Origin of the sequence: Methylobacterium sp. J-088, assembly GCF_022829295.1 — a bacterium.
Taxonomy (GTDB): domain Bacteria; phylum Pseudomonadota; class Alphaproteobacteria; order Rhizobiales; family Beijerinckiaceae; genus Methylobacterium.
The window spans coordinates 1-55631 of the sequence record NZ_JAKSYH010000139.1 but is presented as its reverse complement, the minus strand read 5'-3'; the positions used below and the strand labels follow the sequence as shown (position 1 = coordinate 55631).

Here is a 55631-nt window from a genome sequence, read left to right as displayed (position 1 = left end):
GGGACAAGCCACGCCGGTGACGCGGCCCGAACCCTGTCGCCGATCAGGCGACCTTGCGCGGCACCAGCCGCTCGCTGGCGAGCGCCGCCTCAGCCCCCGAGACGCCGGCCTCCGTGTACTCGGCATCCTCGTTGACCCGCCAGACATCGTGCCGGCGCTGGCCGCCGAGGATGTTCTCCACGGTGAGCATCGCGGTCATCATCGCGTGGTCCTGGTTGTTGTACTTGTGCATGCCGTTGCGGCCGACGAGATGCAGGGTCGGGAAATCCCGCTCCAGCTCGCGCCGCACCGTGGCGACATGGCCGGCATAGTCCGCGTCGTAGACCGGATAGGCCTTGGCCTGCCGGACCACGCAGGCATCGACCACCTCGGCCGGGTCGATCAGACCGATCTGCCCGATCTCGCGCTTGGCGAGCGCGACGAGTTCATCGTCCGAAGCGCTCCAGAGCCCGTCGCCCACGAAGCAGAAATATTCGAGGCCGAGGCAGGTATGGTCCGCGTCCGGCACCATCTCGGGTGACCACGAGCGGAAGTTCTGCACCCGCCCGACCTGCACCGACGGATCGTGGATGTAGATCCAGTTATCCGGGAAATTCTTTTGCGACTTCGCGATGAGAGCGACGGTGAGGAAGTCGCGATACTGCAGCGACCGGGCATTGAAGGTGCTGAGCGGTCGCGGCCGGATCGAATCCACCAGCTCGCGGACCGGAGCCGAGGAGACCACGTTGCGGGCCGTGAAAGTCTCGCGGCTGCCATCGGCGCGGCGGGCTGCCACGGTCCAGATGCCGGTTCCGGCGTCGAAGCTGAGGGAATCGACGCCGCGGTCGAGCAGCACCTTCCCACCCTGCCCCCGGATCTTGGCGGCCGCCGCCTCCCACATCATGCCGGGGCCGCGCCGCGGGTAGCGGAAGGATTCGATCAGCGTCTTGATCACGGGGCCGCCGGCCTTGGCCGGCTTGCGCAGGCCGAGCGAGCGCTTGATCCCGTCGCGGAGCGCGGAGCCGAGGTCGAGCCCCTTGATGCGCTGGGCCGCCCAATCGGCCGAGATCGCATCGCACGACATGCCCCACACCTTCTCGGTGTAGGTCTTGAAGAAGATCGCGAACAGCCGCTCGCCGAACTGATTGCGGACCCAGGCGTGGAACGTCTTCGGCTCCCGCACCGGCCGCAGGCGGGCGTAGAGGTACGAGGCCATGCAGGCCGCGCTGGTGAGCAGGCCCAGATTCCGCAGCGCCTCGAACGCCTTGAGCGGATACGCGTAGTAGCGGCCGCGATAATAGATCCGCGACAGGCGCGGGCGCTCGATGAAGTCGTTCGGCAGGATCTCGTCCCAGAGATCGACCACCGCCTTGGATTTCGAGAAGAACCGGTGCCCGCCGATATCGAACAGATAACCGTTGTGGGAGACCGTGCGCGAGATCCCGCCGACCTGGGCCGGGTCGCGCTCCAGAACCGTGACGGACCGGCCCTGCTTCGACAGCAGGTAGGCGGCGGTGAGGCCCGCAGGCCCCGCGCCGATCACCAGCGTCTCGGTGTGGTGGCTCATCCCATGCTCCGGCGATTCGTGGCTCGCACGACGCGCGCAGCGCCGACCTGCCGCGAGGATGCGGAGCCATGGTTAAGGAATCGCTGGCGGGACAGGCCTGTCGCGTCGGCGAATGCCCATCTCCGGCGCGAAAGTGATCGTCACCGGAGAATCCCGGGCTTTTCGGAGGCGTTGAAGGCGGCCGAAATGGCCGGTCTTGACCGATCGTTAAGCCTGTCGGCGCAACCTCGCTGCCGAGGGCCTCGGCTGCCCGTCTCAGTGACAGACCATGCCCGCTCCGGCGCAGCCGACCGCCCGACCGCACGTCCGGGTCGCGCCCCGTACGCTCCTGTGGGCGCTGGCTGGACTGTGCCTCGCCACATTGGTGCCGCCCGCCGACCTGTGGGCCACGATCCATCACCTGCGCGTGCCGGATACCGACGACGCCATGCGCCTCGCGGAAGTGCGTGACCTCATCAACGGCCAGGGCTGGTACGACAATGTCCAGCACCGCTTCCTCGCCCCCGCGGGCGTTCCGAGCCACTGGTCGCGGCTGGTGGATGCGCCGATCGCGGGGTTGATCCTGATCCTGACGCCGTTGGCCGGCCGAGGCCTTGCGGAGGGTCTGGCCGCCGCCCTGTGGCCGCTGCTGCTGTTCGGGCTGTACTGCGGGGTTCTGTATCGCGGCATGCGGGCGAATTTCGGCCGGCACGCGGCGATCCTCGCCCTCATCGCGGCGACGCAGACCCTCGGCGTGACCCTCCAGTTCGCGGCCGGGCGGGTCGATCACCACAACGTCCAGATCGTCGCGATCGTCGGCCTCGCTGTGTGCATGATCCGGGGCGGCGTCCGGAGCGGCCTGATCGGCGGCGCGTTGGCGGCGCTGTCTTTGGCGGTCGGGCTGGAGGGGCTGCCGTCCATCGCCGCGGCGGCCTTGTTTCTCGTCGGGGATTGGTGCCTGCGCGGTCGCCCGGCGCGCCCGCTCCTGGCCGGCTTCGGCCTCGGGCTCGGCGTCACCGCACCCGCGCTGTTCGCCGCGCAGACGGCGCCCGGGCTGTGGACCGCGACGCGCTGCGATGCGCTCTCGCCGCCCTGGCTCTGGCTCACCCTCGGTGGCCTCCTCCTGGGCGTCTGCGCCACTTTGGCTGGGGAGCGGCTCGCGTCGCTCCGGGCACGTACTGCCGTTGCCGGCCTCTGCGGCGCGATCCTGCTCGCCGGCTTCGCCCTGGCCTTCCCGATCTGCCTGGGCGGCCCCTTCCCCGACATGCCGCCCCTCGTGCGGGATCACTGGCTGCTCACCGTGAACGAGATGGCCGCGCTGCCGAAATTCATCGCCCGGGGGCAGTGGGAAGCCCTGGTGTTCTATCCGGTGGTGGTGCTCGCCACCGCCGCCGCGACCTGGTTGGCGTGGCGCGGGCCGCAGCGGCGGGCCTGGGCGGTCATGGCTGTGTTCCTGTGGCCCGGCCTGATCCTCGGCCTGTTCCAGTTCCGCGGCCTCTACATCGCCTCCGGCTTCGTCCCACTGGTGGCAGGGGCCATCCTGGCTCGAGTGCTCTCCGCTAAAGTGGACGTCGATTCGGGGGGAGGGAGCGCGTCACGGATAAGGTCCGGAGCCGACCTCCCTGGCAACGGGCACAGCGCCAAGCCTTTCCGGGATGCTGCCAGCCCCCGAAACAGCCTGCCCCGCTGGGGCGTGGCGCTCCTCGGCGGCTGCCTCATCAGCACGGTCTGGATGGCGCCCGCCGTTCTCGCCGCGGCGCTGGTACCCGCCGCGCGGACGGCGCCGGATCCCGCTGGTGCGAGTGCCTGCCGCAGTGAGGCAGCGCTCGCGGCTCTCAAAACCTTGCCGCCCGGCACCGTCCTGGCTCCGATTCTCATCGGGCCCGCGATCCTACTGCACACGCGGCACCGGATCGTGGCGGCGCCGTACCATCGGGCAATCCCCGGTCTCACGGCGGCGATCGAGGGGCTGGGGGGCACACAGGCGAATCTGGATCGGGTGCTGACGGCGTTCAGGGTCGATTACCTCGTCGCCTGCCCGGCCCGACCGGCCGAGGATCTTCAGGCCGAGACGGCCTTCGCCACACGGCTTACCCGGGGCACCGCGCATTCCGATAGGCTGGTGCCGCTCAGCCTGCCCGGCCCCCTCAAGGTGTGGCGGGTGACGCCTGCCCCCCTCAGAGCAGGCGGCGATCCAGCCGGATGATCCGGCCGGGATCACCGGCCCGGGCGGCGGGCGCGTGCGGGGCGCGGATCAGCAGCGCCTCGGCTTGGCCCAGGACCGCCAGCATCGAGGAATCCTGGCGCTGCTCGGGCGTCGCCACCGGCAGCCGACCCGGCTCGACGGCGAGGCGCGCGCGCATGTAATCGGCCCGTCCGTCGTTGGCCACGAGGTCGCGCCCGAGCAAGGCCGGCTCGCTCCGATCCGCGCCGGCCTGGGGGTCGCCCTGAAGCGCGCGGATTGCCGGCACTACGAACAACAATCCGCAGACGATGGACGAGACCGGATTTCCCGGCAGCCCGATCACCAGCATGTCGCCGAGGCGGCCGTGCATCAGCGGCTTGCCGGGCCGGAGCGCCACCCGCCAGAAGCCGAGTTCCAGGCCCTCCCGAGCCAGCGCGGCCTGGACGAGATCGTGGTCGCCGACAGACGCGCCGCCGAGCGTGATCAGCAGATCGGCCCGGGCCTCGCGGGCGCGCCGGAAAGCGTCCGCCAGGGCCGCATGGTCGTCCGCCGCGATGCCAAGATCGATGATCTCCGCCCCCGCCTCGGCGGCGAGCGCGCCAAGGGCGAGACTGTTGGAGGCGACGATCTGGTCCCAGGCCGGCGTCGCGCCGGGCTCGACCAGTTCGTCCCCGGTGGCCAGGATCGCCACCCGGGGGCGGCGCCGGACCGGCAGCTCCGGATGGCCGGCCGCCGCCGCCAGGGCGAGGCGCCGGGCATCCAGGGTCAGGCCGGCGGTCAGCAGCGTGTCTCCGGCCGTGAAATCGAGCCCGGCCCGGCGGATGAACCGCTTGGGCTCCACCGGTTCGACCACCCGCACGGTCGCGCCGTCGGCCTGCGCATCCTCCTGGATCAGGATCGCGTCCGCGCCATCCGGCACCGGCGCCCCGGTGAAGATCCGCACCGCCTCGCCGGGACCGAGGCTGCCCGAGAAGCCGTGGCCGGCCGCGCTGGTCCCGATCAGGCGCAGGGTCGCCCCTGCAACGTCGGCGTCGGCGCTCCGGACCGCGTAGCCGTCCATGGCGGAGGCCGGAAACGGCGGCTGCGTGCGGGTGGCGGCGATGTCGGCGGCCAGCGTCCGCCCGGCAGCCTGAGCCAGCGGCACGGTCTCGGCCTCGACCGGCCCCGTCACGCTCGCCAGGACCCGCGCCAGCGCCTCGGCGACCGGGATCAGGCCGCTCATGAAGCGGGTGCCCGATAGGCGCCTGAGCGGCCGCCATCCTTGGCGGTCAGCCGGATGCCCTCGATGCGCATGCCGCGATCGACCGCCTTCACCATGTCGTAGACCGTCAGGCACGCCACCGACACCGCGGTCAGCGCCTCCATCTCGACGCCGGTCGGTCCCTGCACCCGCACCTCGGCGGCGATACGCAGACCCGGCAGCGCGTCATCGGCCTCGATCTCGACCCTGACCTTCGACAGGAGCAACGGGTGGCAGAGGGGGATCAATTCGTGGGTGCGCTTGGCCGCCATGATGCCCGCGAGCCGCGCGGTGCCGATGACGTCGCCCTTCTTGGCATCACCCTCGCGGATCAGCGCCAGGGTCTTGGGCTCCATCACGATGGTGCCCTCCGCCCGGGCGGTGCGATCGGTGGCGGGCTTGTCGGTGACGTCGACCATGTTGGCCGCACCGCTGGTATCGAGATGGGTGAGCGTCGCGCCGGGCTCCATCGCTCAGCCCTTCTTCCGCTTCTTGGCGTCCTTGCCGTCGCCCTTGTCGTCGTCACCTTCGCCGATGCCGAACAGCAGCGTGCGGGTCGCGGCCGTCACGTCGGCCTGCCGCATCAGGCTCTCGCCGACCAGCACGACGCCGAGACCGTGCGCCCCGAGGCGGGCCACGTCGGCGTGATCGCCGATGCCGCTCTCGGCCACGGCGATCCGGTCGGCGGGGATGCCGGCGCCGAGGCGGATCGCCGTCTCGAACGAGACCTCGAAGGTCTTGAGGTTGCGGTTGTTCACCCCGATCATCGCCGTGCCCAGGGGGATCGCCCGGGCCAGCTCGGCCTCGTCGTGGACCTCGACCAGAACGTCCATCTCGAGGAGATGCGCGGTCTCGACCAACGCGACGGCCTCGTCGTCATCGAGGCAGGCCATGATGACGAGGATGCAGTCCGCCCCCCAGGCCCGGGCCTCGTAGACCTGATAGGGTTCGAACATGAAATCCTTGCGCAGGGCCGGCAGCCCGCAGGCCGCGCGCGCCGCGGTCAGATAGTCCGGCCGCCCCTGGAACGAGGGTTCGTCGGTCAGCACGGACAGGCAGGTCGCGCCGCCGGCCGCATAGGCGGCCGCCAAGGTCGCGGGGTCGAAATCGGCCCGGATCAGACCCTTCGAGGGGGAGGCCTTCTTCACCTCGGCGATCAAAGCCGGCCGGTTCTCCGCCAGATGCGCGCGGATCGCCGCCGCGAAGCCGCGCACCGGGTCGGCCTGCGCGACCTTGCGCTCCAGCTTGGCCAGCGGCACACGCAGCTTCGCCTCGGCGATTTCCCGGCGCTTATAGGCCTCGATCTTGGCGAGCAAGTTCGGCCGCTCGGTCGGCACCTCGGCGCCGGTCGCGTGGGTCGGCTCTTGCGTCAGCGAGCTCATCGGCCCTCCTGTCCATGGGAGCGGTCGTTCGAGGCCCGGACGAGCCGGGCGAGCGTCTCCCGGGCTGCCCCGGACTCGACGGCATCCTGCGCTCGTGCGAGCCCGTCCGCCAGGGTCGATGCGGCGCCCGCGACCACGAGTGCAGCGCCCGCATTGAGCGCCGCGATGTCCCGGTAGGCGTTGCGCGCGCCGGCGAGCACCGCTTCGAGCGCGCGGGCGTTGTCTTCGGGATCACCGCCGCGCAATTCTTCGGGCGCACGGAGCGTCAGGCCGAGCTCCCGCGGATCGATGGTGAAGCGGGAGATCCGGCCCTCCTCCAGGGCGACCACCCGGGTCGGACCGGTAACGGTGATCTCGTCGAGCCCGTCGGAACCATGGACGGTCCAGACCCGGCGGCTGCCGAGTTCCGCGAGCACCCGGGTCAGCGGCTCGGCCAAAGCCTCCTGGGCGACGCCGAACAGCTGGTAGGCGACGCCGGCCGGATTGCTCAACGGACCCAACAGGTTGAAGATCGTCCGGACGGGCAGTTCCGAGCGCACCGGCGCGACGTGCCGCATCGCCGGGTGGTGGGTCTGCGCGAACAGGAAGCAGAGGCCGGCCTCGTCCAGGCAGCGCGCTTGCCCCGCGACGTCGAGCCCGAGCTTCACGCCGAGAGCCGCCAGCACGTCCGCGGCGCCGGAGCGGGAGGTCGCGGCGCGGTTGCCGTGCTTGGCCACCGGCACGCCGCAGGCGGCCACCAGCATGGCGGCGAGGGTCGAGACGTTCACGCTGCCGGAATGGTCGCCGCCGGTGCCGACCACGTCGATGGCGCCCTCGGGCGCCGCGACGCGGGTCATGCGGGCCCGCATCGCCTCTGCGGCGCCGACGATCTCCGCGATGGTCTCGCCGCGCACCTTGAGGGCGGTCAGGAAGGCGCCGGCCTGGACCGGCGTCACCTCGCCCGACAGCAGATCGTCGAAGGCGGCCCGCGCCTCGGCGCGGTCGAGGGCGAGGCCCCCGGCGACCTTCGCGAGATGGGGTCTGAAACTGTCCATGCGCTCTGTCGGAGGGCCGCCCCGGCCTCCCGCGGGTCAATGCACGTCGGGACGCGTCCTGTCACGCGCCGCGTTCCAGGCGGCGGCGAGATCCAGGAAATTCTTCACGATCTCGGTGCCGTGCTGCGAGCGGATGCTCTCGGGGTGGAACTGCACGCCGTGGAGCGGGCGCTCGGCGTGCTCCAGCCCCATGATCAGGCCATCCGCCTCGGCGGTCACCTTCAGGGCCGCCGGGCAGCTCGCGCGGTCGACCACCAGGGAATGGTAGCGCGTCGCCTCGAAACTGTCGTTCAGGCCGCGGAACAGGCCGCTGGCCCCGTGCCGGATGGTCGAGACCTTGCCGTGCAGCGGCAGCGGCGCCCGCACCACGTCACCGCCGAAGGCCTGGCCGATCGCCTGGAGACCGAGGCAGACGCCGAAGATCGGGATTTCGTCCGACAGGTCCCGCACCACGTCCAGGCACACGCCCGCCTCGTTGGGGGTGCAGGGGCCGGGCGACAGCACGATCGCGTCCGGGGCCTTGGCGCGAATGTCGGAGACCGTCAGCGCATCGTTGCGCACCACGTCGATCGCGCCGCAGAGCGGGCCGATCAGGTGGACGAGATTCCACGTGAAGGAATCATAGTTGTCGATGACGAGGACGTTGGGCATCGCGGCGGCACGCTCGGGCATGGGGGCGATGTGACCTCTTGGGGCGGAGCGGTCAACCGTGCATGCCTCGCAACCAAGTTGGCGCACCTTCAGGATCGGTCGGCAGCGAACCCGACTACCGGCCCACCCACTCTGAGCGCGCAACCACTCGAAAGTTACAGTTATGCGCAGCACATGATTTGACACCTCGTTCTAGACTAGATCCGGCCGCGCCCGTACATGAAGTCACGCACATTCTCGATGGCCGTCGACATGACAATTCCCGATCTGCTTCATATCATCTGGGAATTCGCGAAGGGTGATTACGGGGGTCGGGTCGAAGCCAGTGTTGCGGCCGCCATAGCGGGCCTGCTGCTATCGACACATTTCAAGAAAAAGAGGCTGCGCGCGGCGATCAGACAGGAGATCGAAATCGTCAGCGCATCGTACGCGGACAAGCTAACGCAGCAGAACAAGGACGAACTGATAAACCTTGTAAAAAGCGATCCCGACTATCGCGTCCTGATCCTGACATCGATGAAACGCAGCATTATCAGCAATCTCGACGACGATATTTCCTATCTCCCACAGCGGGTCGCGAAGCATCTCATTCACTTCAACGACCTATCCGAGCTGATCGATGATACGATCACAGTCTTGCGAAGTGAAACGTTCAGCTCACTCAGCCTCGCGCGCAAGATCGCTACGCTTGAGGTGCCCTTCAGAATCCAACCGGAACGTCAGGACCATGCCCGGCGGCTTCTTGAAGACCTGTAGCTCAGAACTTGATGATCTCTGTCGAAAACGCCATGATATCGACTCCAACTCTCGTGAGGCCAAGCCTTCTCTGCAGGCCAGATCTATCATAATGTAGGTCCGAAACCAAAGTGCGCAATGTGCGCCGAGGTGGCCGCAGAGCTGCCCGGATAGCTCTTCGGCGAGCGCCGCACCGACCTGAGCCGTGATCGAAGCGTTGCGGCAGGAACTGCCGAAGGCGGATACCCCGACTTATTGCCCCCGCTTCGCCTGCGCGGCGAACCGCACCGCCTCCTCGGCGGCCCGGAACAAAGCCTTGGACTTGTTGACGCATTCCTGCTGCTCGGAAGCCGGATCGGAATCGTACACGATCCCCGCCCCCGCCTGGACGTGCATCCGCCCGTCTTTCACCACCGCCGTGCGGAGCACGATGCAGGTATCCATCTCGCCCCGCGCACCAAAATAGCCGATGCAGCCGGCATAGGGCCCGCGCTTCTCGTGCTCCAGCTCGTCGATGATCTCCATGGCCCGCACCTTCGGGGCGCCCGAGACTGTGCCGGCCGGGAAACCCGCCGCCAGGGCGTCGAGCGGGTCGTGGCGCGGATCGAGGTCGCCCTCGACGTTCGACACGATGTGCATGACTTGGCTGTAGCGCTCGATGAAAAACGAATCCGTCACCCGCACGCTGCCGATCCGCGAGACCCGGCCGGCATCGTTGCGGCCGAGATCGAGCAGCATCAGGTGCTCGGCGCGCTCCTTCGGATCGGCGAGCAGCTCCTCGGCCAAAGCCGCATCCTCGGCCGGTGTCGCGCCGCGGCGGCGGGTGCCGGCGATCGGGCGCACCGTGACGGTGCCCTCGCGCACCCGCACCAGGATCTCCGGCGAGGAACAGACGATCTGGAAGGTCTCGAAATCGAGATAGCAGAGGAACGGAGCCGGGTTGGTGCGCCGGAGCGAGCGGTACAGGCTGAAGGCCGGCAGGGTGAACGGCGCCGAGAAACGCTGCGACAGCACCACCTGAAACACGTCACCCGCGACGATGTACTCCTTGGCGCGCGCCACCCGGGCGGAGAAATCGTCCGGCGTCGTGTTCGAGACCGGCTCGGGATGGGCGACCGCGGACAGGTCTACCCGGGCCTCGATCGGCAGCGGCCCTTCCAGGGCTTCAGCCACCCGATCGAGGCGCTGAAGCGCGTCCTCGTAGGCCGCCCGGGCGCCGAGACCGACGGCGGGCCGCACCGGCGAAACCACGGTGATGATGTCCCGGATCGAATCGAACACCACCATCACCCGCGGCCGGACCAGAATCGCGTCGGGCACGCCCAGCGGATCGGGGTTCGGTTCCGGCAGCCGCTCCATGGCGCGGACCATGTCGTAGCCGAGATAGCCGAACAGGCCCGCCGCCATGGGCGGCAGATCCTGGCCTTCGTCGCGGATGGCGCTCTCGGCGATCAGGGCACGCAGGCTCGAAAGCGGCGCCCGGTCGTCGGGTTCGAACCGGGTCAGGTCGGCCCCGCGGGCGATCGCGGGCGCGCCATCCCGGCAGCGCCAGATGAGATCCGGATCGAGGCCGATCATCGAGTAGCGCCCGCGCACGGCGCCGCCCTCGACCGATTCCAGCAGGAAGGCCGGCCCCGCATGCCGCGCGCGCAGCTTGAGGAAGGCGGCCACCGGCGTTTCCAGATCGGCCACGAGGCTCAGCGCGACGACGCTCGGCTGGCCGGCCTCGTAGCGCGCCGCGAAGGCCGCGTAGTCGGGAGCCTCGGCCATCGCCTCAATACTCGCCGCCGATGGCCCGGCGCAGGGCCGTCGCGTCGACCTTCACGCCGGCGTTCTTCTGGACCTCGGTGATGTACTCGGACAGCACGTCGTCGGCGAGCGCGGCCTGGAAGTTCTGCCCGATCGTCCTGTCGCTCGGGCTCTCGGCCACGAAGGCCGGCACGGTCGCGGACGTCACCTTGAACACAGCGCGCGAATCGTTCGCCGCCGCAGTGCCGGCCTTGCCCACCGGCGTCGCGAAGACGAGGTTGACGTCGTCGGCCGTCAGCATGTCCTTGGCTTGATTGCGCGACAGGTCCTGCGCTTCCTGCAGGTTGACGCCGACGTCCTTGGCGACATCCTCCATGGACTCGCCCGTGTTGAGCTTCTCCACCAGCTCGCGCCCCTTGGTCTGGAGGCGCTTGGCGATCTCGGTGGCGGTCCAGCCGGCCTTCACGCCGTCCTTCACCTGATCGAGCGGCTTGTCGTGCGCGGGGTCGATGTTGGTCACGTCGTACCAGACGTAGCCGCCGGCCTTGGTCCGCAGGGGCTCGTTGTCGCCGCCGATCTCGGCGCGGAACAGGGCCGGCAGCGTGGTGTCGGCATCCGGGATGCCGGCGACCTTCTTCCCCTCGGGATCCTTGCCGTTCGGATCCACGGCCTTCACGGCGATCAGCGTGAGGCCGCGCTCCGCCGCGATATCGGTGAGCGGCTTGGCGCCGGCGCGCTGATCCTCGATCGCGTCGCGGGTCGTCTCCATGGCGTCGCGGGCGCGGGCGAGCGCAAGGCCCTTGCGGATCTCGCCCTCCACCGCCTCGAACGGCTTCACGGTCCCGGGCTCGATCTTGGTCACGCGCAGGAGCACGGTGCCGAAGCGGCCCTGGACCGGCTGGCTCACGCCGCCCTCCGGCAGCGCGAAGGCGGCGTCGGCCACCACGGTGTCGAACAGCTCGGCTTTGCTGAGCGTCCCGAGGGTGAGGTCCTTGTCGTCGGTGCCGCGCTCCGTGGCGACGGCCTCGAAGGTCTTGGAGCCATCCTCGATCGCCTTGCGAGCGGCCTCGGCGGCGGCCCGATCGGGGAAGACGATCTGCTGGATCGTGCGCTTCTCCGGGCTTCCGAAACGGTCCTTGTTCAGGGCGTAGGCGGCGCGGGCATCGGCCTCGCTGATCGCATCGGGTTTGGCCATCGCGTCCGGATCGACCACCAGAAGGTTGGCGGTGCGGAATTCCGGCGCGCGGAAGCCCGACTTGTTGGCCTCGTACCAGGTCTTCAGCTCCTCGTCGGTCGGATCCGGGATCTGACCGGCGGTCGAGGGGGTCAACATCAGGTACGACGCGGCGCGGCGCTCGGTCGCGTAGCGGTGGACGGCCTCGCGCAAAGCCACCGGCACGTGCAGGTCGGCCGAGACGGCTTCGGCGAGCTGCAGGCGCGCGATCACAGAGCGCTGCTCGCGTACGAACATCCCCTCGTTCAACCCGGCCCGCTGCAGGGTCTGGTAGAAGAGCTGCGGCTCGAACTGCCCTTGCGCGTTCTGGAAGCTTTTCTCGTCGTGGATCGCCCGGATCACCGCGGAATCCGGCACAGCGAGGCCGAGATCATGCGTCTTCTGGTCGAGGGCGGCCTCGGTGATCAGCTGAGCCATGACCTGCCGGTCGAGGCCGAGCATCCGCGCCTGATCGGGGGTGAGCGCGCGCTTCAGCTGCACCTGATAGCGCTGTATCTGGTTCTGATAGGCTTGGCGCACCTGCTCCGCGGTGATCGGCGTGCTGCCGACCGTGGCCACGTTGCTGTTGGCGCCGCCGCGGAAGAACTCCTCGACGCCGAAGATGCCCACGCCCGCGATCAGCAGGGTGAAGATGACCGTCAAGACGATCTTGCCGAGCCAATGCTGGCTGGCGTTGCGGATGCCCTGAAGCATGATTGCGATCGGATACCTTCGGCGGCCGCCCCGTCGCCGGGACGGCGCGTGTCCTGAAAGCCAACCGCGATAGACCATTCGCGTCCACAGGCAAAGGCTCGGCTGTCCGCATCGGTTTGCACGCTCAAGCTCGCTCTGGTAGGCCGCGGCAACTTGCGAACGGTAGAGCGAGGCGGGACAGGAATGACGCAGTCGGGGCGCAGACCGCTGGTCGCCGGCAACTGGAAGATGAACGGCACGCGGGCGTCGATCCAGGTGGTCGAAGCGATCCGCGGCGGTCTCTCCCCGGAGCTGGCCGGCCGCATCGACGTGCTGATCTGCCCGCCCGCGACGCTGATCAGTGCCTGCGTCGCGGCGGCCGCCGGCTCGCCCATCGCCATCGGCGGCCAGAACCTGCACGCGCGGCCGAGCGGCGCCTTCACGGGCTCGATCTCGGCCGAGATGCTGGCCGATCTCGGCGCCCGCTACGTGATCGTCGGCCATTCCGAGCGGCGCGCCTATCACCACGAGACCGATGACGGCGTCCACGCCAAGGCGCTCGGCGCCCGGCGGGCGGGCCTGTGCGGGATCATATGCGTGGGTGAGACCATTGAGGAGCGCGAGCAGGGCCGTGCCCTCGACATCGTCCGCGCTCAGCTCGCCATCGGTTTGCCGAAGGGCGCCACGGCGGCCGACACGGTGATCGCCTACGAGCCGGTCTGGGCGATCGGCTCCGGCCGGACCCCGACCCCGCGCGACATCGCGGAGGTCCACGCCTCGCTGCGCGAGATGCTCGACAAGCTCGTGGGCGACGAGGCGCAGAAGATCCGCATCCTCTACGGCGGCTCCGTGAAGCCCGGCAACGCCCGCGAACTGCTGTCGGTCGACAATGTCGATGGCGCGCTGGTCGGCGGCGCCAGCCTCGTCGCCGAGGATTTCCTGGGGATCTGCGCCGCCTACGCGTGAGCCCGCGGACCCGCAGCGTCAGTCAGAAGGTTCTCGGGGCTGTCATACGATCCTGCTTAAGAAACGCGGTCTTCAACCATCGCGATTCGAACCATGACGGACGATCAGAGCCTCACCGACGCCTCCTTGATGGAGACGATCCGCCGGGAGATCCTCGACAGTTACGACGAGGAGATCGAGCTCGGCTTCGAGGAGGACCGTCTCGACAGTCTCGAAGGTGGGACCGGATCCGGCCTGGACCGTCGCTTCTACTTCCGGGAACTCCTGCGCCTCCAGCACGAGCTGGTCCGGCTTCAGGACTGGGTGCAGCACAACAAGCTGCGCGTGGTCGTGCTGTTCGAGGGGCGGGATTCGGCCGGCAAGGGCGGCGTGATCAAGCGGATCACCCAGCGCCTGAACCCGCGCGTCTGCCGGGTCGCCGCGCTGCCGGCGCCGAGCGAGCGCGAGCGCACGCAGTGGTAGTTCCAGCGCTACATCGCCCACCTGCCCGCCGGGGGGGAGATCGTGCTGTTCGACCGCTCCTGGTACAACCGGGCCGGCGTGGAACGGGTGATGGGCTTCTGCACCGAGGCGGATGTCGAGGAATTCTTCCGCTCGGTGCCCGAGTTCGAACGGATGCTCGTGCGCTCCGGGATCGTGCTGCTGAAATACTGGTTCTCGATCACCGACGAGGAGCAGGCCATGCGCTTCAACATGCGCATCGCCGACCCGCTGAAGCAGTGGAAGCTCTCCCCGATGGACGTCGAATCCCGCCGCCGGTGGGAGGACTACACCCACGCCAAGGAGGACATGCTGACGCGTACGCACATTCCGGAGGCGCCCTGGTGGGTCGTGGAGGCGGTGGACAAGAAGCGCGCGCGGCTGAACTGCATCCACCACCTGCTGGAGCAGATCCCCTACGGCACGGTGGAACATCCGGCGGTGGAGCTGCCGGCACGGGTCCGGCACGCCGACTATATCCGCGCGCCGATCCCGGCCGAGATGCACGTCCCGTCGAAATATTGAGCGATCGCCCTGCTGCGGGCTGCGCCCGTCAGATCTTGAAAGCCTGACGGGCGAGCAGGCGCCAGCGGCCGGCGTCGCGGTGCCAGACCTGCAGCACACCGATATGGACCGGGGAGGTCTTGCCGTCCGTCACCACCTCTCCGGTGAAGACGTGGCGGGCGATGGCATCGTCGCCAACAAGCGAAACCGAGCGGTCCGACAGGGTGATGCTCGGGAAGGTCTGACGCTTACTCGCCAGCGGCGCGATGAAAGCCGCCTTGTCCTGCACGACGCCGCTCGAATGGCCGTAGCTGAGCCCGTCGAGGGTCAGCATGTCGAGGGCGGCTCCGTCGCCGGCCAGGATGGCCTTGGTCAGAGCATCCACCTGCGCCTCGACGGCGGCTCTCTGGTCTTGGGTCTGCTCGGCGGCGAAGGCCGGCCCCATCAGCGTGGACGTGGCGAGGACAGCGGCGAGCGCTGCGCGGCGTGACATCGGCATGGCGTTCTTCCCGGCGTGGGACGGGGGATTGGGTGGTCCGTCCTTACCCGCCGGATCAGAGCACAGCCCAGGGATTGGTGCGAGGGAAACGCGCGATCCGCACGCGATCAACGAGTTGGCGCCGGGTTCTGATTGGTGTATGCGCCGAGCGAGATATGCGGCTGTTGTCCTGAGCAGCGGCCGCCTGCGCGCGCCCTGCGGTCCCCGCGACCGGCCCGCGGCGACCGCCGCGCGGACCAGACCACGCCTCCGGAACACCGATGCAGACCGTCCTGATCGTCGTCCACCTCATCATCGTGCTCGCGCTGATCGGCGTCGTGCTGCTGCAGCGCTCCGAGGGCGGCCTCGGGCTGGGCGGCGGGGGCGGTGGCGGCGTGGCGGGCTTCATGACCGGCCGCGGCCAGGCCAATGCCCTGACCCGGGCCACCGCGATCCTGGCGGCGCTGTTCTTCGCCACCAGCCTGCTGCTGGCCGTGATGTCGCATCGCGCGCAGGCGCCGAAATCGATCCTCGACACCGGCGCGCCGCAGGCGGGTCAGCCCGCCAAGCAGCCGACCGGCGCCGACAACCTGCTCGACACGCTGCGCCAGCAGCAGGACCGTGCCCCCGCCGCCGCGCCCGCTCAGCCCTCCCAGCCTGCTCCTGCCCAATCCGCTCCTGCCCAGCCCGCTCCTGCCCAGCCGGGAGTCCCGGACGCGCCGCGGTCGCGCTAAACGGCGCCAGCCCGAATCATGACGGTCCGGCCGGTGCCGGACCGTCAAATGCGCCCAGCGATCCCCAGCTCCCACACGGGCCGGGGCATTCGGCGTTTGGCAAACGCCGGCCACTTCTTTATGGACCGAAGCCCATGACGCGGTACGTTTTCATCACCGGCGGCGTGGTTTCCTCCCTGGGCAAGGGGCTGGCCTCGGCGGCCCTGGCGGCGGTGCTACAGGCCCGCGGCTACCGAGTCCGGATGCGCAAGCTCGACCCCTATCTCAACGTCGATCCGGGCACGATGAGCCCGACCCAGCACGGCGAGGTCTTCGTCACCGACGACGGTGCCGAGACCGACCTCGACCTTGGCCATTACGAGCGGTTCACCGGCGTGCCGGCGAGCCGGGCCGACAACATCACCACCGGCCGGATCTACCAGGACATCATCGCCAAGGAGCGCCGCGGCGACTATCTCGGCGCGACTATCCAGGTGATCCCGCACGTCACCAACGCGATCAAGGACTTCGTTCTCGAAGGCAACGACGCGTTCGATTTCGTGCTCGTCGAGATCGGCGGCACGGTCGGCGATATCGAGGGGTTGCCGTTCTTCGAAGCGATTCGCCAGCTCGGCCAGGAACTGCCCCGCGGTGCCTGCTGCTACGTGCACCTGACGTTGCTGCCCTACATCCCGTCCGCAGGCGAGTTGAAGACCAAGCCGACGCAGCACTCCGTGAAGGAGTTGCGCTCGATCGGCATCCAGCCCGATATCCTGCTCTGCCGTTGCGACCGGGACATCCCCGTCGACGAGCGGCGCAAGCTCGCCCTGTTCTGCAATGTCCGCGAGACCGCGGTGATCGAGGCCCGGGACGTCGCCTCGATCTACGAGGTGCCGCTTTCCTACCGGCAGGCCGGGCTCGACCGGGAGGTGCTCGGCCATTTCGGCCTGGAGCACGGCGAGGAGCCGGATCTGGCCCGCTGGAAGACCATCGCCGAGCGGGTGCGCAACCCGGAGGGCGAGGTCTCCATCGCCATCGTGGGCAAGTACACGGGGCTCAAGGACGCCTACAAGTCGCTGACCGAGGCGCTGACCCATGGCGGAATCAGCCACCGGGTGAAGGTCAACCTCGAATGGATCGAGGCCGAGGTGTTCGAGCGCGAGGATCCCGCGCCGTTCCTCGAAGGACTCAACGGCATCCTGGTCCCAGGCGGGTTCGGTCAGCGCGGCGCCGAGGGCAAGATCCGCGCGGCGCGCTTCGCCCGGGAGAAGCGCATCCCCTATCTCGGCATCTGCTTCGGCATGCAGATGGCGGTGATCGAGGCGGCGCGCGCGCTCGCCGGCTTGCCGGAGGCCAACTCGACCGAGTTCGGCGAGACCGCCGAGCCGGTGGTCGGCCTGCTGACCGAATGGCTGCGCGGCAACGAGCTGGAGCGGCGCGCGGCCGCCGGCGATCTCGGCGGCACGATGCGGCTCGGCGCCTACGACGCGAAGCTCGATCCCGAATCGAAGATCGCCCAGATCTACGGCACCACGGAGATCTCCGAGCGCCACCGCCACCGCTACGAGGTCAACATGGCCTATCGCGAACGGCTGGAGGCCCAGGGCCTGCGCTTCTCGGGCGTCTCGCCGGATGGGCTCCTGCCCGAGACGGTGGAGCATGTCGGGCACCCGTTCTTCATCGGCGTGCAGTTCCATCCGGAGCTGAAGTCGCGGCCGTTCGAGCCGCACCCCCTGTTCAAGGGCTTCGTCGGCGCGGCGATCGAGCAGAGCCGCCTGGTCTGAAGGCGCGGCGGCGCGCCGCTGCTCGCATCGGAGCGTGGGACCCTATATCTCAGCAGCCGTGACCGAGATCCTGTTCTACCACATGCAGCGCCAGCCGCTGGAGAAGGTGCTGCCGAACCTGGTCGAGCGATCCCTCGACCGGGGCTGGCAGGCCGCGATCCAGGCGGACACCGAGGAGCGCCTTCAGGCGCTCGACGACCATCTCTGGACCTATTCGGACGAGAGCTTCCTGCCGCACGGCACCGACCGCGAGCCCGACGCGGGGAGCCAGCCGGTGGTCCTGACCCTGCGGGACGTGAATCCCAACACGGCCTCGATCCGCTTCCTCGTGGAAGGCGCCGACCTGCCGCCGGATGCGAACGCCTACGCGCGGATCTGCATCCTGTTCGACGGGACCGATCAGGACGCCCTGCTGCGTGCCCGCGAGCAATGGAAGCAGGCCAAGGAGGCCGGCCATACGGTGGCCTATTGGCAGCAGGACGATTCGGGTCGCTGGAACAAGAAGGCCTGACCGTGATCCGCAACAGAGGTTTCGCCTGCGCCACGCTCGGCCTCGCTTTGGCGTTCAGCGCGCGCCTGCCGCTCGGCGCCCAGGAGGCGCCGCACGGCCATCCCCAGCCGGAGGCCCGGCAGGCGCCCCGCGGTCCTGAGGGACGCCGCCTGCCGCCCGACTCGACGACGCAGCACAGCCTGACGCTGCCCGATGGCCGGACGCTCGCCTTCACCGCCACCGCCGGAAGCCTGCCGCTGGTCGACGAATCGGGCAAGCTTCAGGCCGAGATCGCCTACGTGGCCTACACGATGGCGCCTGAAGCCGGACGTCCGCGCCCGGTCACCTTCGCGGTGAACGGCGGCCCCGGCGCGGCCTCGGCCTATCTGAACATCGGGGCGATCGGCCCCTGGCGGCTGCCGACCGGCGGCGATCGCATCAGCCCATCGCAGCCGGTGGCGCTCACTCCGAATGACGGCACGTGGCTCGACTTCACCGACCTCGTCTTCATCGATCCGGTCGGGACCGGCTACAGCCGCGCGGCGGACGGCAACGGCAAGGCCTATTGGTCGATCGATTCGGACGCCGCGACCCTGTCGGCCGTGATCGCCCGCTATCTGCGCGTCAACGACCGCATGGCGAGCCCGAAATTCTACGTGGGTGAGAGCTACAGCGGCTTCCGGGGTCCGCTGATCGCCGAAAAGCTTCAGGAGGATATCGGCGTCGGCCTATCCGGGATGGTGCTGCTCTCGCCGGTGCTCGATTTCGCATGGCTGGAGGCGCCCCGGGCCAATCCGTGGGGCTACGTGCTGAAGCTGCCGTCCCTTGCGGCCGGTGCGCTGGAGCGGAAGGGCACCGTGCCGACGCCGGCCCTGCTCGGGGAGGCCGAGGCCTACGCCTCCGGCCCGTATCTGTCGGATCTGCTTAAAGGACCGTCCGATGCCGGCGCAGTCGCCCGCATGACCGAGACCGTCGCGCCTCTGGTCGGGCTCGACGCCGCGCTCGTGCGCTCACAAGGCGCGCGGCTGTCCACCCGGAGCGTCCAGCGCGAGATCGACCGGGCCGGGGGCCGCGTCGCCAGCGCCTACGACACCGGGATCACCGGATGGGATCCGAACCCGGACGCAACGCAGTCGAACTTCGACGATCCACAGCTCACTGCGATTCAGGCGCCGCTGACCAGCGCCATGCTCGACCTCTACGCCCGCACGCTCAAGTGGCCCGTGCCGAACATGCGCTACGAACTCCTGAACAACGCCGTGAACCACGGCTGGAGTTGGGGCTCGGGCCGGCAGGCGCCGGAGGTGTTCTCGAATCTCAAGGGCGCCCTGGCGCTCGACGGGCACCTCCGGGTCTTGGTGGCGCACGGCTTCACGGACCTCGTGACTCCCTATTTCGCCTCGAAGCTCCTGCTCGCCCAGGCCCCCGCCTACGCGGCCGGGCGCCTGGATCTCGCGGTCTATCCCGGGGGGCACATGTTCTACACGCGTGCGGATTCGCGGGCTTCGTTCCACAGGGATGTGGCGCGGCTCTACGCGGATGCCCTCAAGGCGCGCGACGGGGATACGACGCCCGGGAAGGCGAAAGACGCACCGTGACGGTTCGCGGCCTCGCGACGCGTAAGGGACCACCTAGCGACTGGCCGATGGCGATCCGCACCGCAGGCGGCATCGAGACGCCCCTCACAGGGGAGGCAACGCCGATACGCGCGAGGCACTCTTCAGGAGGAGCACATCGATATCGCGGCTTGGCACATAGTCCTTCACGACCGACTCGACGGTGGTCGGACCGGTCTTCTTGAGATCGCCGCCGCAGAACGCGACCATCGTGGACGGATCACCTTTGTCAACGATCAGCTTGAACGTGCCGATCGGCCCGGTCCCGGCGGGCAACAGATACGTCAGATAGCGTTCGTAGGCCTGGAAGGACCGGCTGCCGTCGGCGCTCGCTCGCCGATACAGGGCTTGGGCCGCGCGCGCGAAGGCGGGATCCGTGCAGAACCGGTCCGCGTAACGCGCCATCTGGGACGGACCCAGATCCGGCGAGCCGAACGAAAGGCTGGACTGGCCGCCGAGGCTCGGCGTGAAGCTCTGCCGAATGGCGACCTCGTGCCCCGCCGGAAAGATCTGCCGGCGCCAGGACCGTGATTTCAGCGTCCAGAGCGGGACGTCCGAGATCGTCCCGTCCTTGTGGACCTGCCGATCGAGAAAGCCGGCCTCGATCAGGGCGTGTCGCCGCGGCTCCGAGAGCCGGCGCAGCGGGACTTCCGTCGCCGCAACGGTCGGCACGAGCGGGATGCCGAGGGTGCTGAGTTCGTCGGTGATCTCGACCGGCTGGCCGTTGCGCACCAGGAAGGCGTGCTGATCGAGCTGCCATGGGACGGCTTGGCCATCGATCGTGGCGTTGAAGGCGAGGAAATTGGCCTGGGTCGGATCGGGAATGGAAACCGCCGTCGCGGGCGCGCCGACGATGGCGGGCAGCGGGAACGCGACAATGGCCTCGATGTAGGCTCCGGTCGGGTTGCGGAACCGGTAATCGGTCCTGACCTCCTGCTCCGAGAGATAAAGATCTTCCGCCGCAAGCGTGAGCGCGCCGCCCTGTTCGAGGACGAGGTTTCCCGCCCTGAGCGCAACATCCGTCTCTTCGGCCCGAGCCAGCAGGGATGACGCCGCGAGGAGGGCAGGGACCAGCGACAGGATTCTCATCACGATCACGCATCTCGATTGAGGCTATGGACCGCCGGCGCGGCCATCGCGACCGTGTGGATCCCCGGCCTGCTCACCGATCCCCACCGTTCGCAAAGCGGCGGAAATGATTCCGCCGCGCCTCCGTTGTGTGAGAGCTGTCATGCGTCTACAACGACTGCGTGACGGTGCCCCGGTGACGGGGTGAAAAGGGAATGCGGTGAGGGGTGCGACCCCCGATTCCGCGGCTGCCCCCGCAACTGTGAGCGGCGAGCGCCTGCCGAGGGCCACCGGAGCGATCCGGGAAGGCGGCAGGGGCGTCGAGCCGCGAGCCAGGAGACCTGCCGTCACGACAGGATCCCGCGTTGCCGCCGGTGGGGCGGCTGGAGACAGACCCATGACGACCTCGACCCTCGCTCCTATCGCCGTCGGTGCCCGCGCGTCCGAGCGCCCCGTGGCGGTCGCGCTCGCGGCTTTCCTCGGCCTCGGCCTGCTGTTCATGGTCGGCTTCTCCCCGGCGATCGCGTTCCACAACGCGGCTCACGACTTCCGGCATACCCAGAACTTCCCCTGTCACTGACGCCATCGTCGCAGGGATGATCATCCGGCTTCTGTCGGCGGCACTGGCCGCCGGCTTCTTCGCGGCCGTCGTCGTGACGGGCCTCGAACTCACGCTGACCTCGCCGCTGATCGTAGCGGCCGAGCGCTTCGAGCAGGCCGAGCCCAGCCATCAGGCCGCCCGCACACTGCCGATCGTTCTCGCTCATGCCGGCCACGATCACGCCGCGCCGGACACGGCGCCGGAATGGCAACCGGGCGCGGGCCTGCCGCGCATGGCCTTCACCGGACTCGCGACCCTGGTGGGTGCCGTCGGCTACGCGCTCCTGCTCGGTGCCGCGATGCTCGCCTGCGGACGGGAGCCGACGCCGCAGGTCGCCCTGGCCTTCGCGGTGGCGGGTTTCGCCAGCGTCGCCCTGGCGCCCGGCCTCGGCCTGCCACCGGAGCTGCCGGGCAGCGAGGCGGCACCGCTGGCCGTCCGGCAGGCGTGGTGGGTCATGACCGCGGCGTCCACCGCCATGGGCCTCTACCTGATCGCCGTGCGCCGATCGCTGATCGCCATCCTGGGCGGGGTCGTCCTGCTCATCGCACCGCACGTGGTCGGCGCGCCCCAGGCGCCGGAGGGGGCGTCGGCGCTGCCGGCGGCCTTAGCCGCGCAGTTCGCGGCTCGCTCGCTGGCGATCAGCTTCGTGTTCTGGATGCTGCTGGGCCTCGGGTTCAGTCGGGCCTGGCTGGTGTTCGGCCGCGGGACCGCGCGGGGGACGGCCCATGGGTGAGACCGTCCTCTACGTCTGCACCACCTGCCGCCGTGACGGCGACGACCCCGAGGGTCCCCGGGCCGGCGCCCGCCTCTTCGACGCCCTGCGCGTGCGGGCCGAGGGTGCGGTCGATCTGCGCGTCGAGCCGGTGGAGTGCCTGTCGGTCTGCAAGCGCCCTTGCACGGTGGCGGTCGCCGCCGCGGACCGCTGGACCTACGTGTACGGCGACATGGATCCGGCAGTCTCCGCCGAGATCATCCTCGCCGGGCTCGCTGCTTATGCCGCGACGCCGGACGGCATCGTGCCGTGGCGCGAGCGACCGACCGAATTCAAGACGGGCGTGATCGCCCGGATCCCCCCCTTTCCTGCACCGCGCCCGTTTCCGGCCGGCACCCCGGAGGCCGCCGAATGACGATTGTCGCCAAGATCCCCTGCACCATCGTCACGGGCTTCCTCGGCGCCGGCAAGACGACGCTGGTCCGTCACCTGATCGAGAACGCGAAGGGCCGGCGCCTTGCCATCCTGGTCAACGAGTTCGGTGATGTCGGCTTCGACAAGTCGTTCCTGGCCGCCTGCGGGGTCGAGGGCTGCACCGAGGACTCCATCGTCGAGCTGCCGAACGGCTGCATCTGCTGCACGGTGGCGGACGATTTCGTGCCGGCCCTCGAGACGCTGCTCGCCCGCGCCGAGCCGCCGGAGCACATTCTGATCGAGACCTCGGGCCTCGCCCTGCCGAAGCCCCTGGTCCAGGCCTTCCAATGGCCGGCGATCCGCTCGCGGGTCACGGTGGACGGCGTGGTGGCGGTGGTGGACGGACCTGCGGTCGCCGCGGGTGTGTTCGCCGAGGATCCCGCGGCGCTGGCCGCCCAGCGGGCCGCCGACCAATCGGTCGATCACGACAATCCCCTGGAGGAGGTGTTCGAGGACCAGCTCCTCTGCGCCGACCTCGTGGTGCTCAACAAGGCCGACCTGATCGACGCCGACACCCGCGCCCGGGTCCGGGCCGAGGTGGAGGGGCATCTGCCCCGCGCCGTGAAGGTGGTGGAGACCGAGAAGGGCATCATCGATCCGCGGATTCTTCTAGGCCTCGGTGCGGCGGCCGAGGATGATTTGGATGCTCGCCCGTCCCACCACGGCGCGGGTGAGGACCACGATCACGACGACTTCGAGACGGTAGCGCTGCCGATCCGCCCGGCGGTGACGGCGGCCGATCTCGCGGCCCGCGTCGAGAAGGCGGCCGAGACCGCAGGCGTCCTGCGGATCAAGGGGTTCGCCGAGGTGGAGGGCAAGGCGATGCGCCTCGTGGTGCAGGGTGTCGGCCGGCGCGTCGCTCACCATTTCGACCGGCCCTGGCGGGCGGGCGAGGCGCGCGACGGGGCGCTCGTGGTGATCGGCCTGAAGGGCTTCGATCGGGACGCCGTCGCGACGGCGCTCGCGGGATGAGACCCGTCGCGCGCGCCCGTTCGCTCGGCACCTAGGGACGCGGGCGATGCATCTCGTGCGCATCGATGCCGTCTCCCTCGACGAGGGCGAGGCGGCGGTGGATCTCGGGCAGGAGCCCGGCGACGTCGTCGTGCTGTCCTTCACCGACAGCGACCTCGCCGGGATCGCGCGGGCGTATGCCGGTGAGCCGGGCCTCCCGAGCCTGCGCCTCGCCAAGATGGCCAAGCTGCGGCATCCGCTCTCGGTCGATTTCTACGTGGAGCGCGTCGTGGCGCGCGCCAAGATCGTGGTGATCCGCTGCCTCGGGGGGCTCGATTATTGGCGCTACGGGGTCGAGCGCTGCGCCGAGGCGGCGCGGGCGCATGGGGTGGTGCTGGCGGTGCTGCCGGGCGACGACCGGCCCGACCCGCGGCTTGCCGCCTCCTCGACCGATCCCGCGCTGGCGGACCGGCTCGACGCCTATTTCCGCGCCGGCGGCCCCGAGAACCTGCGCCAGATGCTGCGGCTCCTCGCGAGCCGGATCGGCGCGGACCTTCCGGTCGAGCCACCCAACCCGTTGCCCCGGGGCTTCGCGTGGTGCCCAGGCTGCACGACGCCGCCCCTGGATCAGGCCGTGGCGGCGGCGGAAACCGCGATCCCGCTCGCGGACGCCCGGGCCGAACCGCTTGCCCTACTCCTCGTCTACCGCTCCGCCGTACTCGGCGGTGATACCGCTCCGTTCGTCGCCCTGATCGCGGCCCTGCGCGCCCGCGGGATCGGCGTGCTGCCGATGGCCGTGTCGAGCCTGAAGGAACCCGTGGCCGCAACTGCGGTCGCGGCGGCCGTGCGGGCGCGCCGGCCCGACATCGTCATCGCGGCGACCGCCTTCTCAGCGCGCGAGGACGGGATCGACTTCGTCCTCGACGGCGCCGATTGTCCGGTGCTGCAGGCCTTCACGGTCGGGTCGCCGCTGGCCGCCTGGGAGGCCTCGGCCCGGGGGCTCGGCGCGGCCGACCTCGCCATGCAGGTGGCGCTGCCGGAATTCGACGGCCGGCTCTCGGGCTTCCCGATCTCGTTCAAGGAAGAAGAGGCTGAGATCGAAGGCTTCGCCGAGCGCCGGGCCGTGTCCTACGCACCCGGAATCGCGGCGCTCGCCGACCGGACCGCCGGCTGGCTGCGGCTCGCCACCCGGCCTCGGGACGCGCGGCGCATCGCGATGGTCCTGTCCGATTATCCGGCGCGGGGCGGCCGAGCCGGCTTCGCGGTCGGCCTCGATACGCCGGAGAGCGCCCGGGCCATCGCCGCGGACCTCGCCGCCTCCGGCTATGCCGGGTGTGCCCTGCCCGAAGCCGGCGCGCTGATGACGACGCTCACCGAGGGACCGGCGGACTTCTGCGTGCCGCTGATCGCCTACCGGGCGTGGCTCGACGGCCTGCCCGCGGCGACCCGCGTCACGATCACCCAGGCCTGGGGCGAGCCGGAAACCGATGCCGCCTGCACGGAGGGCGCGTTCCGGTTCCGGATGGCGGAGGCCCGCCGAACCGCGCATCCGCAGAGCGGCGACCTCACAGTGTTTCTGCAGCCGGATCGCGGGCGCGATCCCGATCGCAAGGCCGGCTACCACGACGCCGAGCGCGTCCCGACCCACGCCTATCTGGCGTTCCACCTCGGCCTGCGGCAGGGCTTCGACGTGCTGGTCCAGCTCGGCACCCACGGCACGACCGAATGGCTGCCCGGCAAGGCCGTGGCCCTGTCGCCGGATTGCTTCCCGGCTCTCTGTGTCGGCGCCCTGCCGGTGATCTACCCGTTCATCGTGGACGATCCCGGTGAGGCCGCTCCGTTGAAGCGCCGGCTCGGCGGCGTCGCGCTCGGTCATCTGACACCCGAGGTCGCTGGCCATGAGCTTTCTCCCGAGGCCGCGCGGCTGCGTGAGCTCGTCGAAGAATACAGCGCCGCCAGCGTCCTCGATCCCCGCCGGGCGACCCTGATCGCCAGCGCCATCCTGGAAGAGGCCGGGGCCGCCGGGCTGCTCGACGGCGCCGGGATCGGCCCCGATACGCCGATGGACGAGGCGCTGACGCGGCTCGACGCCCATCTGTGCGATCTCGGCGAGACAAGCTTTCGCGATGGCCTCCACGTCTTCGGCCGCGCCCCCGACGACGCCCCCGCCCCGGTGGTTGCGAGCGCGGCCGCCGAACGGGCGGGACTTCTCGCCGCCCTGGACGGCCGGTTCGTCCAACCCGGCCCGTCCGGGTCCCCGTCCCGCGGGCGTGCGGACGTGCTCCCCACCGGGCGAAACCTCGCCACGCTTGATCCGCGCGCCATTCCGAGCCGCGCCGCCGCGCTCCTGGGGGTGAAGGCCGCCGAGGCGGTGGTGACGCGCTACCTTCAGGACGAAGGCGCCTATCCGGCCCGGATCGTGATGGATCTCTGGGCCTCGCCGACCCTGCGCACCGGCGGCGAGGACGTGGCGCATGCCCTGGCCCTGATGGGCGTCCGGCCCGTCTGGGACCATGCCAGCACCCGCGTCACCGGCTTCGAGGTGCTGCCGCTGGCCATGCTCGACCGGCCACGGATCGACGTGACGGTGCGGATCTCCGGGGCGTTCCGCGACACGTTCCCGAACACGCTGGCGTTGATCGACCGCGCCGCCCGGGCGGTGGCCGACCGGGACGAGGCCGACGACGAGAACCCCCTGGCGGCGGCCCGCAGGCGAGGCGAGACGGCCGCCCGGGTCTACGGTGCGGCGCCCGGCCGCTACGGCGCCGGCACGGCCGCCACCGCCCTCGACGGCTCCTGGGACACCCGGGACGATCTCGGCCGCGCCTACATGGCGGCCAGCTCCCATGCCTACGGCGACCGCGAGGGGCCGGACGCGGATTTCACCGCGCGGGTCGCAGCGGCCGACGCCTACCTGCACGCCTTCGACGCGGCGGAACGCGATCTGTTCGATGGCGATGCCGCCGTCGACGCCATGGGCGGATTCGCGGCCGCGGCGGCGCTGCAGGATGCGCGCCCGGCGCTCTACAGCCTCGACGTCTCGGTGCCGGAGCGCCCGAAGGCCCGCACCGCCCGGGAGGATGCCGCGCGCCTGATCGGCGGTCGCCTCTCCGATCCCCGCTGGATCGCGGCGCAGCTGCGCCACGGCTACCGGGGGGCGCAGGAACTGGCGCAAGGGCTCGACGCGGTGTTCGTGCTCGCCGCTTCGAGCGACGCCGTGAGCGATGCCGGTTTCGACCGGTTGTATGCGGCCTGGATCGGCGACGCGGAGGTGTTCGAGCAGCTGCGCGACGCCAACCCGGCGGCGACCCGGGCGATCCTGGAGCGTTTCGACGAGGCCCGCGACCGGGGCCTCTGGCACAGCCGGCGCAACGCCCTGCCGGCCGACGCGCTGCTGCGCGAGGCCGCGGAGTGAACGCGCCGGTGCATCGCCGCGCTCTTCCCGAGGCGCCGGGCCGCCGGGGCTGGTGTCCCGGACTCGCCCGCCCGATGCCCACGGGCGACGGGCTGCTGGCGCGGGTCCACCCGCCGCTGGGGATACTCGCGCTGGAGCAGGCCCGCGCGGTGGCGCAGGGCGCGCGGCTTTTCGGCAATGGCCATCTCGACCTCACCGCCCGGGCCAACCTTCAAATCCGCGGCGTCACCGAATCGACGCGCGCGCCGCTGGCCCGGCTGCTCACCGAAGCCGGCCTCGGCGACCGGCGTGCCGATGGCGGCCCGCAGCGCCTGACGCTCACCCAGCCCCTCGCCGGACACGATCCTGCGGAGCGGATCGACGTGCCGGCGCTCGCCCGGGCGATCGAGGCGGCTGCGCGCGACATTCCCGGGCTGCCGGCCAAGACGCTGGTCCTGATCGAGGGGCGCCCGGATGCGGCCCTGCCGGACGCCGATTGTGTCATCGTCGCCCGCGAGAGGACGCGGGTCGAGATCGCGATCGCCGTCACCGAAGATTGGCAGACCGTTCTCGCCTGCGGACTCGAGGATGCACCCGCGATCCTGACCGCGCTGCTCGACGCCTTCGCGCGTACCGGCCGGCGCCGGATGCGCGATCTTTCGGATGACGAACGCGCAAGGCTCGTCACGACCCTTCGCGCGTCCGGGTCGGCGGGGTCGCCCCGCCCTCCAACAGGACGGAGCGTGGTGCCGTTCGCGCCCGCCGCCGGTCTCCGGACACGGCCCGATCTCCAGATCCTCGCTCTGGATGCGCCGTTCGGCCGCTGCACGGCCGATACCCTCGATCGCGTCGTTTCCGCCGCGGAAGCCGTCGGCGCCGACGCGATCCGCCTTTCGCCGGCGCGCGGTTTTGTCCTGCTCGCTCCGACCGGTGCGCCGGCGGCCGCGGTCATGGCGGAGCTCGCCTGCGATTTCATCGTCGCACCCGACGATCCCCGCCGCAGCGTCGATGCCTGTACGGGCGCCCCGGGTTGCGCCTCCGGCTCGACGCCGACGCTGGCCGATGCGGCGCGCGTCGCCGAGATGTTCCGCCCGCTCGCGCAACAGGGACGGGCCGCGCACGTCTCCGGCTGCGCCAAGGGCTGTGCGCGGCCGGGCCCTGCCGACCTGACGCTGGTGGGCACACAGGGCCGCTACGGCATCGTCATCGGCGGCGCACCCGGCGATGAGCCGGCGATACACCTCCCTATCGAGGCCGTACTGGACCGGTTAGGAAGGGCCAAGACTGTCGGCCTTGCCGCGGCGTTCGCGCCCAATATGGCTCGGCCGGACAATGGGGGGGATGGAAGACCGGCATGAGCGCGAGCCAGAATGCCCTGCGCCAGGCGGGGTCGGAACCGGTGGCCCAGGAGCCTGTCTCCCGCCAAGAGCCTGCCACCCGCCAGGAGCCCGCCTCCCGCTACGACTATATCCGCAACGGCAGCGCCATCTACGCGCGCTCCTTCGCGATGATCCGCGCCGAGGCCGATCTCGCCCGCTGGACCGGGGCCGCCGAGCGCGTCGTGGTGCGCATGATCCACGCCTGCGGCATGACCGACCTCCCGGCCGACGTGGAGATGTCGGACGATTTCGCCGAGGCCGGTGTCGCTGCGCTGCAAGCCGGGGCACCGATCCTGTGCGACGTTCGCATGGTCGCCGACGGCGTCACCCGGGCGCGCCTGCCGGCCGGCAACCCAGTGATCTGCACGCTCGGCGATCCCCGCGTGCCGGATCTGGCGCGAGACCTCGGCACCACCCGCTCGGCCGCCGCCATGGAGTTGTGGCGCACGCACCTTCCGGGCAGCGTGGTGGCGGTGGGCAACGCGCCGACCGCCCTGTTCCGCCTGCTGGAACTGCTCGACGCGGGCGTGGCACCGCCGGCCGCGGTGATCGGCATCCCGGTGGGTTTCGTCGGCGCCGCGGAATCGAAGGACGCTCTGGCCAGGGACGGCCGGGTGCCGTTCGTGGTCGTCCACGGGCGGCGCGGCGGCAGCGCCATGACGGCCGCCGCGGTGAACGCGCTCGCCTGCGAGGCCGAGTGATGGACGGGTTCGAACGGCTCGACGCGCCCGCGGAGGCGCTGCCGGCCGCCTCGGTGACCGGCACACTCTACGGGGTCGGGATGGGTCCGGGCGATCCCGACCTGCTGACCGTCAAGGCGCAGCGCATCCTGATGCGGGCACCGGTGCTCGTCCACTTCTGCAAGCGGGGCAAGCGCGGCAACGCCCGCACGATCGCGGATGCGATCCTGCGCGATCCGGACCGCGAACTGGCGCTGGCCTATCCCTACACCACCGAGATCCACCCGGAGCACCCGGATTACGTGGCGGCGCTCGCCGGCTTCTACGACGACGCAGCGGGCCGGCTCGCCGATCATCTCGGCGCCGGGCGCGACGTGGCGATCCTCTCGGAGGGCGATCCGTTCTTCTACGGCTCGTTCATGCACCTGTGGCGGCGTCTGAAGGACCGCTTCCCCGTTGAGGTCATTCCGGGCGTCACCGGCATGTCGGGCTGCTGGACCCGGGCCGGGACGCCGATCACCTGGGGCGACGATGTCCTGACGGTTTTGCCCGCGACCCTGTCGCTCGATATCCTCACCGAGCGGCTGCGCGGCACCGACGCCGCCGTGGTGATGAAGCTCGGCCGCCACCTGCCCAAGGTGCGCGCGGCTTTGGCCGAAGCCGGGCTCCTCGCGCGTGCGGTTTATGTCGAGCGCGGCACGATGGCAGGCGAGCGCGTCGTCATGCTGGCCGACAAGGCGGACGATGCCGCCCCGTACTTCTCGATGGTGCTGCTCCCCGGAGAGGGGCGTCGGCCGTGACCGATGCTTGCTGGTCACGCTCCGCCCCATTACGTTGGGCTGACGGGGACGGCTCATGACGACGTTGACGGTGACGGCCCGGGGCCGTGTGACGCTCCGCGAGGATATCCTCAAGCATCTCGGCATTCTGCCAGGCGGCAGGATCCGGCTCGAACTCCTGCCCGACGGTCGAGCGGAACTGATGGCCGACCATCCTGAGCACTCCTGGCGTCAGGTGTACGGAATACTTGCAGGCAAAGGTAATGGCGCCTGCTGCTCGATCGATGAGATCGGCGACGCCATAGCGGAAGCAGGAGCAGAAGCCGGGACGTCCGGACTCGGCAGGTCGTGAGGGTCACGCCCGACACCAATGTCTCGGTGCGACTAATCGTCAATGACGACCCGGCCCAGGGGCTGGCGGCCGTTCGAGCACTGGAAGGGGCGGCACAGGTTGCGATCAGTATCCATGCCCTTTGCGAGTTGGTTTGGAAGCTTCGAAGCCGATACGGCATGCCCCGCGGGGAGATCACCACGGCGATCCGAAGCTTGATCGCGGCCCGCACTGTCGTGGCCGACCGGCCAGCCATCCAAGCCGGCTTGGCGGTGTTGGAAGCAGGCGGCGATTTCGCGGACGCTATCATCGCGTTCGAAGGGCGCCGCCTCGGCGGCGAGACCTTCGTGTCGTCCGATAGGACGGCTATTAAACGGCTGGGCGTGCAGGGATTTTCTGCACGATTGCTGACCTCAGAGGCGGACGCGCGTTGAATCCGGGTGCAGGCGGAACTCTCACGGTTATCGGTCTCGGCCCGGGCGACGAGAGCCTGCTGACCGAATCCGCACGCCAGGCGCTGGACGCAGCCGAGGACCTCATCGGCTACCACCCCTACGTTGCCCGCATCCCCGAGCGGCCGGGCCTGACCCGGCATGCCAGCGACAACCGTGTCGAGGTCGACCGGGCGCGCCACGCCCTGGAACTCGCCGCCGCCGGACGCCGGGTCGCGGTCGTCTCCGGCGGCGATCCGGGCGTCTTCGCCATGGCGGCGGCGGTGTTCGAGGCGGTGGAGCACGGCGCGCCCGGATGGCGCGACCTCGCCATCACGGTCGAGCCCGGGATCACCGCGATGCTGGCGGCCGCGGCCCGTCTCGGCGCGCCGCTCGGCGGCGATTTCTGCGCCCTGTCGCTCTCGGACAACCTCAAGCCCTGGCCGGTGGTGACGGCGCGGCTGGAAGCGGTGCTGCGCGCCGATCTGGTCGTGGCCCTCTACAACCCGATCTCGACCGCCCGGCCCTGGCAACTCGGTGCCGCCCTGGAGATCGCGGCCGGGATCCGCGCACCCGGGACGCCGGTGATGTTCGCCCGCGCGATCAGCCGGCCCGACGAGGCGATCCGGGTGACGACGCTGGCTGAGGCGCCCACGGCGCCCGCCGACATGGCGACGATGGTGATCCTCGGCGCCTCGACCACGCGGCTGATCCCGCGGACCGGCCGTCCGCCCTTCGTCTACACCGCGCGCAAGGTCGAGGCGGCGTGAGCGTCGGTCTTCAGCCAGCGGAGCGCTCCGGCGGCGTCTGCCACGCGCGACACATCGGGCTTGTCCGGCCGGCGGACCATGACCACCGGGATCGCGAGGGCGCGCGCCGCCGCGATCTTGCCGTAGGTCGCCGCCCCGCCGGAATTCTTGCTGACCAGGATCTCGATGCCGGCCGCCCGCATCAGCGCGGCCTCCGAATCCGGGTCGAAGGGGCCTCGGGCCTCGATCGCCGTGAGACGGGGCACGGGCAGCGCGTCGCCGAGGGGCTCGACCGTGCGCACCCAGTAGGCGTGCTGCGGGGCCGCCGCGAAGGCGCCGGCCTCCTGCCGACCGACCGTCAGGAACACGCGCCGGTGCTCGGGGCCGAGCGCCGCCACGGCGGCCGGGACAGTCTCGACCTCCATCCAGCGATCGCCCGGCGCCGGGTTCCAGGCCGGACGGCGGATCGCCAGCAACGGGATGCCCGCCAGGGCAGCCGCGCGGGCGGCGTTGTCCGCGATCCGTGCGGCGAAGGGATGCGTGGCGTCGATCAGGCGGTCGATCCTTTCCGACTGCAGGTAGCGCGCGAGGCCCTCGGCGCCCCCGAACCCGCCGCTCCGCGTCGGGACCGGCTCGGGCTTCGGCGCCGCCGTCCGCCCGGCCAGCGAGAGCACGACGGACAGGTCGTCCCGCCCGGCCAACGCGCGCACCAGGGTGCTCGCCTCCCCGGTCCCGCCGAGGATCAGGATCCGCATTACGCCCTCCGTCATGGGTGCCTTGTCCATGAGCGGTGAGGCCCTGTCGAGCCGGCCCACGACCGGTTGCTGGCTGTCGATCATCGGCATCGGCGAGGACGGGCGATCCGGCCTCGCGCCTGCAGCGGCGGCAGCGCTCGATGCCGCCCGCGTCGTCTACGGCGGCCGCCGCCACTTCGCGCTGGCCGGCCCCCTGGCGGCCGAGACCCGCCCCTGGCCGAGCCCGATCCACGAAGCCTATCCGGCTATCCTAGCCCGCCGGGGCGAGCCCACCGGCATCCTCGCGACCGGCGATCCCTTCCATTACGGGATCGGCGCCGAGATCGCCCGGCTGATCCCACCGGCCGAGATCCGCACCTTCCCGCAACCCTCGGCGTTCAGCCTGGCCTGTGCGCGCCTCGGCTGGCCGCTGGCCGAATGCGGCCTCGTCACCCTCCACGGTCGAGCGCTGGCCCGGATCGTGCCGTATCTGCAGCCGGGGGCCCGGCTGCTGGTCCTGTCTTGGGACGGTTCGACGCCAGCGGCTCTGGCGGTTTTGCTGACCGAGCGCGGCTTCGGCGCGTCCACCCTGACGGTGCTGGAAGCGATGGGCGGCCCGCGCGAGCGGATCCGCGCAGCGCGCGCCGAGGGCTTCGATATCGGCGCCATCGATCCGCTCAACACCGTCGCGATCACCGTGGCGGGTGCCGGCCGCGCGCTGCCCCTCGCGCCCGGCCTCGACGACGCGCTGTTCGAGAATGACGGGCAGCTCACCAAGGCCGAGATCCGGGCGCTGACGCTCGCGGCTCTGCGGCCCCATCCGGGACTGCACCTGTGGGACATCGGGGCCGGCGCAGGTTCGGTGGCGATCGAATGGATGCTGCGCCATCCGAGCCTGCGCGCCACCGCGATCGAGGCGCGGCCGGAGCGGGCCGCGCGCATCCGGCGGAATGCCGAAGCCCTCGGCACGCCGGACCTCGCCGTGGTGACCGGTGCCGCGCCGGATGCGCTGGTCGGGCTGCCCGAGCCGGATGCGATCTTCATCGGCGGCGGCGTGTCGGAGCCCGGCGTTCTGCCGGCGGCCCTGGCCGCCCTCAAGCCGGGCGGACGCTGCGTCGCCAACGCGGTCACGCTGGAAGGCGAAGCGGCGCTGCTCACGGTCTTCGCGGCCCAGGGCGGCAGCCTGCGGCGCTTTTCCGTCGACCGGGCCAGTCCCGTGGGCGGACTGCACGGCTGGCGGCCGGCCATGCCGGTGACCCAATGGGCCTGGACCAAGCCATGACCGAACGCCTCGTTGCCGGGATCGGCTTTCGACGCGGCACCGGAGCCGACGAGATCGCGGCGCTGATCACTCGGGCGCTCGGGCAGATCGGCGTCGCGCGGGCCGACCTGACGGTTATCGCGACCGCGGCCGACCGGGCGGTCGAGCCGGCGATTGCCGGCGCGGCGGCGCAGTTCGGCCTGTCGCCGCGCCCGGTCGCCGCGGACGCGCTGGCGGCCCGCGACGCCGAACTCGTCACCCGCTCGGCACGGGTCGAGCGCCTGCGCGGCGTCGGTTCCGTCGCCGAGGCCGCCGCCCTCGCAGCGGCCGGACCCGGCAGCCGCCTCGCCCTCCCCCGGATCGCGAGCGGCGGCGCCACCTGCGCGCTCGCCGTCGGCCAGACCACGATACCCACAGCATGACCGTCCACTTCATCGGCGCCGGCCCTGGCGCGGCCGACCTCATCACGGTCCGGGGCCGCGACCGCGTCGCGTCCTGCCCGGTCTGCCTCTACGCAGGCTCCCTGGTGGCGCCCGAGATCCTGGGATGGTGCCCGCCGGGCGCCCGGATCGTCGACACCGCGCCCCTCGACCTCGACGCCATCATGGCGGAGATCGCGGCGGCCCATGCCGCCGGCCACGACGTGGCGCGGCTGCATTCGGGCGACCTGTCGATCTGGAGTGCGCTGGCCGAGCAGATGCGCCGGCTCGATGGGCTCGGCATCCCCTACACGGTGACGCCCGGCGTTCCGGCCTTCGCGGCGGCGGCGGCCGTGCTGCGGCGGGAGCTGACCGTGCCCGGGCTGGCGCAGTCGGTGGTCCTGACCCGCACGTCCGGCCGGGCGAGCGCCATGCCGGAGCGCGAGACCCTGGCGGCCTTCGCGGCGACCGGGGCCACGCTGGCGATCCACCTCTCGATCCACGTGGTCGAGCGGGTCGCGTCCGAGCTGATCCCGTTCTACGGGCCGTCCTGCCCGGCCGCAGCCGTGTTTCGCGCCTCCTGGCCGGACGAGCGGGTGCTGAAAACCGATCTCGCCACCCTGCCGGCCCAGGTGGCGCAGGCCGGCCTCGAACGCACGGCGCTGATCCTCGTCGGCCCGGCGCTCTCGGCCGAGCATTTCCGCGAGAGCGCGCTCTACGCCACCGATTACGACCGGCGCTACCGACCCGGCGGCACGGTCGGAGGGCGGACGTGAGCGCCCCCGGCCTCCTCATCGCGGCGCCGCGATCGAGTTCCGGCAAGACGACCGTGACCCTCGCGCTGATGCGGGCCCTGTCCCAGCGGGGCCTGCGGGTGCGCGCCGCCAAATGCGGGCCCGACTATATCGATCCGGCCTTCCATCAGGCGGCCACGGGGCGACCGAGCTTCAATCTCGACAGTTTCGCCATGGCGCCGCCCCTGCTCGACGCCCTGGCCCGCGACACGGTCACGGATGCCGACATCGTGATCGCCGAAGGATCCATGGGGCTGTTCGACGGGGTCCGTGCGGCGGAAAACCGGACCGGCGCCAATGCCGATATCGCCGCACGCTACGGCTGGCCCGTGGTGCTGGTGGTGGATGTCTCCGGAGCGGCCCAATCGGCCGCCGCGGTCGCGCTGGGCTGCCGGCTCTACGACCAGCGGGTCACGATCGCCGGGGTGATCCTGAACAAGGTGGCGAGCGCCCGCCACCGCCGGCTCGTCGAGGCCGGCATGGAGCGCGCGGGGCTCCCGGTGCTCGGCGCGCTCATGCGCGACGCGCAGCTCGTCCTACCCGAGCGGCATCTCGGCCTCGTCCAAGCCGGCGAGACCGCCGATCTCCAGGCGCGCCTCGATCGGCTCGCCGAACTCGCGGTGGTGGGTATCGATCTCGACGCCGTCGTCGCGGCGGCCGGCGGCGGTGTGCCGGAAACGGGGGGCGCCCTGCCCCCGCCGCCTGGTCAGCGGATCGCGGTGGCCCGGGATGCGGCGTTCAGCTTCCTCTACCCGCATCTCGAAGCCGGTTGGCGCATGGCGGGGGCGGAACTGGTCCCGTTCTCGCCGCTCGCGGACGCGCCACCGCCGGACGCATGCGACGTTTGCTGGCTACCGGGCGGCTACCCTGAGTTGCATGCGGGCCGTCTCGCGGGCGCCAGCCGGTTCCTGGACGGGCTGCGCGCCTTCGCGCGCAGCCGCCCGGTCCATGGCGAGTGCGGCGGCTACATGGTTCTCGGACGCACCCTAGAGGATGCCGAAGGCGTCACGCACGCCATGGCCGGCCTCCTGCCGGTGGAAACTTCGTACCGGCGCCGCAAGCTCCATCTCGGCTACCGCGTGGCGCACCTGTGCGGAGATAGCGTGCTCGGCCAGCGCGGCGCCCGCCTGATCGGCCATGAATTCCACTATGCCAGCGAGCTCTCGCCGGCCGCTCCGGAACCGGACGCCCTGGCCCGTGTCACCGACGCGGAAGGCTCCGAGCTCGGCTTCGCGGGGCATCGGATCGGCCCCGTGAGCGGGAGCTTCTTCCACTTCGTCGCCGGAGATTCGGATTGAATCTTCCGCGCCGCGGAAGATCGTAATCCAGTCAGCCGTTCAGGCTGGGTCACGCGGCGGTGCGGTCTCGCGAACCTGCGCGAGGCGCGCAGCGCTGCGGACCAGCGCCAGGACGTCGCGCCGCATCTGCTCGTCGTCGATCTGCGCGTAGGCGCGCAGCAATTCGATGGCGCCCTGGCCGCTCAGAAAGCCGAACACGTCTTCCTGCGCGTTGGCGCGCGGCTCGCTCTCTTCGAAGAAGGCCGAGACCGGGACGTCGAGCAGGCGCGCGATCTCGCGGAGCCGCCCGGCACCGACCCGGTTCTGACCCTTCTCGTATTTCTGCACTTGCTGGAAGGTCACGCCCACTGCGTTGCCCAGGGCGGTCTGGCTCATGCCCCGCGCTTTCCGCAGGGCCGTTATCCGGACACCGACCAGACGATCGACATCCGTGGTCTGCTTTGGCATCGGCTGACTGGTCGTATCCTTCTCGCCGGAGGCGGCTGCGTCCTTCTCGCCGGAGGCGGCTGCGTCCTGCTCCGGATGCGCTGTGTTCGCCTCGCCGTCGCGCCGCTTCACCGTCCGACCCACCTTCCTAGACCGTAGAGTTCGTTCGTACGGTGTGACCTGCGCAGAGCGCGAACAGCCGTTCTGCGGCACTTACCAACCGCGCCGCAGTAAGACACCAAGTTATCAGGCTTCGCAAGTCTTAGTTTACATCTTCTAGTTTAAGTACACACAACTTTGCTACATTGTTGCTCAAATGCCGACGGATATCTCAGGAACGTTTCTCGGTGCGCCCTGTAGCCGCGCCGGGGCTCGCTAAAGCCGCCGAAACCCGAGTAGACTCTGCAGGCAGAGGAGAATGACATGTTCATAGCGATGAACCGCTTCAAGGTCGTCAAGGACGCGACTGCGGATTTCGAGGCCGTCTGGCTTGGACGCGACAGCCATCTCGGCGAGATGGCCGGCTTCGTCGAATTTCATCTCCTGCGTGGGCCGGAGCATGAGGATCACGTGCTCTACGCATCGCACACGATCTGGCGATCGCGGGACGATTTCGAGGCCTGGACCCGTTCGGAGCAGTTCCGGAAGGCTCATGGCCGCGTCCCCTCGACCAAGCCGCTTTATCTCGGTCATCCGCAGTTCGAAGGCTTCGAGGCGATCCAGACTGTGGGCGGATCGAGCAGCACCACCCCGCAACACGCGGACGCCGTCTGACCGAGCGAGTCGGGCCGTCTCCACGACACCGGCCGCCGCTGCGGCGGCCGGTCCACGCCCTGTGCGTCGACGGCACGGCCGGAAGACCGCACGGCGATCCGAAGCCCCTTCCGTGGCCCAGGCGGCCCTGTCGGGACTGCGTCCCAAGATCAGACCGGACGGCTGTTCGCCATCTCCCTTGGTTGTGCTCCCTTGCTAAAGTAACGCGCTGAAATTGTGATGCCGCCGCGGGCGTAGTACGGAAACAACTTCTTTAAGCCTCCAGCGAGGCGAATACCGCATTTCAGTTCATCGTTCATTACCGCTTCATATGAAGCGGACTAGGTCGGCCATCGTAGTAGGGCTAGGTTCTTCACGCATGCGGCTCGCCGCTTGCTCCGCCACCGGCACAGGCCGGTACTGGAACGTGCGTTCGTTTCAGACTGGCACAAAGTCCGATCATGACGGGACGTGGCGCGCCAGATGTTTCATCAACGGATCCCGGAAGCGTTCCAGCCCCTCCCGAGCCCGGCCGAGCGCCGTCGCAGCGTCTGGTCCGGTCTGCTGCCCCGCCGCGGGCGGGCTGCGGCGCGGGCCGCCCTGTCGTCGGCCCTCGCCGCCACTGATTTCGCGGCAATCCTGGCGGTCACCCTGTTCATGCAGGCCACCTACGAGATCGCCTACCAAGAGGGGAAATTCGGCGCCGGCAGCATCCGCGGCCTGCAACTCGCCGCCCTCCTCGGCCTCATCGTCGTGGCCACGAATGCTCTGCGTGCGGAATACAGCCTCGACACCGTGATCGCGCAGAAGCCGTTCCTTCAGCGGGTGGCCTCCCTGTGGCTGGTGGCCTGGGCCGCCGTGCTGGTCGTCGGGTTCATGACCAAGACCACCGGCGAGTATTCGCGCCTCGTCTCGTTCGGCTCCTTCTTCGCCGGGTTGCCGGTCCTGATCCTGAGCCGCGTAGCGATGACGCGCCTCGTGCGGCAGCGCCTGACGGCCAGCTCGGCCTCGGTCAGCCGGGTTCATCTCGTCGGCTACGAGGAGGACATCACCCGCTTCTACGCCAGCAACGCGATCGACCAGCTCGGCTTGCGGATCGTCGGCACGAGCTACCTGCGCCGCGTCGATTCGGGTGCTGATAATGCCGCCCGGCACGATCAATTGCAGGAGGATCTCGACCTCGCCGTCTCGGTGGTGCGCTTCCTGCGGCCGGACGACGTGTTCGTCCTCGTGCCGTGGACCGACAACGCCGAAGTCGAGCGCTGCATCGACGCGTTCCTGCGGGTGCCCTCGGCTCTGCACCTGCGGCCCGGCGCGATGCTCGACCGCTTCCCCGACCTGCAGGTCGCCCGGGTCGGCGGCGTCTCCGGCATCAATATCGGCCGCCGTCCGCTCAACCTCGGCGAGATCGTGCTGAAGCGGGCGCTCGACCTCACGGTGGCGACGATCGCCCTGGTGGCGCTCTCGCCGCTGCTCGCCGTGATCGCGCTGGCGATCAAGTTCGACAGCCCCGGGCCGGTCTTCTTCCGCCAGAAGCGCTACGGCTTCAATCAGCAGCCCTTCGGCGTGTTCAAGTTCCGCTCGATGCGGACGGAGGCGAACACCGTGTTCCGGCAGGCCACGCGCAACGACAGCCGGATCACCCGGACCGGCGCGATCCTCCGCCGGACCAATCTCGACGAGCTGCCCCAGCTCCTCAACGTCCTGCTGGGAGAGATGTCGCTGGTCGGGCCGCGTCCCCATGCGCTCGCGCATGACCGGAGCTTCGAGCGGCGGATCGCCCTCTACGCCCGCCGCCACAACGTCCGGCCGGGGATCACCGGCTGGGCGCAGGTCAACGGCTTCCGCGGCGAGACGCTGACCGATCTCGACATGGAGCGCCGCGTCGCCTGCGACCTCCACTACATCGACAACTGGTCGATCTGGTTCGACATCCAGATCATGATCCAGACGCTGATCTCGCGCCGGGCCTACCGGAACGCGTTCTAAGGCGCCGGGGGCACGGTCAGGGCGTGCGCGCCCGCTTTCGGCAGGCGCCGCAATCGCCCTCGACCTCCAGGATACTGTGGGTCGGGGTGAAGCCGGCCCGCTCCAGCGTCCGCTCGAGGCCGCCTTCCACATCCGCCGAGGAGGCCTCGTCGACCGCGCCGCAGCTGCGGCAGATCAGGAAGATGACCCCCTCCCCGGGGGCGTGGCCGTGCGCGCAGGGGATGAAGGCGTTGCGGCTGGCGATCCGGTGAACCAGCCCCTGCTCCATCAGGAAATCGAGGGCGCGATAGACCGAGACCGGCGCCACGCGCTTGCCCGGTACGCTGAGGCGCTCGGCGATGTCGTAGGCGCCCTGCGCCTTGTCGGACTCGGCCACCGCTTCCAGCACGTCGCGGCGCAGCGGCGTGAACTGCAGCCCGCGTTCGCGGCAGAGGGCCTCCGCCCGGGCGAGCATATCGGGGGCGTCGGACCGACACGCGTCGTGCCCCTCGTGGCGGTGCATGATGGCTCCCATCACAGATCCGCAGGTTGTCCCGCGGGTTTGTTACAGTGTATCACCGCCAGACCGGACCGCACCAGTCTCCCGCACATTCCGCGCACCCGCCCCGCGCCGGCCCGCGCGCGACGAGGACGCCTTGCCCACCAGTTCCCGTATCAGACGCGCGGCCCGGCGATCCCTGTTCCAGAGCGGGATCGGCCCGCGCCTGGCGCTCGCCGGCGGCCTCTCCGCTCTGGTCTGGCTGACGATCGCCTGGGCGCTGGCGACATGAGTTCCGGGTCGCAAATCCAGGATCCCATTCGCCTCGTCGGCCTGACCCTCGGCTACGATCGGCATCCGGCCATCCACCACCTCGACGGGACCGTGCGCGCCGGCGACCTGCTGGCCCTGGTCGGGCCGAACGGGGCCGGCAAGTCGACGCTGCTCAAGGGTATGGCCGGGGAGATCCCCTGCCTCGACGGGCGCATCGAGCGCAGCGCCGCCGTCGCCTATATGCCGCAGGCCGACGAGATCGACCGCAGCTTCCCGCTGAGCGTGCTGGACCTGGCCGGGATGGGCCTCTGGCGGCGCGCCGGCGCGTGGCGAAGCCTCATCCGGCAGCGGGGCGCCGTCGAGGCCGCGCTCGCGGCGGTCGGCCTCGCCGGGTTCGAGGCACGGCCGATCGGCACGCTCTCGGGCGGGCAGTTCCGCCGCGCCCTGTTCGCCCGGCTGATCCTCCAGGATTGCTCCGTGATCCTCCTCGACGAACCGTTCACCGGGATCGACAACCGAACCGTGGACGATCTGCTGGTGCTGATCCGAACCTGGCACGCGGAGGGCCGCACGATCGTCGCGGCGCTGCACGACCTCGCGCAGGTGCGCGCGCATTTCCCGGCGACGCTGCTCCTGGCGCGCGAGCCCATCGCTTGGGGGCCCACGGCCCGGGTGCTGACATCCGAGAACCTCGCCCGCGCCCGCAACCTCTCCGAGGCGTGGGACGAGGGCGCTCCGATCTGCGCCGGGCCGCGGGCCGAAGCTGCCCACGACCATGCGGCGCATGATCACGGCACGCACGGCCATCATCACCACGAGGACGCCGCGTGATCGATCCGTTCGGGTCCCTGGTCGCGCCGTTCGTGGAATTCGGCTTCATGCGCCGGGCGCTGGCGGGCTGCCTTGCGCTGTCCGTCTCGGCGCCGCCCGTGGGCGTGTTCCTGACGCTGCGCCGGATGAGCCTGATGAGCGACGCCATGAGCCACGCCATCCTGCCCGGTGCCGCCGCCGGCTTCCTGGTCGCCGGGCTGTCGCTCCCGGCGATGACGCTCGGCGGCCTCGTCGCAGGCCTTGCAGTGGCGCTGCTCGCGGGCGCCGTTACCCGCGTCACGACGGTGCGGGAGGACGCCAACCTCGCGGCCTTCTACCTGATCTCCCTGGCGGGCGGTGTGCTGCTGGTCTCGCTGCGCGGCTCGCAGATCGACCTGATGCATTTCCTGTTCGGCTCGGTCCTGGCGTTGGACGATGCTGCCCTGTGGCTGCTCGGCGGCATCAGCACCCTGACCCTGGTGGCGCTCGCGGTGATCTATCGGCCGCTGGTGATGGAATGCGTCGATCCGCTGTTCCTGCGCACGGTGAGCCGCAGTGGCGGCCCGGTCCATCTCGCCTTCCTGGCCCTGGTGGTGATCAACCTCGTGGGCGGGTTCCAAGCCCTGGGGACCCTGCTGGCGGTCGGGCTGATGCTGCTCCCGGCGGTGGCGGCCCGGTTCTGGGCTCGCGATCTCGGCGGGCTCATCCCGGTCTCGATGCTGATCGCGGCGCTCGCGAGCGTCTCAGGGCTCAGCCTGTCGTATCAATACGACCTGCCGAGTGGTCCGGCCATCGTGCTGGCCGCCGGGGCGCTCTACCTGGCCTCGATGCTGGCCGGTCCGCGCGGCGGGCTGCTCCGCCGCCTCATCCGGCCGCGCCACCTCGAAGCCTGATCAGGACTGGTCCTTCAGCGCCGCAAGACCCTCGCGGTAGGTCGGAAAGGCGAGATCGACGCCGAGTTCCGCGCGGATCAGCCGGTTCCGCACGCGCTTGTTCTCGCCGTAGAAGCTTCGCGCCATCGGCGAGAGGTCGGCGGTCTCGAAATCGATTACCGGGGGCAGCGGCAGCCCGGTCAGGGCGGCGGCATGCTCGGTGACCGTCTGGGGCGCGGTCGGCTCGTCATCGGTGACGTTGTAGATCGCCCCGGCCCGGGGCCGGTCGATCGAGGCCAGCAGCGTCGTGGCGATATCGTCGACGTGGACACGGTTGAAGACTTGGCCGGCCTTCACGATTCGCTGGGACCGCCCCTCGCGCAGCTTGACGATCGGGTTGCGCCCCGGCCCGTAGATGCCCGACAGGCGGAAGATCTGCACCGCCTTGCCGGTGGCGGCACCGAGCGCCAGCCACGCCGCCTCGGCGTCGAGCCGGACCTTCGAGCGGGTGCTGCGGGGGTCGGCGGGGGTGGCCTCGTCGATCCAGGCGCCCTGCTGATCGCCATAGACCCCGATGGTCGACAGGTAGCCGATCCAGCCGATCCGGCTCGCCTTGATCGCCTCTTCGTAGCGGTTGAGCACGGGGTCGCCGTGCTCGCCGGGGGGCGCCGAGACGAGGAGCACGTCGGTCTCGGCGAGATCGGCGGCGATGCGCGGATCGTCGGCCCGGGGTCCGAAGGCGCGCATGGCGAAACCGGTCTCCGCCGCGAGGCGCTCGGCCGCCGCGGGTTCGGTAACGGTGGCGCGGACGGTGTCGAACCGGTCGCGCGCGCGCTCGGCGAAGCGGCCACCGGTGAAGCCCAGGCCGAAGACGAAGAGATTCATGCGCCGGATGTCTCGCCGGGGCCGGCTCCCGTCAAGCCGCGAATGGCGACTCTGTCTTGATGGGCTGGCGCTCCGATCCGTCGGCTTGGAAGGGCGCGGGTTCCCTCTCCCGTGCGGGAGAGGTCTGCTTTCGCAGAAAGCAGGGTGAGGGATGAGAACTGTCCGAATGAGGCACGCCCCAACCGCGCCTCGCAAGCGCGATCAATCCTGCACCTTCTCGTCCCTCACCCCAGCCCTCTCCCGCACGGGAGAGGGGGCGCGCCGCGCTCGGTCATGATCGTCGCGCATCGAACCGAAGCCGTCCTCGGTCGCGCCGATTACGGCCTCCCACTCCTCACGGACATGGGCATCCGACTCGCCAAGCCCGTACAGGCGATGCAGGGCCCGGACCGCCCCCGGCTCCAGCAACTGCCCGCAGGCCCAGACTGCCATGCCGCGCACCAGCGGCGAAGCATCGGCAAGCCGTGCGATCGCCATCTCGGCCAGCTCGGGCGACCCGGCATTGCCGATCGCGATCATCACGTTGCGCAGAAAGCGGTCGCGGCCGGTCCGCTTGACCGGCGTGCCGGCGAACAGGCTCCGGAACGCCGCATCGTCGAGGCCCGCGAGATCCGCAAGACGCGGCGCGGCGAGGTCGGCCCGGGCGGAAAGACGGGTTTCGGCGGCCGTGCGGGCGAACTTGTTCCACGGGCAGACCGCGAGGCAATCGTCGCAGCCGAACACCCGGTTGCCGATGGCCGGGCGGAGCGCCGCGGGGATCGGGCCGGCATGCTCGATGGTCAGGTACGAGATGCAGCGCCGCGCATCGAGGCGGTAGGGTGCGGGAAACGCGTCCGTCGGGCAGATATCGAGACAGGCGCGGCAGGAGCCGCAATGGTCGCGGCCGGGCGTGTCGGGTTCGAACTCCGCACTCGTGTAGATCGCCCCGAGCAGGAGCCAGTTGCCGTGCTCGTGGGAGATCAGCACCGTGTGCTTGCCCTGCCAGCCGAGCCCGGCGGCCTCGGCCAGCGTCTTCTCCATGACCGGTGCGGTGTCGCAGAAGACCTTCACCCGGACATCACCCTTGGCGGACAGATACCCGCCGAGTTCTTTGAGCTTGCCCTTCAAAACCTCGTGATAATCCCGTCGCTGGGCATAAGCGGCGACCGCGCCGCGCTCCGTTTGCGCCACCAGGGCCAGCGGATCGTGCTCGGGCCGGTAGCTCATGGCCAGGATCAGGATGCTGCGCAGGCCCGGCCACAGGCCGGTCGGACGGGCGCGCTGGTCGGCCCGCTCGGCCATCCAGTCCATGGTGCCGTGGGCGCCCGCGGCGAGCCAGGTCGCGAGGCGATCGGGCATATCCGGCAGGCGGTCGGGCCGGGTGACGCGCAGGCCGCAGAAGCCCAGCGACCGGGCTCGGGTCTCGACGAGGCGGCGCAGGTCGGCGCCGATATGAGTCCGCCTGGGGCTCAGAAATCCAGATCCGCGTAGTGGGCGGCGGGCGGCATGCCGGCGACCCGGTCGGCGAGCAGGCCCCGGAACGAGGGCCGCGACTTCACCCGGGCGTACCAGTTCCGGGCCATCTCGTCCTCGTCCCAGGGCACGTCGCCGAGATAATCGACGCAGGAGAGATGGGCAGCCGCCGCGAGGTCGGCATAGGTCAGGTTGTCGCCCGCGATCCAGCGGCGGCGAGCGATCAGGTAGCCGATATATTTGAGATGATAGCGGACATTGGCCCGTGCGGCCCGGATCGCGTTCATGTCGGGCGGACCGCCGCCCTGGTTGGACGCCATGAAGCGCTTCGAGATCTTCTCGTTGACGAGGTAACCCGTCACCTCCGATTCGAACTTCACCAGGAACCAGTCGAGCAGCCGCCGCACCTCGACCCGCTCCACGGTATCGTCCGGCAACAGGCGACGCCCGGTGAGGCCGAGCCCGCGGGTCTCATCGAGGTATTCGGCGATCACGCCCGCGCCGGGCACCACGAGGCCGTTCTGCTCCAGCAGCACGGGCGTCACGCCCGCCGGATTGATCAGCAGGAAGTCATCCCGGCGCTCCCAGGGCCGTTCCTCGAACAGAGTCGGCTCCATGCCCATCTCGGCGAGGACGAGACGGATGAACCGGGAATTCGCGCAGAAGGGGAAGTGGTAGAGGGTCGCCATCGAGGCCGTTTGGGACGTTCGGTCGGGCAGCGCGGTCGGTCCCGCGCTCGGCGAGGGTCCTGAAGCGCAGGACTTCGGCGCGCAGGACTTCGGACCGAGCGTTATTGCCCGACCGTTGCCGAGCCCTTAACACGCGCAGCCGGTATCGGTAACCGCCCGTCAATCCTGATGGGCGAACCCTCCGGCCAACCCTTAGATGGCGCGACCTGCTCGGCACGGGCCGGCGCGCGCCCGCGGCAGCAGGACGTGACGATGGATCCGGTCAGCATCGGCAAGGCAGTCCTGCTCGCGGTGGTTGAGGGCGCGACCGAGTTCATCCCGGTCTCCTCCACGGGGCACCAGCTGCTGGTCGGCCATTTCATCGGGTTCCACTCGCCCAACAACACCTTCGAGGTGCTGATCCAGCTCGGCGCGATCCTGGCGATCCTGCTGGTCTATTTCCGCCGCCTGCTGGGCATCGCCACCGCGCTGCCGAACGATCCCAAGGCCCGCCGCTTCGTGCTGGGCATCCTGGTGGCGTTCCTGCCGGCGGCGATCATCGGCGGCCTCTTCTCGAAGGTGATCAAGGCGTATCTGTTCAACCCCTGGATCGTCTGCGCGACCCTGGTGGCGGGCGGCCTCGTGCTGCTCGTCATCGACGACACCGACCTGAAGGTGCGCAAGACCGATGTCTACGACTTCTCGCTGCCGATGGATCTGAAGATCGGCATCTTCCAGTGCCTCGCGATGATCCCCGGCGTGTCGCGCTCCGGCGCCACCATCGTGGGGGCGATGCTGATGGGGGCCGACAAGCGCTCGGCCACCGAGTTCTCGTTCTACCTCGCCATGCCCACCATGGCGGGCGCCTTCGCCAAGGATCTGCTGGACAATTACAAATACCTGTCGAGCGACGATGTCGGCCTGATCGCGATCGGCTTCGTCGTCTCGTTCGTCTCGGCGCTGCTCGTGGTGCGGCTGCTGCTCGATTACGTCTCCCGGCACGGCTTCTGGCTGTTCGCATGGTGGCGGATCATCGTCGGCGCACTGGGTTTTGCGGGATTGATCATTTTCGGTTGATCGTTCTTCGCGTGCCTTGCTTCGGCCGATGCCCGCAAATCGTCGGCCGGACTGCTCTCTCCGGCCCCTTGCTGTGTCAGGCGTGATCGATGTGCGATCTCGGGGAGCTCACACGTCGGCTTGAAAGGGCGCGGGTCCCCTCTCTCCCGAGCGGGAGAGGGGGGAAAGTCACGCTCTGTGACAAGCCGCGGCTCAAACCCGTGCAGTCCCGGCGGGGATGTAGTGCACGCCTTTTTCAGGATATTGGACGCAGACGCGTCAGTGTGAGTCTCGTCGCCTCGGCGGCTAGTCTCCGCGCACTTCAAAACCCGCTCACGCCGGGCTCAAGCTTTCCTCAACCATCGGGCGATTGCCACCGGCGAGGCGGCATGCGAGGCAAACCCCTGGAAGCGGCGCACTAGACGCCGCGTTCTGGGACGATCCGATGGAAGACAGACCGCTCGCCGATCTCTTCGAGCCCGCAGACCGGGCGCGCTGGCTCGGCCTCGTCGAAGGCGTCCTGAAGGGCGCCGATTTCGAGAAACGGCTGGTCTCCCGGACGGCGGATGGGCTCCGGATCGAGCCGCTCTACAGCCCGGCGGCGCCGGTCGCCCAACCGGTGCGCGAGCCCGGTCCGTGGCGGATCGCCCAGCGGATGGATCATCCGGCTATCGCCGCCGCCAACGCCCAGGCGCTGACCGATCTCGAAGGCGGCGCGGACGCGCTTGTCCTGGCCTTTGCGGGCGCCCCAGGGGCACGCGGCTATGGACTGACGGTTGCAAGCGTCGACGACCTCGACGCCGCGCTGACGGGCGTGATGCTGCCCCTGATCAACCTGCGCGTGGATGCCGGCAGCCGGGGGCTCGAAGCGGCCCACCTCGTCAAGGCGCTGGCCGAGCGGCGCGGCGAGGATTTGTCGACCTACGATGTCGATCTCGGGATCGATCCCGTCGGCGTGCTGGCGGCGACCGGCGGCCTGGGCGCCGTCTGGAGCGAGATCGCTCCGCGGCTGGCCGGGATCGCGGCGGAGCTGGAGACGGCGGGTTTCCGCGGCCGGGCCTTCCTGGCCGATGGGCGCCCGTATCACGAGGCCGGGGCCGGCGAGGCGGCGGAGCTGGGGGCCGTGCTCGCCACCGCGGTGACGTATCTCCGCGCCCTCGAAGCGGCCGGACACGACCTCGACACGGCCCGTTCGCGCATCGCGGTCCTGCTGGCGGCCGATGCCGACGAGTTCGTCACGGTCGCGAAGTTCCGCGCGCTGCGGCGCCTCTGGGCGCGGGTCGAGCAGGCCTGCGGGCTTGCGCCGAAGCCGCTGCGTCTCCACGCAGAGACCGCGTGGCGGATGATGACCAAGCGCGATCCGTTCGTGAACATCCTGCGCACCGGAATGGCGGCGGCCTCAGCCGGGATGGGCGGCGCCGACAGCGTCGCGGTCCTGCCCTACACGCAGGCGCTCGGGCTGCCGGATGCCTTCGCCCGGCGCGTGGGGCGCAACAGCCAGATCGTGTTGCTCGAAGAATCGCACCTCGCCCGCGTCAGCGATCCTGCGGCGGGCGCCGGTGGGTTCGAGGCGCTGACCGCGGGGATCGCCGAGGCCGCCTGGGCGGCGTTCCAGGCGATCGAGGCCGAGGGCGGCATCGTCGCCTCCCTCAGCGTCGGCAAGCTGCAGCGGCGGATCGAAGCGATCCGCGAGACGCGCGCGAAAGCCGTGGCGACCCGCCGGGAAGCGCTCACCGGCGCCAGCGAATTTCCGAACCTCGCCGAGAAGCCGGTCACGGTGCTCGACGTGCCGAAGGTCGCGCCACCCCAGGGGTCCAATTTCGGGCCCGGTTCGGCGGTCGCCTGCGATGCCCTGCCGTCCCAGCGCCTCGCGGAACCCTACGAGGCCCTGCGCGACGCCTCCGACGCCTATCACGCCTCGACCGGCCGCCGGCCGGCCGTGTTCCTGGCCAATCTGGGTTCGGTGGCGGCGTTCAACGCCCGGGCGACCTTCGCGGCCAACGCGTTCGCGGCCGGCGGTATCGAAGCCCTGTCGAATGACGGCTTCCCCGATGCCGAATCCGCAGCGGTGGCGTTCCGGGAATCCGGAGTTCCGCTCGCCTGCATCTGCTCGACCGACGCGATCTATGCCGAACGCGCGGTCGAGACCGCGGAGGCCTTGGCGCGGGCCGGCGCGGGCGTGATCTACCTCGCCGGAAAACCGGCTGATCTGGCCGAGCCGCTGAAGCAGGCGGGCGTGCAGACCTTCCTGCATGCCGGGTGCGACCTGCTCACCGTGCTGAATGGGGCTTTGCGCACGGCCATGAGGCCGCCGTCGCGGACTGCCTGATCCCGGCGCCGTTCCCACAACGCTGCGCAGGCGGCTCGGCTGGGACGGGTTCGGGGCCGGCACACGCGAATACCGCGGCCATCGGAGCGCGGGCGCCTCGGACGAGGCTGCGACCTCGTGTCATGGAACGATCGCGCTCCGGTCCGAAATGCGGCTGCGCGAATGCCGAGCCAGCCGCGTTCCCGACGCAATCATGAGGGAATGCTGAACGCGGTTCGGATCACCGACGAGGCCGCCGCATGAAAACTTCGATCCTCGCGTCCCTCACCCTCCTCGCGTTCGTCTCGACGGCGCAGGCGCGTCCGCATCGACACCCGGCCGCACCGACGTTGAACCAGGCCGAGGCCGAGAAGACGCTGGCTCCGCTGCGGCAGGCGGCGACGGTTTGCTTCGCCGATACGGTCCTGTCGAACCCCAAGGCCACCGCCGAGGCGCGGGCCGGCCGCTGGTTCGAGGCCGTGGGCATCACGGGCTTCCTGTGTCGCCCGGAGGTCGCCGCGATGATCCAGGCGCATGACCGGCTCTACGGAGCGAAGACCGGCGAACGCTACTTCAAGAGTGCCTACGTCAAGCACCTCGACCAGCAGCTCGCCGAGCGGCTCCAGCCGATGCTGCTCCACAAGGCCGTCGCCAGCGCCGAGCCGCCGGTCGATAGGACCGCCGAGGACAGTGCCGCAGGCAACTGAGCCGGCACCTCTCAGGTTGGAAGCGAGTCGGCGATGCCCTACGAGCTTCACTACTGGCCGATGATCCAGGGGCGCGGCGAGTTCGTCCGCCTCGCCCTGGAAGAAGCGGGCGCCGACTACGTCGACGTCGCGCGCCAGGACGACGATGCCGGTGGAATCGGTCCGATGCTGGATCGCCTGTCGGACCCTGCGAACCCACGCCCGCCCTTCGCGCCGCCCGTCCTGCGCGACGGTGATCGCGTCATCGGACAGACGGCCGCGATCCTGCTGCATCTTGGCCAGCGCCTCGGGCTGGCGGGCACCGGCGAGCGGGACCGGATCTGGACGCACCAACTCCAGCTCACCATCGCGGATGCCGTGGACGAGGTGCACGACACCCACCATCCGCTCGGCGTCGATCTCTATTACACCGATCAGAAGCCCGAGGCCCTGCGCCGGGCGGCCGGGTTCCGGACGACCCGGATGCCGAAGTTCTTCAGTTATTTCGAGCGCGTTCTGGCCGCCAATGGCGGTGCGCACCTGGTCGGCGCGGATCTGACCTATGCCGACCTGTCGCTGTTTCAGCTCGTCGACGGGCTGCACTACGCCTTCCCGAGAGCGACATCGGCGGCGCTACAGGCTGCGCCCTCTGTGGAGCGGCTGCACGACACCGTGGCGCAACGCCCGCGGATCGCCGCCTATCTGGCGAGCGAGCGCCGGATCCCGTTCAACGAGGACGGTATCTTCCGACGCTATCCCGAACTCGACGGCTAGCGCGTCCTGGCTCTGACTGTCTGCGAGATAGGGCGATCCGAATGTGACCTGCACCTTGCCTCTGGCTAAGCAGGTTTGAGGCCCACGGCTCATGGCTGAGCGCGACAGGCCCCCTCTCCCGTGCGGGAAAGGGTTGGGGTGAGGGACGAGAACGCTCTGCATAAGGCACGTCATCGACGCGCGTTCAGGTGCTGTCTTTTCCTGAAAGTTCTGGACCCTGTCCCTCTCGCGCTCGCGAGAGGGGATACGCGCCTGTTCAAACCGACGCGTGAGCCCGCTGGAACCTCAAATCTGTGTCGCCCCATCGCCCATTATGGTGATGGAGATGCGTCGCCCATGGCGCCATTTATCGACCGAACAGACACCGCTCAGAACGGCAGCTTCATCCCGGGCGGCAGGGGCAGACCCTTGGTCAGCTCGGCCATGTGCTCCTGCATCGTCGCTTCCGCCTTGCCGCGGGCATCGTTGCAGGCCGCCACCACTAGATCCTCCAGGATCTCGCGCTCGTCGGGCACCATCAGGGACGGATCGATCGTGATCCCCTTCATCTGGCCCTTGGCCGTCATGGTGACCCGGACCGAGCCACCGCCAGAGGCGCCGGTGACTTCGATCTGATCCATCTCGGCCTGCAGGTTGGCCATCTTCTCCTGCATGGCCTGGGCCTGCTTCATGATGCCCATTAGGTCACGCATGCGGATCCCTCCCCGTTCTGTCGTCGTCTGATCTGGGTACGCGCCGCCCGGCCCGCCAGCGATGGCCGGGCTGGAGCATCAGCTTTCGTCGTCCTCGAGCTCATCCACCCGGGCGGCGTCGCCCTCGCCGAGGATCTCCTGCTCGGGGGTGGGCAAAGCCTCGGCGGCGGTGTCGCGCACGTCGACGATCTCGGCGCCGGGAAAGCGCGTCAGCACCTCGCGCACGAACGGATCGGCGGCGGCGTTCTCCCGGCGGGTCTCGACCACGGCCCGGGCCGCCGCATCGCGGGTCGGCTCGCCCGCCTCCTTCGAGAGCGCGACGACCCAACGCCGGCCGGTCCAACGCTCGATCGCGGCCGCGAGGTCGGTGGCGAGGCTCGCCCGCCCCCCTTGAGCGAGGCGGAACTCGATCCGCCCCTCCTCGAAGCGCACCAGATGGACATCCCGTTCAAGCGCCGTCCGCAGCAGGATATCGCGATTGGCATCCGCCAGCGCGATCAGATCCTCGAACCGGCCGAGCCGCGGCGCTGGCGGCGCGACGGGGGCGGGTGGCGCGACGGGCGCGGCCATCGCAACCGGAGCAGCCTCGAGGATCGGTTCCGCCGCTATCGTCCGGGGGGAGGCCGCCAGAGCCGCCGAACCGCCGCCGCGCAGGTCCGGGATCGGCGGCAGCGCCGGGCGCGCCAGTGCCGGCGGCTCGTCGGCGGGCGCTGCGGCGGCGTCGGCCTTGAGCTGGCGCAGGGCCTCGTCCGGTGTCGGCAGGTCGGCCGCGTAGGCGAGGCGCACGATCGCCATCTCGGCCGCCGCCAGGGGGCGCGGCGCGGCCTGCACCTCGGGGATCGCCTTGAGCAGGATCTGCCACGCCCGCGACAGGGCGCGGATCGAGAGCTTTTCGGCGAACGCGCCGCCGCGGACGCGCTCGGTCTCGCTGAGCGTGGGATCCTGGGCGGTTTCGGGCACCACCTTCAGGCGGGTCACGAGATGCGTGAAGGCCGCGAGGTCCGAGAGCACCACCGACGGGTCGGCGCCAGCATCGTACTGCGCGCGCAGCTCCGAGAAAGCCGCCGGCACGGAGCCGCGCATCACAGCCTCGAACAGGTCGAGGATGCGGGCACGGTCGGCCAGACCCAGCATGTCGCGCACGCTCTGCGCGGTGACGGCCCCGGCCCCGTGCGCGATGGCCTGATCGAGGAGCGAGAGCGCATCGCGCACGGAGCCTTCCGCGGCGCGCACGATCGCGCCCAAAGCCTCCTCCTCCGCCTCGACCCGCTCGGCGGCGCAGACCTTCGCGAGATGCGCGTGGAGCACCGGCGCCTCGACCCGGCGCAGGTCGAACCGCTGGCAGCGGGACAGGATCGTCACCGGGACCTTGCGGATCTCCGTGGTGGCGAACACGAATTTCGCGTGGGGCGGCGGCTCCTCCAGCGTCTTCAGGAAGGCGTTGAACGCCTTCTCGGAGAGCATGTGGACCTCGTCGACGATGTAGACCTTGTAGCGCGCCGAGACCGGTCCGTAGCGGATGCCGTCGATGATCGCGCGCACGTCGTCGATGCCGGTATGCGAGGCGGCATCCATCTCCAGCACGTCCATGTGCCGGGATTCCATGATGGCCGCGCAGTGCAGGCCGAGTTCCGGCATCGACACGGTCGGGCCGGTCTCGGGCTGGCCGGCGAGGGCGTAGTTGAGGCCGCGGGCGAGGATGCGGGCCGTCGTGGTCTTGCCGACGCCGCGGACGCCCGTGAGCATCCAGGCCTGCGGGATGCGGTTGGCCGCGAACCCGTTGGCGAGGGTGCGGACCATCGCCTCCTGGCCGATCAGGTCGCCGAAATGGGTGGGGCGGTATTTGCGCGCGAGCACCCGGTAGGGCGCCGCCGCCGCGGCGGGGGCTGCAAACCCGGGCAGGCCCGGCTCGTCGTCAGGCGTGCCGGTCGAAGCGTCCATGCCGGTCGGAATCGGGCTGCCGCGCGAGAATGAGGTGGGAGGCTGGACGAAGACCCGCTCGGTCTCGTTAGGGCTGCTTCCTTCCGGACCTGACCCGGTTGGCGAGTGAAACGTCCCTCGCCAACCCCCCGCCGGCTATATGGCCGGGCCGTGCCTCGAACGCAAGCGCCGCCTCTCTGCGCCGGCTACTCGGCCTTGCGCTTCACGATGGCGAGGGTCTTCGGATCGAGCTTCAGGTCGAACGTCTTGCCGTTGGCATCGATGGCGTCGTCCACCTCGATCATACCGTCGTCGAGCTCGATCTCGTCCCACTTGGTGAAGCCTTCCTGGCGGAGCATGGCCTCGACCTTGGCCTGCTGATCGGGCGGCAGCTTTTCGTCGGCCCGGGCGGCGACGCCGAGGCCGGCCAGAATCGCGATGGCAAGAATCGCGAGGGCGTGAAAGGGCGTGGCGCGATGCATGGGCGTTCTCCATCGGGTTGATCGTCGAGTTTGAACAGGAATGCGGCAGTCCTGTTCCGCTTGGCCGGACATCCTCTTGAGCGCCTTGCGATTCTCCCGCACAGCTAGGCCATTGCGTGCGTCGGGGATTCGTCACCTATGGTCACCCGCGTCGCCACCGTGGCCTTCGAAGGCATCGAGGCGCGGGCGGTGGACGTGCAGGTCCAGATCATCCCGGGCTCGGTGGTGTTCAACGTGGTCGGCCTGCCCGACAAGGCGGTGGGTGAATCCCGCGAGCGGGTGCGCGGCGCACTGATCGCCTCCGGCCTCGCGCTGCCGGCCAAGCGCATCACCGTCAACCTCGCCCCGGCCGACCTGCCCAAGGAAGGCTCGCATTACGACCTGCCGATCGCGCTCGGCGTGATGGCGGCGATCGGCGCGATCCCGGCGGACGCGCTCGGCGGCTATTGCGTGCTCGGCGAACTCGCGCTGGACGGCAGCATCACGGCGGTGAACGGCGTGCTCCCGGCGGCCATCGCGGCGGCGGCGCGCGGGCTCGGGCTGATCTGCCCGGCGGCGACCGGCCCGGAGGCCGCCTGGGCCGGGGGCGATCTCGACGTGCTGGCCCCGCGCTCGCTGATCCAGCTCGCCAACCATTTCAAGGGCAGCCAGGTCATGGCCCGGCCGGAACCCTCGGTGGCGGGTCAGGCCGGTCCCCTGCCGGATCTCGCCGACATCAAGGGCCAGGAGGGCGCCAAGCGCGCCCTGGAGATCGCCGCGGCGGGGGGACACAACCTGCTGATGAACGGGCCGCCGGGCTCGGGCAAGTCGATGCTGGCCACCCGCCTGCCCTCGATCCTGCCGCCGCTCGGGCCGCTCGGGCCGCGCGAGCTGCTCGACATCTCGATGATCCAGTCGATGGCGGGCGCGTTGAAGGACGGCGCCCTCTCGAACCGCCGGCCGTTCCGGCAGCCGCACCACTCCGCCTCGATGGCGGCCCTGGTCGGCGGCGGCCTCGGAGCACGGCCGGGGGAGGTGTCGCTGGCCCATGGCGGGGTGCTGTTCCTCGACGAATTGCCCGAGTTCAACCCCCAGGCGCTCGACAGCCTGCGCCAGCCCATGGAAACCGGCGAGGTCATGATCGCCCGGGCCAATCACCGGGTGACGTATCCGGCCCGCTTCCAGCTGGTCGCCGCCATGAACCCCTGCCGCTGCGGGCAGGGCCTGGAGCCGGGCTATGCCTGTCGGCGCGGGCCGAACGATCGCTGTATGGCCCAGTATCAGGCGCGAATTTCCGGCCCGCTGCTCGACCGGATCGACCTGCGCATCGAGGTGCCGGCGGTCACCGCGGCCGACCTGATCCTGCCTCCGCCTGCGGAGGGATCGCGTGAAGCGGCCGCCCGCGTCGCCGCGGCCCGCGCCCTCCAGACGGCGCGTTTCGGCGAGCGCGGGCTGCCGGCGGCCACCACCAACGCCACCTGCCCGGCGAACCTGATCGAACAGGTCGCGAGCCCAGACGCGGATGGTACGGCGCTGATCCGGCAGGCGGCCGAGAGCATGCGGCTCTCGGCCCGCGGCTTCCACCGCACGTTGCGCGTCGCACGGACGCTGGCCGACCTCGACGGCGAGGCGCAGGTCCGCCGGCTGCACCTTGCCGAGGCCTTGTCCTATCGGGGCCGGGGCGACAGCGCGGCGGCGGCGGCTTGAGCGCGGAACCGGACAGCGCCCTCACGGTCACGATCGGCCAGCACAGCGCCGCCGGCCGCAAGGCCGAGAACCAGGATTTCCACGGCACCCTGGTGCCGTCGCCGCCGGCCCTCGGCCTCAAAGGCATCGCGGTGGCGCTCGCCGACGGGATCAGCAGCAGCGCGGCCGGCGCGGCGGCGAGCGAGACCGCGGTCAAGAGCTTCCTCGGCGACTATTACGCCACCCCCGACACGTGGTCGGTGAAGAATGCCGCGCAGCGGGTGATCGCGGCGGCCGATTCCTGGCTCTACGCCCAGACCCGGCGCGGCCTCGATCCCAACGATGCCGACCGCGGCTACGTCACCACCTTCGACGCGCTGATCCTGAAGGGGCGGAGCGCCCACATCTTCCATGTCGGCGATGCCCGGATCTGCCGGGTCTCGGGCCGGTCCCTCGAACAGCTCACCGAGGATCACCGCGTGGTGGTTTCCGCCGCCGAGTCCTATCTCGGCCGGGCGCTCGGCGTGACCGGCCGGGCGGAGATCGACTACCAGAACCTCGCCATCGCGGCTGGCGACATCTTCGTGCTCACGACGGACGGGGTCCACGAGCACGTCCGTCCCCGGGAGATCGTGGCCGCGATCATGGCCGCGGACGATCTCGACGCGGCAGCCCGGACCATCGTCGAGGCGGCCCTCGCGGCCGGCAGCCCGGACAACCTGACGATCCAGATCGTCCGGGTCGATGCCGTGCCGGAGGGCGAGGCCGCCGACCTTCTTGGGGATGTCGAGGGGCTCGATCCGGCACCGCTGCTCGATCCGCCGGCCGAATTCGACGGCTACCGGCTCCTGCGGATCCTCCATTCCGGTGCGCGCAGCCGGGTCTATCTCGCGGAGGACGGAGAGACCGGGGGTCGGGTTGCCCTGAAGGTGCTGTCCCTCGATCTGCGCGACGATCCGGCCCAGCGCAAACGCGTCGCACTGGAGGAGTGGATCGCCCGGCGGATCGACAACCCGCATGTGCTCAAGGCCCATCCGCCGGCGCGCCGCCGCAGCCACCTCTACACGGTGATGCGCTACGTCGAGGGTCAGACGCTGACCCAGTGGATGCGGGACCACGCGTTGCCGGAGTTGGAGAATGTGCGCGGCCTCGTGGAGCAACTCGTCAAGGGCGTGCAGGCCTTCCACCGGAAGGAGATGGTCCATCAGGACCTCCGGCCCGACAACGTCCTGATCGACTCAAACGGGATCGTGCAGGTGATCGATTTCGGCGCCACCCATGTCGCCGGCGTCGTCGAGGGCGATCCGCGGATCGATCCCGCCGAGATTCTCGGGACGGTGCAGTACACGGCACCGGAATGTTTTTTGGGTGTCGCATCCACGGCCGCTTCCGACGTGTTCTCGGTGGGCGTCATCGCCTATCAGATGCTGACCGGACGGTTGCCCTACGGCGATGCGGTGCCGCGGGCGCGCACGGCCGCGGCCCAGCGCCGGCTGCGCTACGCTTCGGCGCTCCCTGTACGGCCGCTGCTCCCGGTCTGGGTCGATGGCGCGCTGCGTAAGGCGGTGCATCCCGATCCGCTCAAGCGCTACGCGACGCTGTCGGAATTCGTGCATGACCTACGGCATCCGAACCCGGCCTTCACCGACACCCGCCGGCCGGCCCTGCTGGAGCGCGATCCGCTCCTGTTCTGGCGGCTGCTGTCGCTGGTTTTGGGGATTGTCGCGCTGACGCTGGCGGGCGTCCTGATCGCGCATGCGCCGAGATGAGTGCAGGGATCTAGACCTCTCAGCCGGAGCTCAACGCCCTTCAAGAGAAGCGCGTTTCCCCTCCCCCTTGCGGAGAGGGGTTAGGGGTGGGGGTGGTTCAGGATCGAGCGTGACGGTGCCGTCTGCACCACCCCCACCTCCGGCTCCTCCCCGCAAGCTCGAGCGATCCCGGGCAAGCCC

The 55631-nt window shown here is 70.2% G+C and carries 53 protein-coding genes, 1 other RNA gene, 1 pseudogene and 1 riboswitch; of the genes and pseudogenes, 34 read left to right on the top strand and 21 right to left on the bottom strand.

Features of this window, described 5'->3' with window-relative positions:
* Positions 1 to 43 precede the first annotated feature (43 nt).
* Positions 44 to 1546 (bottom strand): NAD(P)/FAD-dependent oxidoreductase, encoded by a 1503-nt coding sequence (locus MKK63_RS15800; protein WP_244003341.1) that lies wholly within the window; start codon positions 1544 to 1546, stop codon positions 44 to 46.
* Between the two features lie 268 nt (positions 1547 to 1814).
* On the opposite strand from MKK63_RS15800, the gene MKK63_RS15795 reads away from it, so the two are divergent.
* Positions 1815 to 3731, top strand: coding sequence for a hypothetical protein (locus MKK63_RS15795; RefSeq protein WP_244003339.1), 1917 nt, complete (start codon positions 1815 to 1817; stop codon positions 3729 to 3731).
* On the opposite strand, the gene glp is transcribed toward MKK63_RS15795, so the two are convergent.
* Genes glp through MKK63_RS15770 form a run of 5 tightly spaced genes read right to left on the bottom strand, consistent with a single transcriptional unit; the run spans position 3703 to position 8017 of the window.
* Positions 3703 to 4932, bottom strand: coding sequence for a gephyrin-like molybdotransferase Glp (glp, locus tag MKK63_RS15790; protein WP_244003337.1), 1230 nt, complete (start codon positions 4930 to 4932; stop codon positions 3703 to 3705). The genes MKK63_RS15795 and glp overlap by 29 nt on opposite strands.
* The gene (gene moaC, locus MKK63_RS15785) at positions 4929 to 5420 is read right to left on the bottom strand and encodes a cyclic pyranopterin monophosphate synthase MoaC (RefSeq protein ID WP_244003335.1); all 492 of its coding nucleotides are present in this window, start codon (positions 5418 to 5420) and stop codon (positions 4929 to 4931) included. The genes glp and moaC overlap by 4 nt, the downstream gene beginning before the upstream one ends.
* 3 nt (positions 5421 to 5423) lie before the next feature.
* Entirely contained in the window at positions 5424 to 6332 is a 909-nt protein-coding gene (gene trpC / locus MKK63_RS15780; protein ID WP_244003333.1) for an indole-3-glycerol phosphate synthase TrpC, read from the bottom strand.
* A complete protein-coding gene (gene trpD / locus MKK63_RS15775) occupies positions 6329 to 7366 on the bottom strand; it encodes an anthranilate phosphoribosyltransferase (RefSeq protein ID WP_244003331.1) in 1038 nt (345 codons plus the stop codon). Before trpD ends, trpC begins: the two co-directional genes overlap by 4 nt.
* Before the next feature lie 36 nt (positions 7367 to 7402).
* Positions 7403 to 8017 carry an anthranilate synthase component II gene (locus MKK63_RS15770; RefSeq protein ID WP_244003357.1) on the bottom strand — a complete coding sequence of 205 codons (615 nt, stop codon included), beginning with the start codon at positions 8015 to 8017 and terminating at the stop codon, positions 7403 to 7405.
* A gap of 240 nt (positions 8018 to 8257) precedes the next feature.
* Here MKK63_RS15770 and MKK63_RS15765 point away from each other — a divergent pair, with 240 nt between their 5' ends.
* Positions 8258 to 8773 carry a hypothetical protein gene (locus MKK63_RS15765; RefSeq protein ID WP_244003329.1) on the top strand — a complete coding sequence of 172 codons (516 nt, stop codon included), beginning with the start codon at positions 8258 to 8260 and terminating at the stop codon, positions 8771 to 8773.
* Positions 8774 to 9004: 231 nt separating this feature from the next.
* Here MKK63_RS15765 and trpE read toward each other — a convergent pair whose 3' ends face one another.
* Together trpE and MKK63_RS15755 are read right to left on the bottom strand one after the other, a co-directional pair.
* Positions 9005 to 10522, bottom strand: a complete 1518-nt coding sequence (gene trpE, locus MKK63_RS15760) for an anthranilate synthase component I (protein ID WP_244003327.1) — start codon at positions 10520 to 10522, stop codon at positions 9005 to 9007.
* A 4-nt stretch (positions 10523 to 10526) separates the two neighbouring features.
* A complete protein-coding gene (locus MKK63_RS15755; RefSeq protein WP_244003325.1) occupies positions 10527 to 12428 on the bottom strand; it encodes a peptidylprolyl isomerase in 1902 nt (633 codons plus the stop codon).
* Between the two features lie 183 nt (positions 12429 to 12611).
* Between MKK63_RS15755 and tpiA the strand changes: the two genes are divergently transcribed.
* Both tpiA and ppk2 read left to right on the top strand, forming a co-directional pair.
* On the top strand, positions 12612 to 13373 hold the full coding sequence (gene tpiA / locus MKK63_RS15750) for a triose-phosphate isomerase (protein ID WP_243922816.1): 762 nt from the start codon (positions 12612 to 12614) through the stop codon (positions 13371 to 13373).
* A gap of 93 nt (positions 13374 to 13466) precedes the next feature.
* A pseudogene (ppk2, locus tag MKK63_RS15745) lies at positions 13467 to 14378 on the top strand (polyphosphate kinase 2).
* Between the two features lie 28 nt (positions 14379 to 14406).
* Here ppk2 and MKK63_RS15740 read toward each other — a convergent pair.
* Positions 14407 to 14856, bottom strand: a complete 450-nt coding sequence (locus MKK63_RS15740) for a nuclear transport factor 2 family protein (RefSeq protein WP_244003323.1) — start codon at positions 14854 to 14856, stop codon at positions 14407 to 14409.
* 260 nt (positions 14857 to 15116) lie between these two features.
* Between MKK63_RS15740 and secG the strand changes: the two genes are divergently transcribed.
* From secG to MKK63_RS15720, 4 genes are all read left to right on the top strand, one after another.
* Positions 15117 to 15569: a preprotein translocase subunit SecG gene (gene secG / locus MKK63_RS15735; protein ID WP_244003321.1), complete on the top strand. Its 453-nt coding sequence runs from the start codon at positions 15117 to 15119 to the stop codon at positions 15567 to 15569.
* A 134-nt stretch (positions 15570 to 15703) separates the two neighbouring features.
* Positions 15704 to 17332, top strand: coding sequence for a CTP synthase (locus MKK63_RS15730; protein ID WP_244003319.1), 1629 nt, complete (start codon positions 15704 to 15706; stop codon positions 17330 to 17332).
* A gap of 58 nt (positions 17333 to 17390) precedes the next feature.
* Positions 17391 to 17843, top strand: coding sequence for a DNA polymerase III subunit chi (locus MKK63_RS15725; RefSeq protein WP_244003317.1), 453 nt, complete (start codon positions 17391 to 17393; stop codon positions 17841 to 17843).
* Positions 17762 to 19420 carry a S10 family peptidase gene (locus tag MKK63_RS15720; protein WP_409564518.1) on the top strand — a complete coding sequence of 553 codons (1659 nt, stop codon included), beginning with the start codon at positions 17762 to 17764 and terminating at the stop codon, positions 19418 to 19420. The genes MKK63_RS15725 and MKK63_RS15720 overlap by 82 nt, the downstream gene beginning before the upstream one ends.
* An 84-nt stretch (positions 19421 to 19504) precedes the next feature.
* On the opposite strand, the gene MKK63_RS15715 is transcribed toward MKK63_RS15720, so the two are convergent.
* The gene (locus MKK63_RS15715) at positions 19505 to 20527 is read right to left on the bottom strand and encodes a DUF4424 family protein (RefSeq protein ID WP_244003353.1); all 1023 of its coding nucleotides are present in this window, start codon (positions 20525 to 20527) and stop codon (positions 19505 to 19507) included.
* 148 nt (positions 20528 to 20675) lie between these two features.
* A riboswitch (cobalamin riboswitch) is annotated at positions 20676 to 20870 on the top strand.
* Positions 20871 to 20903: 33 nt separating this feature from the next.
* Here MKK63_RS15715 and MKK63_RS15710 point away from each other — a divergent pair.
* The 11 genes from MKK63_RS15710 (at position 20904) to cobJ (ending at position 31008) form a co-directional block, all read left to right on the top strand.
* Positions 20904 to 21086 carry a CbtB domain-containing protein gene (locus MKK63_RS15710; RefSeq protein WP_244003315.1) on the top strand — a complete coding sequence of 61 codons (183 nt, stop codon included), beginning with the start codon at positions 20904 to 20906 and terminating at the stop codon, positions 21084 to 21086.
* Positions 21087 to 21102: 16 nt separating this feature from the next.
* Complete coding sequence (locus MKK63_RS15705; protein ID WP_244003313.1) at positions 21103 to 21840, top strand: CbtA family protein; 738 nt, start codon at positions 21103 to 21105, stop codon at positions 21838 to 21840.
* The gene (locus tag MKK63_RS15700; protein WP_244003311.1) at positions 21833 to 22234 is read left to right on the top strand and encodes a DUF1636 domain-containing protein; all 402 of its coding nucleotides are present in this window, start codon (positions 21833 to 21835) and stop codon (positions 22232 to 22234) included. The genes MKK63_RS15705 and MKK63_RS15700 overlap by 8 nt, the downstream gene beginning before the upstream one ends.
* Positions 22231 to 23265: a cobalamin biosynthesis protein CobW gene (cobW, locus tag MKK63_RS15695; protein WP_244003308.1), complete on the top strand. Its 1035-nt coding sequence runs from the start codon at positions 22231 to 22233 to the stop codon at positions 23263 to 23265. The genes MKK63_RS15700 and cobW overlap by 4 nt, the downstream gene beginning before the upstream one ends.
* Before the next feature lie 46 nt (positions 23266 to 23311).
* Positions 23312 to 26659, top strand: a complete 3348-nt coding sequence (gene cobN, locus MKK63_RS15690) for a cobaltochelatase subunit CobN (RefSeq protein ID WP_244003306.1) — start codon at positions 23312 to 23314, stop codon at positions 26657 to 26659.
* 74 nt (positions 26660 to 26733) lie between these two features.
* A complete protein-coding gene (locus MKK63_RS15685) occupies positions 26734 to 27996 on the top strand; it encodes a nitrite/sulfite reductase (protein WP_244003304.1) in 1263 nt (420 codons plus the stop codon).
* Entirely contained in the window at positions 27993 to 28718 is a 726-nt protein-coding gene (locus tag MKK63_RS15680; protein ID WP_279574688.1) for a precorrin-8X methylmutase, read from the top strand. The genes MKK63_RS15685 and MKK63_RS15680 overlap by 4 nt, the downstream gene beginning before the upstream one ends.
* A complete protein-coding gene (locus MKK63_RS15675; protein ID WP_244003302.1) occupies positions 28718 to 29497 on the top strand; it encodes a precorrin-2 C(20)-methyltransferase in 780 nt (259 codons plus the stop codon). Before MKK63_RS15680 ends, MKK63_RS15675 begins: the two co-directional genes overlap by 1 nt.
* A gap of 55 nt (positions 29498 to 29552) precedes the next feature.
* Positions 29553 to 29828, top strand: coding sequence for an AbrB/MazE/SpoVT family DNA-binding domain-containing protein (locus tag MKK63_RS15670; protein ID WP_244003300.1), 276 nt, complete (start codon positions 29553 to 29555; stop codon positions 29826 to 29828).
* The gene (locus MKK63_RS15665; protein WP_244003298.1) at positions 29825 to 30241 is read left to right on the top strand and encodes a type II toxin-antitoxin system VapC family toxin; all 417 of its coding nucleotides are present in this window, start codon (positions 29825 to 29827) and stop codon (positions 30239 to 30241) included. Before MKK63_RS15670 ends, MKK63_RS15665 begins: the two co-directional genes overlap by 4 nt.
* Positions 30238 to 31008 carry a precorrin-3B C(17)-methyltransferase gene (cobJ, locus tag MKK63_RS15660; protein WP_244003296.1) on the top strand — a complete coding sequence of 257 codons (771 nt, stop codon included), beginning with the start codon at positions 30238 to 30240 and terminating at the stop codon, positions 31006 to 31008. Before MKK63_RS15665 ends, cobJ begins: the two co-directional genes overlap by 4 nt.
* Here the strand turns inward: cobJ and MKK63_RS15655 are convergent.
* The gene (locus tag MKK63_RS15655; RefSeq protein ID WP_244003294.1) at positions 30978 to 31757 is read right to left on the bottom strand and encodes a cobalt-precorrin-6A reductase; all 780 of its coding nucleotides are present in this window, start codon (positions 31755 to 31757) and stop codon (positions 30978 to 30980) included. The two genes, cobJ and MKK63_RS15655, sit on opposite strands and share 31 nt — an antisense overlap.
* 13 nt (positions 31758 to 31770) lie before the next feature.
* Here MKK63_RS15655 and cbiE point away from each other — a divergent pair, with 13 nt between their 5' ends.
* From cbiE to MKK63_RS15635, 4 genes are read left to right on the top strand one after another with little or no spacing between them, the layout of a single operon-like run.
* Positions 31771 to 33003 (top strand): precorrin-6y C5,15-methyltransferase (decarboxylating) subunit CbiE, encoded by a 1233-nt coding sequence (gene cbiE, locus MKK63_RS15650; protein ID WP_244003292.1) that lies wholly within the window; start codon positions 31771 to 31773, stop codon positions 33001 to 33003.
* Entirely contained in the window at positions 33000 to 33404 is a 405-nt protein-coding gene (locus tag MKK63_RS15645; RefSeq protein ID WP_244003290.1) for a cobalamin biosynthesis protein, read from the top strand. Before cbiE ends, MKK63_RS15645 begins: the two co-directional genes overlap by 4 nt.
* Entirely contained in the window at positions 33401 to 34177 is a 777-nt protein-coding gene (gene cobM, locus MKK63_RS15640) for a precorrin-4 C(11)-methyltransferase (protein ID WP_244003288.1), read from the top strand. Before MKK63_RS15645 ends, cobM begins: the two co-directional genes overlap by 4 nt.
* Positions 34174 to 35493, top strand: coding sequence for a cobyrinate a,c-diamide synthase (locus MKK63_RS15635; RefSeq protein WP_244003286.1), 1320 nt, complete (start codon positions 34174 to 34176; stop codon positions 35491 to 35493). The genes cobM and MKK63_RS15635 overlap by 4 nt, the downstream gene beginning before the upstream one ends.
* A gap of 39 nt (positions 35494 to 35532) precedes the next feature.
* On the opposite strand, the gene MKK63_RS15630 is transcribed toward MKK63_RS15635, so the two are convergent.
* A complete protein-coding gene (locus MKK63_RS15630) occupies positions 35533 to 35940 on the bottom strand; it encodes a helix-turn-helix domain-containing protein (RefSeq protein WP_243922879.1) in 408 nt (135 codons plus the stop codon).
* Between the two features lie 402 nt (positions 35941 to 36342).
* Here MKK63_RS15630 and MKK63_RS15625 point away from each other — a divergent pair, with 402 nt between their 5' ends.
* On the top strand, positions 36343 to 36693 hold the full coding sequence (locus MKK63_RS15625) for an antibiotic biosynthesis monooxygenase family protein (RefSeq protein WP_244003284.1): 351 nt from the start codon (positions 36343 to 36345) through the stop codon (positions 36691 to 36693).
* A gap of 149 nt (positions 36694 to 36842) precedes the next feature.
* Here the strand turns inward: MKK63_RS15625 and MKK63_RS15620 are convergent, their stop codons facing one another.
* A complete protein-coding gene (locus MKK63_RS15620) occupies positions 36843 to 36992 on the bottom strand; it encodes a hypothetical protein (protein ID WP_244003282.1) in 150 nt (49 codons plus the stop codon).
* Between the two features lie 163 nt (positions 36993 to 37155).
* On the opposite strand from MKK63_RS15620, the gene MKK63_RS15615 reads away from it, so the two are divergent.
* The gene (locus MKK63_RS15615) at positions 37156 to 38661 is read left to right on the top strand and encodes an exopolysaccharide biosynthesis polyprenyl glycosylphosphotransferase (RefSeq protein ID WP_244003280.1); all 1506 of its coding nucleotides are present in this window, start codon (positions 37156 to 37158) and stop codon (positions 38659 to 38661) included.
* Between the two features lie 16 nt (positions 38662 to 38677).
* Here the strand turns inward: MKK63_RS15615 and MKK63_RS15610 are convergent, their stop codons facing one another.
* Complete coding sequence (locus MKK63_RS15610; RefSeq protein ID WP_244003278.1) at positions 38678 to 39163, bottom strand: transcriptional repressor; 486 nt, start codon at positions 39161 to 39163, stop codon at positions 38678 to 38680.
* Between the two features lie 133 nt (positions 39164 to 39296).
* Here MKK63_RS15610 and MKK63_RS31710 point away from each other — a divergent pair, with 133 nt between their 5' ends.
* From MKK63_RS31710 to MKK63_RS15600, 3 genes are read left to right on the top strand one after another with little or no spacing between them, the layout of a single operon-like run.
* Positions 39297 to 39431 (top strand): hypothetical protein, encoded by a 135-nt coding sequence (locus MKK63_RS31710; RefSeq protein WP_267426014.1) that lies wholly within the window; start codon positions 39297 to 39299, stop codon positions 39429 to 39431.
* A complete protein-coding gene (locus MKK63_RS15605; RefSeq protein ID WP_244003276.1) occupies positions 39428 to 40243 on the top strand; it encodes a metal ABC transporter ATP-binding protein in 816 nt (271 codons plus the stop codon). Before MKK63_RS31710 ends, MKK63_RS15605 begins: the two co-directional genes overlap by 4 nt.
* A 47-nt stretch (positions 40244 to 40290) precedes the next feature.
* Entirely contained in the window at positions 40291 to 41115 is an 825-nt protein-coding gene (locus MKK63_RS15600) for a metal ABC transporter permease (protein WP_244003348.1), read from the top strand.
* Here MKK63_RS15600 and MKK63_RS15595 read toward each other — a convergent pair whose 3' ends face one another.
* The 3 genes from MKK63_RS15595 to MKK63_RS15585 form a co-directional block, all read right to left on the bottom strand.
* Positions 41116 to 41979, bottom strand: coding sequence for an SDR family oxidoreductase (locus MKK63_RS15595; protein ID WP_244003274.1), 864 nt, complete (start codon positions 41977 to 41979; stop codon positions 41116 to 41118). It abuts the gene before it with no gap.
* 201 nt (positions 41980 to 42180) lie between these two features.
* The gene (gene queG, locus MKK63_RS15590; protein WP_279574689.1) at positions 42181 to 43398 is read right to left on the bottom strand and encodes a tRNA epoxyqueuosine(34) reductase QueG; all 1218 of its coding nucleotides are present in this window, start codon (positions 43396 to 43398) and stop codon (positions 42181 to 42183) included.
* A 29-nt stretch (positions 43399 to 43427) separates the two neighbouring features.
* Positions 43428 to 44120 carry a glutathione S-transferase family protein gene (locus tag MKK63_RS15585; protein ID WP_244003272.1) on the bottom strand — a complete coding sequence of 231 codons (693 nt, stop codon included), beginning with the start codon at positions 44118 to 44120 and terminating at the stop codon, positions 43428 to 43430.
* Positions 44121 to 44372: 252 nt separating this feature from the next.
* Between MKK63_RS15585 and MKK63_RS15580 the strand changes: the two genes are divergently transcribed.
* From MKK63_RS15580 to MKK63_RS15565, 4 genes are all read left to right on the top strand, one after another.
* A complete protein-coding gene (locus MKK63_RS15580; RefSeq protein ID WP_244003270.1) occupies positions 44373 to 45176 on the top strand; it encodes an undecaprenyl-diphosphate phosphatase in 804 nt (267 codons plus the stop codon).
* A gap of 424 nt (positions 45177 to 45600) precedes the next feature.
* Positions 45601 to 47484, top strand: a complete 1884-nt coding sequence (locus MKK63_RS15575; protein ID WP_244003267.1) for a methylmalonyl-CoA mutase family protein — start codon at positions 45601 to 45603, stop codon at positions 47482 to 47484.
* A 239-nt stretch (positions 47485 to 47723) separates the two neighbouring features.
* Positions 47724 to 48170, top strand: a complete 447-nt coding sequence (locus tag MKK63_RS15570; RefSeq protein ID WP_244003265.1) for a hypothetical protein — start codon at positions 47724 to 47726, stop codon at positions 48168 to 48170.
* Positions 48171 to 48203: 33 nt separating this feature from the next.
* On the top strand, positions 48204 to 48923 hold the full coding sequence (locus MKK63_RS15565; RefSeq protein WP_244003263.1) for a glutathione S-transferase family protein: 720 nt from the start codon (positions 48204 to 48206) through the stop codon (positions 48921 to 48923).
* A gap of 368 nt (positions 48924 to 49291) precedes the next feature.
* Here MKK63_RS15565 and MKK63_RS15560 read toward each other — a convergent pair whose 3' ends face one another.
* The 4 genes from MKK63_RS15560 to MKK63_RS15545 all read right to left on the bottom strand — a co-directional run bounded on the left by MKK63_RS15560 (position 49292) and on the right by MKK63_RS15545 (position 52017).
* Positions 49292 to 49615, bottom strand: coding sequence for a YbaB/EbfC family nucleoid-associated protein (locus tag MKK63_RS15560; protein WP_244003261.1), 324 nt, complete (start codon positions 49613 to 49615; stop codon positions 49292 to 49294).
* A 78-nt stretch (positions 49616 to 49693) separates the two neighbouring features.
* On the bottom strand, positions 49694 to 51556 hold the full coding sequence (locus MKK63_RS15555; RefSeq protein ID WP_244003259.1) for a DNA polymerase III subunit gamma/tau: 1863 nt from the start codon (positions 51554 to 51556) through the stop codon (positions 49694 to 49696).
* 32 nt (positions 51557 to 51588) lie between these two features.
* An RNA gene (gene ffs, locus MKK63_RS15550) (signal recognition particle sRNA small type) lies at positions 51589 to 51687 on the bottom strand.
* A 54-nt stretch (positions 51688 to 51741) separates the two neighbouring features.
* Entirely contained in the window at positions 51742 to 52017 is a 276-nt protein-coding gene (locus tag MKK63_RS15545) for a PepSY domain-containing protein (RefSeq protein WP_244003257.1), read from the bottom strand.
* A 138-nt stretch (positions 52018 to 52155) separates the two neighbouring features.
* On the opposite strand from MKK63_RS15545, the gene MKK63_RS15540 reads away from it, so the two are divergent.
* Complete coding sequence (locus MKK63_RS15540; protein WP_244003255.1) at positions 52156 to 53703, top strand: YifB family Mg chelatase-like AAA ATPase; 1548 nt, start codon at positions 52156 to 52158, stop codon at positions 53701 to 53703.
* On the top strand, positions 53700 to 55451 hold the full coding sequence (locus tag MKK63_RS15535) for a bifunctional protein-serine/threonine kinase/phosphatase (protein ID WP_244003252.1): 1752 nt from the start codon (positions 53700 to 53702) through the stop codon (positions 55449 to 55451). The genes MKK63_RS15540 and MKK63_RS15535 overlap by 4 nt, the downstream gene beginning before the upstream one ends.
* The last annotated feature ends 180 nt before the right edge of the window (positions 55452 to 55631 follow it).

Coding starts and splice junctions, on each gene's coding strand:
- MKK63_RS15800 (WP_244003341.1), bottom strand. CDS start 1,546: ATGAGCCACCACACCGAGACGCTGGTGATCGGCGCGGGGCCTGCGGGC.
- MKK63_RS15795 (WP_244003339.1), top strand. CDS start 1,815: ATGCCCGCTCCGGCGCAGCCGACCGCCCGACCGCACGTCCGGGTCGCG.
- glp (WP_244003337.1), bottom strand. CDS start 4,932: ATGAGCGGCCTGATCCCGGTCGCCGAGGCGCTGGCGCGGGTCCTGGCG.
- moaC (WP_244003335.1), bottom strand. CDS start 5,420: ATGGAGCCCGGCGCGACGCTCACCCATCTCGATACCAGCGGTGCGGCC.
- trpC (WP_244003333.1), bottom strand. CDS start 6,332: ATGAGCTCGCTGACGCAAGAGCCGACCCACGCGACCGGCGCCGAGGTG.
- trpD (WP_244003331.1), bottom strand. CDS start 7,366: ATGGACAGTTTCAGACCCCATCTCGCGAAGGTCGCCGGGGGCCTCGCC.
- MKK63_RS15770 (WP_244003357.1), bottom strand. CDS start 8,017: ATGCCCAACGTCCTCGTCATCGACAACTATGATTCCTTCACGTGGAAT.
- MKK63_RS15765 (WP_244003329.1), top strand. CDS start 8,258: ATGGCCGTCGACATGACAATTCCCGATCTGCTTCATATCATCTGGGAA.
- trpE (WP_244003327.1), bottom strand. CDS start 10,522: ATGGCCGAGGCTCCCGACTACGCGGCCTTCGCGGCGCGCTACGAGGCC.
- MKK63_RS15755 (WP_244003325.1), bottom strand. CDS start 12,428: ATGCTTCAGGGCATCCGCAACGCCAGCCAGCATTGGCTCGGCAAGATC.
- tpiA (WP_243922816.1), top strand. CDS start 12,612: ATGACGCAGTCGGGGCGCAGACCGCTGGTCGCCGGCAACTGGAAGATG.
- MKK63_RS15740 (WP_244003323.1), bottom strand. CDS start 14,856: ATGCCGATGTCACGCCGCGCAGCGCTCGCCGCTGTCCTCGCCACGTCC.
- secG (WP_244003321.1), top strand. CDS start 15,117: ATGCAGACCGTCCTGATCGTCGTCCACCTCATCATCGTGCTCGCGCTG.
- MKK63_RS15730 (WP_244003319.1), top strand. CDS start 15,704: ATGACGCGGTACGTTTTCATCACCGGCGGCGTGGTTTCCTCCCTGGGC.
- MKK63_RS15720 (WP_409564518.1), top strand. CDS start 17,762: ATGGAAGCAGGCCAAGGAGGCCGGCCATACGGTGGCCTATTGGCAGCA.
- MKK63_RS15715 (WP_244003353.1), bottom strand. CDS start 20,527: ATGAGAATCCTGTCGCTGGTCCCTGCCCTCCTCGCGGCGTCATCCCTG.
- MKK63_RS15710 (WP_244003315.1), top strand. CDS start 20,904: ATGACGACCTCGACCCTCGCTCCTATCGCCGTCGGTGCCCGCGCGTCC.
- MKK63_RS15705 (WP_244003313.1), top strand. CDS start 21,103: ATGATCATCCGGCTTCTGTCGGCGGCACTGGCCGCCGGCTTCTTCGCG.
- MKK63_RS15700 (WP_244003311.1), top strand. CDS start 21,833: ATGGGTGAGACCGTCCTCTACGTCTGCACCACCTGCCGCCGTGACGGC.
- cobW (WP_244003308.1), top strand. CDS start 22,231: ATGACGATTGTCGCCAAGATCCCCTGCACCATCGTCACGGGCTTCCTC.
- cobN (WP_244003306.1), top strand. CDS start 23,312: ATGCATCTCGTGCGCATCGATGCCGTCTCCCTCGACGAGGGCGAGGCG.
- MKK63_RS15685 (WP_244003304.1), top strand. CDS start 26,734: ATGCCCACGGGCGACGGGCTGCTGGCGCGGGTCCACCCGCCGCTGGGG.
- MKK63_RS15680 (WP_279574688.1), top strand. CDS start 27,993: ATGAGCGCGAGCCAGAATGCCCTGCGCCAGGCGGGGTCGGAACCGGTG.
- MKK63_RS15675 (WP_244003302.1), top strand. CDS start 28,718: ATGGACGGGTTCGAACGGCTCGACGCGCCCGCGGAGGCGCTGCCGGCC.
- MKK63_RS15670 (WP_244003300.1), top strand. CDS start 29,553: ATGACGACGTTGACGGTGACGGCCCGGGGCCGTGTGACGCTCCGCGAG.
- MKK63_RS15655 (WP_244003294.1), bottom strand. CDS start 31,757: ATGACGGAGGGCGTAATGCGGATCCTGATCCTCGGCGGGACCGGGGAG.
- cbiE (WP_244003292.1), top strand. CDS start 31,771: ATGAGCGGTGAGGCCCTGTCGAGCCGGCCCACGACCGGTTGCTGGCTG.
- MKK63_RS15645 (WP_244003290.1), top strand. CDS start 33,000: ATGACCGAACGCCTCGTTGCCGGGATCGGCTTTCGACGCGGCACCGGA.
- cobM (WP_244003288.1), top strand. CDS start 33,401: ATGACCGTCCACTTCATCGGCGCCGGCCCTGGCGCGGCCGACCTCATC.
- MKK63_RS15630 (WP_243922879.1), bottom strand. CDS start 35,940: ATGCCAAAGCAGACCACGGATGTCGATCGTCTGGTCGGTGTCCGGATA.
- MKK63_RS15625 (WP_244003284.1), top strand. CDS start 36,343: ATGTTCATAGCGATGAACCGCTTCAAGGTCGTCAAGGACGCGACTGCG.
- MKK63_RS15620 (WP_244003282.1), bottom strand. CDS start 36,992: ATGAACGATGAACTGAAATGCGGTATTCGCCTCGCTGGAGGCTTAAAG.
- MKK63_RS15615 (WP_244003280.1), top strand. CDS start 37,156: ATGTTTCATCAACGGATCCCGGAAGCGTTCCAGCCCCTCCCGAGCCCG.
- MKK63_RS15610 (WP_244003278.1), bottom strand. CDS start 39,163: ATGCACCGCCACGAGGGGCACGACGCGTGTCGGTCCGACGCCCCCGAT.
- MKK63_RS15605 (WP_244003276.1), top strand. CDS start 39,428: ATGAGTTCCGGGTCGCAAATCCAGGATCCCATTCGCCTCGTCGGCCTG.
- MKK63_RS15600 (WP_244003348.1), top strand. CDS start 40,291: ATGCGCCGGGCGCTGGCGGGCTGCCTTGCGCTGTCCGTCTCGGCGCCG.
- MKK63_RS15595 (WP_244003274.1), bottom strand. CDS start 41,979: ATGAATCTCTTCGTCTTCGGCCTGGGCTTCACCGGTGGCCGCTTCGCC.
- MKK63_RS15585 (WP_244003272.1), bottom strand. CDS start 44,120: ATGGCGACCCTCTACCACTTCCCCTTCTGCGCGAATTCCCGGTTCATC.
- MKK63_RS15580 (WP_244003270.1), top strand. CDS start 44,373: ATGGATCCGGTCAGCATCGGCAAGGCAGTCCTGCTCGCGGTGGTTGAG.
- MKK63_RS15575 (WP_244003267.1), top strand. CDS start 45,601: ATGGAAGACAGACCGCTCGCCGATCTCTTCGAGCCCGCAGACCGGGCG.
- MKK63_RS15570 (WP_244003265.1), top strand. CDS start 47,724: ATGAAAACTTCGATCCTCGCGTCCCTCACCCTCCTCGCGTTCGTCTCG.
- MKK63_RS15565 (WP_244003263.1), top strand. CDS start 48,204: ATGCCCTACGAGCTTCACTACTGGCCGATGATCCAGGGGCGCGGCGAG.
- MKK63_RS15560 (WP_244003261.1), bottom strand. CDS start 49,615: ATGCGTGACCTAATGGGCATCATGAAGCAGGCCCAGGCCATGCAGGAG.
- MKK63_RS15555 (WP_244003259.1), bottom strand. CDS start 51,556: ATGGACGCTTCGACCGGCACGCCTGACGACGAGCCGGGCCTGCCCGGG.
- MKK63_RS15545 (WP_244003257.1), bottom strand. CDS start 52,017: ATGCATCGCGCCACGCCCTTTCACGCCCTCGCGATTCTTGCCATCGCG.
- MKK63_RS15540 (WP_244003255.1), top strand. CDS start 52,156: ATGGTCACCCGCGTCGCCACCGTGGCCTTCGAAGGCATCGAGGCGCGG.